The organism is Streptacidiphilus jeojiense (assembly GCF_000719095.1).
Taxonomy (GTDB): Bacteria; Actinomycetota; Actinomycetes; order Streptomycetales; family Streptomycetaceae; genus Streptacidiphilus; species Streptacidiphilus jeojiensis.
Genome location: NZ_JOEH01000021.1, coordinates 1 through 55,735, shown reverse-complemented (window position 1 = coordinate 55,735; position 55,735 = coordinate 1). Strand labels below are relative to the sequence as shown.

General features: G+C 72.3%; 55 protein-coding genes and 1 pseudogene (1 of these 56 cut by a window edge). 29 read left to right on the top strand and 27 right to left on the bottom strand.

Annotated elements, in window-relative coordinates; all coding sequences use genetic code 11:
- Positions 1-823: the end of a choice-of-anchor D domain-containing protein gene (locus IF29_RS0126395; protein ID WP_030259775.1), read on the top strand. The gene continues 2,738 nt to the left of window position 1, outside the view; 823 of the gene's 3,561 nt are visible here — the last part of the coding sequence; the start codon falls outside the window, past its left edge; the stop codon is at positions 821-823.
- 66 nt (positions 824-889) lie between these two features.
- Here IF29_RS0126395 and IF29_RS0126390 read toward each other — a convergent pair whose 3' ends face one another.
- Positions 890-2,113 carry a PP2C family protein-serine/threonine phosphatase gene (locus tag IF29_RS0126390; RefSeq protein WP_084714988.1) on the bottom strand — a complete coding sequence of 408 codons (1,224 nt, stop codon included), beginning with the start codon at positions 2,111-2,113 and terminating at the stop codon, positions 890-892.
- On the bottom strand, positions 2,110-3,633 hold the full coding sequence (locus tag IF29_RS0126385) for a sensor histidine kinase (protein WP_084714986.1): 1,524 nt from the start codon (positions 3,631-3,633) through the stop codon (positions 2,110-2,112). Before IF29_RS0126385 ends, IF29_RS0126390 begins: the two co-directional genes overlap by 4 nt.
- A 328-nt stretch (positions 3,634-3,961) precedes the next feature.
- On the opposite strand from IF29_RS0126385, the gene IF29_RS0126380 reads away from it, so the two are divergent.
- Complete coding sequence (locus tag IF29_RS0126380; protein ID WP_037596724.1) at positions 3,962-4,405, top strand: response regulator; 444 nt, start codon at positions 3,962-3,964, stop codon at positions 4,403-4,405.
- A 24-nt stretch (positions 4,406-4,429) separates the two neighbouring features.
- On the opposite strand, the gene IF29_RS0126375 is transcribed toward IF29_RS0126380, so the two are convergent.
- The 4 genes from IF29_RS0126375 to IF29_RS0126360 form a co-directional block, all read right to left on the bottom strand.
- Positions 4,430-5,818 carry an NADP-dependent succinic semialdehyde dehydrogenase gene (locus tag IF29_RS0126375; protein WP_030259767.1) on the bottom strand — a complete coding sequence of 463 codons (1,389 nt, stop codon included), beginning with the start codon at positions 5,816-5,818 and terminating at the stop codon, positions 4,430-4,432.
- A gap of 8 nt (positions 5,819-5,826) precedes the next feature.
- Positions 5,827-6,255: a DUF5709 domain-containing protein gene (locus tag IF29_RS0126370; protein WP_157623951.1), complete on the bottom strand. Its 429-nt coding sequence runs from the start codon at positions 6,253-6,255 to the stop codon at positions 5,827-5,829.
- Between the two features lie 190 nt (positions 6,256-6,445).
- Positions 6,446-7,258 (bottom strand): hypothetical protein, encoded by an 813-nt coding sequence (locus IF29_RS43865; RefSeq protein ID WP_051726028.1) that lies wholly within the window; start codon positions 7,256-7,258, stop codon positions 6,446-6,448.
- A 112-nt stretch (positions 7,259-7,370) separates the two neighbouring features.
- Positions 7,371-8,291 (bottom strand): RNA polymerase sigma factor SigF, encoded by a 921-nt coding sequence (locus IF29_RS0126360; protein ID WP_030259760.1) that lies wholly within the window; start codon positions 8,289-8,291, stop codon positions 7,371-7,373.
- Between the two features lie 214 nt (positions 8,292-8,505).
- Between IF29_RS0126360 and IF29_RS0126355 the strand changes: the two genes are divergently transcribed.
- From IF29_RS0126355 to IF29_RS43860, 10 genes are all read left to right on the top strand, one after another.
- Positions 8,506-8,952, top strand: a complete 447-nt coding sequence (locus tag IF29_RS0126355) for an ATP-binding protein (protein ID WP_051726027.1) — start codon at positions 8,506-8,508, stop codon at positions 8,950-8,952.
- Positions 8,953-9,060: 108 nt separating this feature from the next.
- Positions 9,061-9,918 carry an STAS domain-containing protein gene (locus IF29_RS0126350; RefSeq protein WP_030259754.1) on the top strand — a complete coding sequence of 286 codons (858 nt, stop codon included), beginning with the start codon at positions 9,061-9,063 and terminating at the stop codon, positions 9,916-9,918.
- Positions 9,915-10,310, top strand: coding sequence for an STAS domain-containing protein (locus IF29_RS0126345; RefSeq protein WP_030259753.1), 396 nt, complete (start codon positions 9,915-9,917; stop codon positions 10,308-10,310). The genes IF29_RS0126350 and IF29_RS0126345 overlap by 4 nt, the downstream gene beginning before the upstream one ends.
- A complete protein-coding gene (locus IF29_RS0126340; protein ID WP_030259749.1) occupies positions 10,307-10,717 on the top strand; it encodes an anti-sigma regulatory factor in 411 nt (136 codons plus the stop codon). The genes IF29_RS0126345 and IF29_RS0126340 overlap by 4 nt, the downstream gene beginning before the upstream one ends.
- Entirely contained in the window at positions 10,705-11,733 is a 1,029-nt protein-coding gene (locus tag IF29_RS0126335; RefSeq protein ID WP_030259747.1) for an ATP-binding SpoIIE family protein phosphatase, read from the top strand. Before IF29_RS0126340 ends, IF29_RS0126335 begins: the two co-directional genes overlap by 13 nt.
- 7 nt (positions 11,734-11,740) lie before the next feature.
- Positions 11,741-13,537, top strand: a complete 1,797-nt coding sequence (locus IF29_RS0126330) for an ATP-binding response regulator (RefSeq protein ID WP_063757610.1) — start codon at positions 11,741-11,743, stop codon at positions 13,535-13,537.
- A complete protein-coding gene (locus tag IF29_RS0126325) occupies positions 13,534-15,201 on the top strand; it encodes a fused response regulator/phosphatase (protein WP_063757609.1) in 1,668 nt (555 codons plus the stop codon). The genes IF29_RS0126330 and IF29_RS0126325 overlap by 4 nt, the downstream gene beginning before the upstream one ends.
- Before the next feature lie 41 nt (positions 15,202-15,242).
- Positions 15,243-15,650 (top strand): STAS domain-containing protein, encoded by a 408-nt coding sequence (locus IF29_RS0126320; RefSeq protein WP_030259737.1) that lies wholly within the window; start codon positions 15,243-15,245, stop codon positions 15,648-15,650.
- Positions 15,651-15,684: 34 nt separating this feature from the next.
- Positions 15,685-16,158, top strand: a complete 474-nt coding sequence (locus tag IF29_RS0126315; RefSeq protein ID WP_232242442.1) for an ATP-binding protein — start codon at positions 15,685-15,687, stop codon at positions 16,156-16,158.
- 150 nt (positions 16,159-16,308) lie between these two features.
- Complete coding sequence (locus IF29_RS43860; RefSeq protein WP_269665024.1) at positions 16,309-16,620, top strand: DUF6296 family protein; 312 nt, start codon at positions 16,309-16,311, stop codon at positions 16,618-16,620.
- Here IF29_RS43860 and IF29_RS0126305 read toward each other — a convergent pair.
- Both IF29_RS0126305 and IF29_RS0126300 read right to left on the bottom strand, forming a co-directional pair.
- Entirely contained in the window at positions 16,557-17,906 is a 1,350-nt protein-coding gene (locus IF29_RS0126305; protein ID WP_030259727.1) for an FAD-dependent oxidoreductase, read from the bottom strand. The two genes, IF29_RS43860 and IF29_RS0126305, sit on opposite strands and share 64 nt — an antisense overlap.
- Before the next feature lie 36 nt (positions 17,907-17,942).
- The gene (locus IF29_RS0126300; RefSeq protein WP_030259724.1) at positions 17,943-18,968 is read right to left on the bottom strand and encodes an alpha/beta hydrolase-fold protein; all 1,026 of its coding nucleotides are present in this window, start codon (positions 18,966-18,968) and stop codon (positions 17,943-17,945) included.
- A 133-nt stretch (positions 18,969-19,101) separates the two neighbouring features.
- Here IF29_RS0126300 and IF29_RS42380 point away from each other — a divergent pair, with 133 nt between their 5' ends.
- From IF29_RS42380 to IF29_RS0126285, 3 genes are all read left to right on the top strand, one after another.
- Positions 19,102-19,482 (top strand): hypothetical protein, encoded by a 381-nt coding sequence (locus IF29_RS42380; RefSeq protein ID WP_030259722.1) that lies wholly within the window; start codon positions 19,102-19,104, stop codon positions 19,480-19,482.
- A 108-nt stretch (positions 19,483-19,590) separates the two neighbouring features.
- Positions 19,591-21,069: an MFS transporter gene (locus IF29_RS0126290; RefSeq protein ID WP_030259721.1), complete on the top strand. Its 1,479-nt coding sequence runs from the start codon at positions 19,591-19,593 to the stop codon at positions 21,067-21,069.
- Positions 21,070-21,143: 74 nt separating this feature from the next.
- Positions 21,144-21,770: a TetR/AcrR family transcriptional regulator gene (locus tag IF29_RS0126285; RefSeq protein ID WP_051726026.1), complete on the top strand. Its 627-nt coding sequence runs from the start codon at positions 21,144-21,146 to the stop codon at positions 21,768-21,770.
- 29 nt (positions 21,771-21,799) lie between these two features.
- Here the strand turns inward: IF29_RS0126285 and meaB are convergent, their stop codons facing one another.
- The 4 genes from meaB to IF29_RS0126265 all read right to left on the bottom strand — a co-directional run bounded on the left by meaB (position 21,800) and on the right by IF29_RS0126265 (position 27,253).
- The gene (gene meaB, locus IF29_RS0126280) at positions 21,800-22,825 is read right to left on the bottom strand and encodes a methylmalonyl Co-A mutase-associated GTPase MeaB (RefSeq protein WP_084714982.1); all 1,026 of its coding nucleotides are present in this window, start codon (positions 22,823-22,825) and stop codon (positions 21,800-21,802) included.
- On the bottom strand, positions 22,822-25,047 hold the full coding sequence (scpA, locus tag IF29_RS0126275; protein WP_030259717.1) for a methylmalonyl-CoA mutase: 2,226 nt from the start codon (positions 25,045-25,047) through the stop codon (positions 22,822-22,824). The genes meaB and scpA overlap by 4 nt, the downstream gene beginning before the upstream one ends.
- A complete protein-coding gene (locus tag IF29_RS0126270) occupies positions 25,044-26,888 on the bottom strand; it encodes a methylmalonyl-CoA mutase family protein (RefSeq protein WP_030259715.1) in 1,845 nt (614 codons plus the stop codon). Before IF29_RS0126270 ends, scpA begins: the two co-directional genes overlap by 4 nt.
- 134 nt (positions 26,889-27,022) lie before the next feature.
- Positions 27,023-27,253, bottom strand: a complete 231-nt coding sequence (locus IF29_RS0126265; protein ID WP_030259713.1) for a hypothetical protein — start codon at positions 27,251-27,253, stop codon at positions 27,023-27,025.
- Between the two features lie 157 nt (positions 27,254-27,410).
- Here IF29_RS0126265 and IF29_RS0126260 point away from each other — a divergent pair, with 157 nt between their 5' ends.
- Positions 27,411-29,150, top strand: coding sequence for a pyruvate dehydrogenase (locus IF29_RS0126260; RefSeq protein WP_030259711.1), 1,740 nt, complete (start codon positions 27,411-27,413; stop codon positions 29,148-29,150).
- Between the two features lie 89 nt (positions 29,151-29,239).
- Here IF29_RS0126260 and IF29_RS0126255 read toward each other — a convergent pair whose 3' ends face one another.
- The 3 genes from IF29_RS0126255 to IF29_RS0126245 form a co-directional block, all read right to left on the bottom strand.
- Positions 29,240-30,283, bottom strand: coding sequence for a phosphatidylinositol-specific phospholipase C domain-containing protein (locus tag IF29_RS0126255; protein ID WP_037596716.1), 1,044 nt, complete (start codon positions 30,281-30,283; stop codon positions 29,240-29,242).
- Positions 30,284-30,511: 228 nt separating this feature from the next.
- Complete coding sequence (locus tag IF29_RS0126250; RefSeq protein WP_030259707.1) at positions 30,512-30,706, bottom strand: hypothetical protein; 195 nt, start codon at positions 30,704-30,706, stop codon at positions 30,512-30,514.
- A 154-nt stretch (positions 30,707-30,860) separates the two neighbouring features.
- Complete coding sequence (locus IF29_RS0126245; protein WP_030259705.1) at positions 30,861-32,579, bottom strand: glycoside hydrolase family 99 protein; 1,719 nt, start codon at positions 32,577-32,579, stop codon at positions 30,861-30,863.
- Positions 32,580-32,724: 145 nt separating this feature from the next.
- On the opposite strand from IF29_RS0126245, the gene IF29_RS0126240 reads away from it, so the two are divergent.
- From IF29_RS0126240 to IF29_RS0126230, 3 genes are read left to right on the top strand one after another with little or no spacing between them, the layout of a single operon-like run.
- Positions 32,725-33,669: an ABC transporter ATP-binding protein gene (locus IF29_RS0126240; protein ID WP_030259702.1), complete on the top strand. Its 945-nt coding sequence runs from the start codon at positions 32,725-32,727 to the stop codon at positions 33,667-33,669.
- A 21-nt stretch (positions 33,670-33,690) separates the two neighbouring features.
- Positions 33,691-34,527: an ABC transporter permease gene (locus tag IF29_RS0126235; RefSeq protein WP_084714980.1), complete on the top strand. Its 837-nt coding sequence runs from the start codon at positions 33,691-33,693 to the stop codon at positions 34,525-34,527.
- A gap of 26 nt (positions 34,528-34,553) precedes the next feature.
- Positions 34,554-35,327 (top strand): ABC transporter permease, encoded by a 774-nt coding sequence (locus tag IF29_RS0126230; protein WP_232242440.1) that lies wholly within the window; start codon positions 34,554-34,556, stop codon positions 35,325-35,327.
- Between the two features lie 67 nt (positions 35,328-35,394).
- Here IF29_RS0126230 and IF29_RS0126225 read toward each other — a convergent pair whose 3' ends face one another.
- The 3 genes from IF29_RS0126225 to IF29_RS0126215 are packed head-to-tail and all read right to left on the bottom strand — an operon-like array spanning position 35,395 to position 37,152.
- Positions 35,395-35,691, bottom strand: a complete 297-nt coding sequence (locus IF29_RS0126225) for a DUF3349 domain-containing protein (RefSeq protein WP_030259695.1) — start codon at positions 35,689-35,691, stop codon at positions 35,395-35,397.
- A gap of 31 nt (positions 35,692-35,722) precedes the next feature.
- Positions 35,723-35,998: a hypothetical protein gene (locus IF29_RS0126220; RefSeq protein ID WP_030259692.1), complete on the bottom strand. Its 276-nt coding sequence runs from the start codon at positions 35,996-35,998 to the stop codon at positions 35,723-35,725.
- Entirely contained in the window at positions 35,995-37,152 is a 1,158-nt protein-coding gene (locus IF29_RS0126215; RefSeq protein ID WP_037596712.1) for an inorganic phosphate transporter, read from the bottom strand. Before IF29_RS0126215 ends, IF29_RS0126220 begins: the two co-directional genes overlap by 4 nt.
- A gap of 316 nt (positions 37,153-37,468) precedes the next feature.
- Here IF29_RS0126215 and IF29_RS0126210 point away from each other — a divergent pair.
- Together IF29_RS0126210 and IF29_RS0126205 are read left to right on the top strand one after the other, a co-directional pair.
- Positions 37,469-38,407, top strand: a pseudogene (locus tag IF29_RS0126210) (RNA polymerase sigma factor); the annotation flags it as partial.
- 6 nt (positions 38,408-38,413) lie between these two features.
- Positions 38,414-38,818 (top strand): RNA-binding S4 domain-containing protein, encoded by a 405-nt coding sequence (locus IF29_RS0126205; protein ID WP_030259687.1) that lies wholly within the window; start codon positions 38,414-38,416, stop codon positions 38,816-38,818.
- Here the strand turns inward: IF29_RS0126205 and IF29_RS0126200 are convergent.
- Positions 38,772-39,818 (bottom strand): terpene synthase family protein, encoded by a 1,047-nt coding sequence (locus IF29_RS0126200; RefSeq protein WP_030259684.1) that lies wholly within the window; start codon positions 39,816-39,818, stop codon positions 38,772-38,774. The genes IF29_RS0126205 and IF29_RS0126200 overlap by 47 nt on opposite strands.
- 160 nt (positions 39,819-39,978) lie before the next feature.
- Between IF29_RS0126200 and IF29_RS0126195 the strand changes: the two genes are divergently transcribed.
- Entirely contained in the window at positions 39,979-41,079 is a 1,101-nt protein-coding gene (locus IF29_RS0126195; RefSeq protein WP_051726024.1) for an AI-2E family transporter, read from the top strand.
- A 200-nt stretch (positions 41,080-41,279) separates the two neighbouring features.
- Here the strand turns inward: IF29_RS0126195 and purB are convergent, their stop codons facing one another.
- From purB to IF29_RS0126180, 3 genes are all read right to left on the bottom strand, one after another.
- Complete coding sequence (gene purB / locus IF29_RS0126190; protein ID WP_030259676.1) at positions 41,280-42,710, bottom strand: adenylosuccinate lyase; 1,431 nt, start codon at positions 42,708-42,710, stop codon at positions 41,280-41,282.
- 89 nt (positions 42,711-42,799) lie between these two features.
- Positions 42,800-43,180: a DUF3037 domain-containing protein gene (locus tag IF29_RS0126185; RefSeq protein WP_030259673.1), complete on the bottom strand. Its 381-nt coding sequence runs from the start codon at positions 43,178-43,180 to the stop codon at positions 42,800-42,802.
- On the bottom strand, positions 43,177-43,935 hold the full coding sequence (locus IF29_RS0126180) for a HipA family kinase (RefSeq protein ID WP_084714976.1): 759 nt from the start codon (positions 43,933-43,935) through the stop codon (positions 43,177-43,179). Before IF29_RS0126180 ends, IF29_RS0126185 begins: the two co-directional genes overlap by 4 nt.
- A 156-nt stretch (positions 43,936-44,091) precedes the next feature.
- Between IF29_RS0126180 and IF29_RS0126175 the strand changes: the two genes are divergently transcribed.
- Positions 44,092-45,450, top strand: coding sequence for an NAD(P)/FAD-dependent oxidoreductase (locus tag IF29_RS0126175; protein ID WP_030259667.1), 1,359 nt, complete (start codon positions 44,092-44,094; stop codon positions 45,448-45,450).
- Here IF29_RS0126175 and IF29_RS0126170 read toward each other — a convergent pair.
- A complete protein-coding gene (locus tag IF29_RS0126170) occupies positions 45,434-46,261 on the bottom strand; it encodes an FAD:protein FMN transferase (protein ID WP_232242439.1) in 828 nt (275 codons plus the stop codon). The genes IF29_RS0126175 and IF29_RS0126170 overlap by 17 nt on opposite strands.
- 181 nt (positions 46,262-46,442) lie before the next feature.
- Between IF29_RS0126170 and IF29_RS0126165 the strand changes: the two genes are divergently transcribed.
- Together IF29_RS0126165 and IF29_RS0126160 are read left to right on the top strand one after the other, a co-directional pair.
- Positions 46,443-47,903: a glycoside hydrolase family 47 protein gene (locus IF29_RS0126165; protein ID WP_051726023.1), complete on the top strand. Its 1,461-nt coding sequence runs from the start codon at positions 46,443-46,445 to the stop codon at positions 47,901-47,903.
- A gap of 81 nt (positions 47,904-47,984) precedes the next feature.
- Positions 47,985-48,896, top strand: coding sequence for a cation diffusion facilitator family transporter (locus tag IF29_RS0126160; protein ID WP_030259659.1), 912 nt, complete (start codon positions 47,985-47,987; stop codon positions 48,894-48,896).
- Positions 48,897-48,957: 61 nt separating this feature from the next.
- Here the strand turns inward: IF29_RS0126160 and IF29_RS0126155 are convergent, their stop codons facing one another.
- The gene (locus IF29_RS0126155) at positions 48,958-49,419 is read right to left on the bottom strand and encodes a universal stress protein (protein ID WP_030259657.1); all 462 of its coding nucleotides are present in this window, start codon (positions 49,417-49,419) and stop codon (positions 48,958-48,960) included.
- A gap of 160 nt (positions 49,420-49,579) precedes the next feature.
- On the opposite strand from IF29_RS0126155, the gene IF29_RS0126150 reads away from it, so the two are divergent.
- A complete protein-coding gene (locus IF29_RS0126150; protein ID WP_030259655.1) occupies positions 49,580-50,425 on the top strand; it encodes a trypsin-like serine peptidase in 846 nt (281 codons plus the stop codon).
- On the opposite strand, the gene IF29_RS0126145 is transcribed toward IF29_RS0126150, so the two are convergent.
- The gene (locus IF29_RS0126145; RefSeq protein ID WP_030259654.1) at positions 50,411-51,325 is read right to left on the bottom strand and encodes a DMT family transporter; all 915 of its coding nucleotides are present in this window, start codon (positions 51,323-51,325) and stop codon (positions 50,411-50,413) included. The two genes, IF29_RS0126150 and IF29_RS0126145, sit on opposite strands and share 15 nt — an antisense overlap.
- Positions 51,326-51,442: 117 nt before the next feature.
- On the opposite strand from IF29_RS0126145, the gene IF29_RS0126140 reads away from it, so the two are divergent.
- The 3 genes from IF29_RS0126140 to IF29_RS0126130 all read left to right on the top strand — a co-directional run bounded on the left by IF29_RS0126140 (position 51,443) and on the right by IF29_RS0126130 (position 54,008).
- Positions 51,443-51,826: an ArsR/SmtB family transcription factor gene (locus IF29_RS0126140; protein ID WP_051726022.1), complete on the top strand. Its 384-nt coding sequence runs from the start codon at positions 51,443-51,445 to the stop codon at positions 51,824-51,826.
- 7 nt (positions 51,827-51,833) lie between these two features.
- On the top strand, positions 51,834-52,577 hold the full coding sequence (locus tag IF29_RS0126135) for a DedA family protein (protein ID WP_063757607.1): 744 nt from the start codon (positions 51,834-51,836) through the stop codon (positions 52,575-52,577).
- A 162-nt stretch (positions 52,578-52,739) separates the two neighbouring features.
- Positions 52,740-54,008, top strand: a complete 1,269-nt coding sequence (locus IF29_RS0126130; protein WP_030259647.1) for an alginate lyase family protein — start codon at positions 52,740-52,742, stop codon at positions 54,006-54,008.
- Between the two features lie 84 nt (positions 54,009-54,092).
- Here IF29_RS0126130 and lgt read toward each other — a convergent pair whose 3' ends face one another.
- Positions 54,093-55,085, bottom strand: a complete 993-nt coding sequence (gene lgt / locus IF29_RS0126125) for a prolipoprotein diacylglyceryl transferase (protein ID WP_030259644.1) — start codon at positions 55,083-55,085, stop codon at positions 54,093-54,095.
- 205 nt (positions 55,086-55,290) lie between these two features.
- Positions 55,291-55,735, bottom strand: a 445-nt coding sequence (locus IF29_RS0126120) for a cellulose binding domain-containing protein (RefSeq protein WP_030259641.1), incomplete at its 5' end; no start/stop codon positions are given.

The following is a 55,735-nucleotide window of genomic DNA, read 5'->3' as shown; positions in this document are numbered from 1 at the left end:
CGTCCGGGTGAACATCACCGCCAACACCGGCTGGAGCGCCGGCCAGCTCTCGGACTTCGAGATCTTCCCCAGCGGCAGCGGCGGCACCACCCCGTCCGCGACGCTGTCGGCCAACCCGGGCTCGCTGACCTTCGGCACCCAGGCGCTCAACACCAGCAGCACCGCGCAGTCGGTCACCGTGAGCAACACCGGCACCGCGGCCGCGTCCGTCTCCGGCGTGGCCGTCACCGGTGACTTCTCGCAGACCAACACCTGCGGCACGTCCATCGCGGCGGGCGGCTCCTGCACGGTCAGCGTGGTCTTCAAGCCGACCGCGTCCGGCTCCCGCACCGGCAACCTCACCGTCTCCGGCAACGCCTCCAACAGCCCGACCACGGTCGCGCTGACGGGCACCGGGGCCGGCACGGTGGCCACCAACCTGGCGGCAGGAAAGGCCACCAGCGAGTCGAGCCACACCGACGTCTACCCCTCCTCCAACGTCACCGACGGCAACCAGAGCAGCTACTGGGAGAGCGCCAACAACGCCTTCCCGCAGTGGGTGCAGGTCGACCTCGGCTCGGCGCAGAGCGCGGCCCGGGTCGTGCTCCAGCTCCCGGCGGGCTGGGGCGCCCGCGACCAGACGCTGTCCCTGACGGGCAGCACCGACGGTTCCACCTTCAGCACGCTGAAGGCGTCGGCCACCTACACCTTCGACCCGAACGCCAACAACACCGTCACCATCACCTTCCCCGCGACCACCCAGCGGTACTTCCGGGTGACCGTCACGGCGAACACCGGATGGCCGGCCGGACAGGTCTCCGAGTTCCAGGTCTGGAACAGCTGACCTGAAACGTGACTGTGCCGCCGAGTACGGGGGTACTCGGCGGCACAGTCACGTCCAGCCCCACACTCACGTCCAGCTGAGGTGCAGCACCGCCAGGTCGTCCGCGTGCCGTCCGGCGTTGAGCGTGTTCGCGGTACCGATCAGGTGGTCCAGCAGCGGGTCGGGGTCCTGCTCCGGGGCCCGGGCGATCAGCTCGACCAGGCCCTCGGTCTCCAACCGCTCCTTGCCGGGGCCGCGGTAGCCCTCGATCAGGCCGTCGGTGTAGAGCAGCAGCGCGCCCTTGTCCGGCAACGGCACCTCGGTGGGACGCCAGCGGCCGCCGCCGGGGACGATCCCCAGCGCCGGGCCGTGGGCCGCCCGGACCACCCTGGCCGCCCCGTCCGCGCACAGCAGCGGCTCGTGGTGGCCGGCCAGGTAGACCGTGGCGGTGCGCTCCCCGGGGTCCAGGGTGACCGTGCTGCAGGTGGCGAACATGTCGTCGCGCGGGCGTTCGGCGACCAGCACCTGTTCCAGCAGGCCCAGCAGTTCGCTGCCGCGGTGCCCGGCCAGCACCAGGGCGCGCCAGGTGATCCGCAGGCAGACGCCCAGCGCGGCCTCGTCCGGGCCGTGGCCGCTGACGTCCCCGATCACCGCGTGCACGGTGCCCTCGCCGCCGGTCTGCACCACGTCCAGGAAGTCGCCGCCCAGCAGCGCCCGCTGACGCCCCGGCAGATAGCGCATGGCGGCGCCGACCCGGTCGTCGTGCAGCAGCGGGGCGGGCAGCAGACCGCGTTCCAGCCGGGTGTTCTCCTGGGCGTGGATCCGGTTCTCGCGCAGCTCCGCGTTGGCCCGCTCGGCCTGCTTGCGGTGCACCGCGTAGCGCACCACCCGGTTCAGCAGGTCCGCCGTCACCTGCCCCTTGACCAGGTAGTCCTGGGCGCCGTTGGCCACCGCCTGCACCCCGGCGCGGGACTCGGCCAGCCCGGTCAGCACGATCACGGCGGTGTGCGGGCAGGCCGCCTCCAGGGTCTGGATGGCGCCCACGCCGCTGGCGTCGGGCAGGTGCAGATCCAGCAGCACGCAGTCGGGCGTCTGCCCGCCCAGCTCGGCCAGGGCGCCGGCCATGGTCTGGGTCCAGGTCAGGCTGTGGGTCAGCCCGGTGTCCGCCAGCAGCTCCTCGACCAGCAGGGCGTCGCCGGCGTCGTCCTCGACCAGCAGGATCCGGTAGCTCTCGGTCGGGGCCGCGGCCTGGGCCGGGATCCCGGCACCGGTCAGCGCGCCGGTCAGGGCGGCCCGGACGTGCGTGCTCATGCGACCACCTCGGTGCGCTCGGGCTCGCCGGGGTCGGCGACCGGGACGGCGGGGGCCAGCGGCAGGGTGAAGCTGATCCTGGTGCCGCTGTCGGTGTCCGGGTCCACCGCGATGGTGCCGCCGTGGAACTCGACGATCTTCTTGCACATGGCCAGGCCGATCCCGTTGCCCGGATAGGCCTCCTTGGTGTGCAGCCGCTGGAAGATCACGAACACCCGGTCGGCGAACTCGGTGCCGATGCCGATGCCGTTGTCCTGCACCGCGAACTGCCACCGGTCGCCGTCCCGCACGGCCGACAGCCGGACCTCCGGGGCGCGGTCGGGGGCCCGGAACTTGATGGCGTTCCCGATCAGGTTCTGGAACAGCATGCCGATCTGGGTGCGGTCGGCGGTCAGCACCGGGAGCGGGTCGTGGGTGATGACGGCCCCGGACTCCTCGACCGCGATGCTCAACGCGTCGACCGTGGCCGTGAACACCTGCTCCAGGTCCACCGGGGCGTACTCCTGGTGCATCCGGCCGACCCGGGAGAACGCCAGCAGATCGTTGATCAGGGTCTGCATCCGGTTGGCCCCGTCCACCGCGAAGGCGATGTACTGGTCCGCGCGCTCGTCCAGCTTGTCGGCGTAGCGGCGCTGGAGCAGCTGGCAGAAGCTGGCGACCTTGCGCAGCGGTTCCTGCAGGTCGTGCGAGGCCACGTAGGCGAACTGCTCCAACTCGCCGTTGGACCGCCGCAGTTCCTCGGCCTGCTCGTCCAGGCGGGCCCTGGCCTGGTCGGAGAAGGCCAGTTCGTCGGCGAGCCGGCGGCGCATGCGCTCCACGTCCTCGGCGAGCAGGCGCAGGTCCGCGGGGCCGGTGGTGGCGGAGACCGCGTGCGAGAACTCGCCGGCGCCGACCTCCCGGACGTCACGCTGGAGCCGCTCCAGCGGCGCGGTCACCCCCCGCCGCAGTGCGGTCACCACCAGGGCGGACAGCAGCAGGATCACCAGGGCGACGGCGCTGAAGACCCAGTTGCTCTGTCGCTGCGCCGTCTGCAGCTGCTGGGCGGCGGTGTTCCTGGCGGCCTGCAGATGCGTCTGCTGCACGGCCGCAGCCGCCCGGATCGCGTCGAAATCGTTCTTGCCCTGGTCGGACCGCTGCGCGGCCAGCTCCACCGGTGCGCCCGGCGGGGCGGCCGCGACGGGGGCGGCGAAGTCGGTCTGCCAGGTCCGGATCCGGGCCAGCACCGTGTCCAGGTCCGCCGCCGCCTTCGCGTCCCCGGCGGTGAGGGTGCGCAGCTTGGTGACGGCCGCCTTCTCGTCGGCCATTCCCTCGGTGTAGGGGTCCAGGAACGAGGACTGGCCGGAGAGGCCGTAGCCGCGGATCCCGGTCTCCTGGTCGAGCATGGCCGACTCCAGCCGGACCGCGGTGGTCAGCGCCGGCGAGCTGTGGTTGACCAGGGTGTCGGTGACCGAGGAGGCCCGGTCCAGCGCCCAGAAGCCGAGCAGGCCGAGCACCAGCAGCACGGTCAACGAGCCGGCCACCCCGACGGACAGCCACCTCCGGGTGGTCCAACGGCTCCAGGCCGTCACTATGGACCCGCCCGCAGACTGTTCCGCAGTTCCTCGCGCCACCACGTGGATTCCCTCCCTGAAGCAGCCGCGCCACGGCTCGCGGCACACACCTTACCGCCCATCAGGACAACAGTTGTTGTCCGTGGGCGACCCGGGGGCCTAGGGTGGCCTGACACGCTCTGACCCGAGCTCACACCGGTGCCCCGCCCCGTGCTCAGCCCCTGCTCTGACCGATGTTCTGACCCATGTTCTGCCCGACGACCCGCGCAGTCCACGCCCCGACCGACCGGAGCCCCCGATGGCCGCTCTCGCAGCCCCCCGCCCCTTCGACATCCTGCTGGTCGAGGACGATCCGGCCGACGCCATGCTCATCGAGGAGGCGCTGCTGCAACGCGGCGCCGACCGCACCATCGCCCTGGTCGCCGACGGGATCGCCGCCCTGGAGCGGCTGCGCGACCCCGCGGTCCGGCTCCCCGACCTGATCGTGCTCGACCTCAACATGCCGCGGATGAACGGCCGTGAGCTGCTCAACGTCCTCAAGAACGACGAGGAGCTGAAGGTGATCCCGACCGTGGTGCTGACCACCTCCAGCGCCCCTGACGACGTGTCGGGCGCCTACCGGGGCCACAGCAACGCCTACATCACCAAGCCGGTCAACCTGGACGACTTCATCCAGGCCGTGCAGAGCATCGACGCCTTCTTCCTGGACACCGCGACGCCCCCGCGCAACCCGGAGCTCTAGGGCCGGAGCGACGGCAGCGGGCCGTCAGCCGTACCAGACGGTGGTGACGTTGCAGAACTCCCTGATCCCCTGCGCCGAGAGCTCGCGCCCGTAGCCGGAGCGCTTGACGCCGCCGAAGGGAAAGGCCGGGTGCGAGGCCGTCATGCCGTTGAAGTAGACAGCACCGGCCTGGAGTTCACGCTCCAGCAGCTCCTGCTCCTGCGGATCGGTGGTCCAGGCGTTGGAGCTGAGGCCGAAGGAGCTGTCGTTGGCCAGCGCCACGGCCTGCTCCAGGCTGTCGACCCGGTAGAGGGTGGCGACCGGGCCGAAGCACTCCTCGCGGTGGATCCGCATCTCCGGGGTGATCCCGGTGAGCACCGTCGGCTCGTAGAACCAGCCCGCGGGGCGGTCCTCGGGCCGCCGGCCGCCGCACTGCGCCTTGGCTCCGTGCCGCAGCGCGTCGTCGACCAGTTCCTCCAGATCGGCCCGGCCGCTCTCGGTGGCCAGCGGGCCCACGTCGGTACCGGCCGCCATCGGGTCGCCCACCCGCAGCGCGGACATCCCGGCCACGAAGGCGGCGGCGAACTCCTCGTAGACGTCCGCGTGGACGATGAACCGCTTGGCGGCGATGCAGGACTGACCGTTGTTCTGCACCCGCGCGGTGACCGCCACCTCGGCCGCCCGCCGGACGTCCGCCGAGGGCAGCACCAGGAAGGGGTCGCTGCCGCCCAGTTCCAGCACGCTCTTCTTGATCTCGTCCCCGGCGATCGCGGCGACCGAGCGGCCCGCCCCCTCGCTGCCGGTCAGCGTCACCGCGGCGACCCGGGGATCGCGCAGCACCGCCTCGATCGCGCCGGAACCCACCAGCAGCGTCTGGAAACAGCCCGTCGGATAGCCCGCACGGGTGAAGAGGTCCTCCAGCAGCAGCGCCGTCCTGGGGACGTTGGAGGCGTGCTTGAGCAGCGCGGTGTTCCCGGCCATCAGGGCCGGCGCGGCGAACCTGACCACCTGCCAGAGCGGGAAGTTCCACGGCATCACCGCCAGCACCGGGCCCAGCGGCCGGTAGCGGACGTGCGCGGCCGAGCCGCCGGAGTCGGCGACGTCGGCCGGGTCCGGGTGCTCGTCGGCGAGCAGCGCCTCGGCGTGCTCGGCGTACCAGCGCATGGCCCGGGCGCACTTGTCGACCTCGGCCAGTGCCTGCGCCAGCGGCTTGCCCATCTCCAGGGTGAGCAGCGCGGCGTCGGCCTCCCGCTCGGCCGACAGCAGGTCGGCGGCGGCCCGCAACAGCGCGGCGCGCTCGGCGAAGCCGGTGCGGCGGTGCACCTCGAACGCGCTCGCGGCGCGGGCCAGCCGGATCTCGATGCCGGCCGGGTCCAGCGCCTCGAAGGTCTCCAGGGTCTCCCCGGTGGCGGGGTCGATGGTGGCGATCGCCATGGCGGCGGTCACCACTCCCCGTCGGGGACCACGTGCACGGCGGCCTCCTCGGCGGAGGCGCCGGCCCCGTCGATGCCCTGGTCGTAGGCGATCAGCCCGTCCGTCTCCAGGTGCGAGCCCTCGCCCGGGGCGACCAGCCGGCCGGCCCGGACGTCGCCGACCTCGTCGTCGATCTCCTCGCCGTCGGTGTCCCAGGTGTCGCCGACGCCGTCGCCGCGCTCCGCCTCGACCTCGGGCAGTTCCTCGGCCAGCCGCTCGTCCAGGCTCTCGTCGCCCTCGTAGCGGTTGACCGCCAGCGGGCGGTCGGGCGGCGAGTAGCCCTCGTCCAGGGCGTCGTCCAGGCCGCGGTCGATCAGGGTGTCCTCGGAGTCGAGCAGCCCGTTGTCGTCGTGCTCGTCCTCGCCGGGATCGGGCTGGTAGACCCCGTCACCGGTCATGTCGTCGCTCACGGTCGCTCCTCCTCGTTCGGTGCGCCTGGTCGTTCGGTACCGCTGCTCCATCCAATCGTGCCTCGCCCGCCCGCGCCCGGCAGTCGCCTGCATTCGCCGGTCAGCCCGCCTCGAAGGCCGTACTCCAAATATCGGGGCGCGACGCCCCGCACCCCGGCGAAACCCGCGGTGCCCCCGCTCAGCCCGCCCCCGCCTCGAAGGCGGTGAACCACGAGGCCGGCTCCTCCAGTGCCGGAGATATGGCCTCGTAGCGCAGCAGTACGTCGGCGTGGCGGAAGAAGGTGGCGCGGCAGCCGCTCCAGTCGTAGTCGTAGACGCTGACCGGCAGGCCGGCGACGTCGCTCTCGACGCCCTCGGGGACGTCGGAAAGCGCTTCCTCGGCGTCCAGCAGGGCCAGGTGCAGCGCCATCTCCTCCGCCGGGCAGCGCGGCCGCGGCCACTTCCCCGCCGCCAGGTCCGCGGCGAGGGCGCAGAAGGAGGAGATGAAGCGGGTGCGCCAGTCGGCGTCCTGGCCCCAGGTGGGCTTGGGCAGGGCGGCGAAGACCACGCCGCTGCGGGTCTCCGGGCGGACCGGGGCGCCGCCGAGCTCGTCCAGCTCGTTGCGGGCGCAGTCGGCGAGTATCCGCAGCTGGCCGTGGAGCACCGCGGCGGTGCGCGGGGTGAGCAGCCAGGGGTTCTCCGACCCGGACGGCGGGGTCAGCGGGAACAGCGCGCCGAAGTCCGGGGCCTGGATCCCGCCGAAGCTTCCGGGCGCGCCGACCGCGACCACCGAGGTCACCGCCTCGACGCTGTCGATCCCGGCCAGCAGCCGGTCCGGGTCGATGAGTACGGCGAGCGCGCCGTAGGGCCCGGACGCGACCTGTTCGGCCCTGGCCCGTACCTCCTCGGCCCCGGCTCCGCGGGACACCGCGCCGAGACCGGCCGCCCGCAGGCCGTCCCAGTCGGTCAGCCGTACCCGCAGGGTCAGGCTGACTTCAATCTCCTCCGACATGACCACAGGATAGGTCGACCCGCGTCCACTGCATCCGTCGCAGGTGTAATGGTCACGCAAAAGCTGGGTGCTTCCTGGGCGTCTTCTCCCTTTCTCCCTATTCGTCTTCTCCCTATTCGTCGACCAGAAGTCTGCTCCTCAGCCGCCCCAGCGCCCGCGACAGCAGCCGTGAGACGTGCATCTGGGAGATGCCGAGGCGCTCGCCGATCTGGGACTGCGTCATGTCGGAGACGAAGCGCAGCGACAGGATCAGCCGCTCCCGGTCGCTGAGCTCGGCGATCAGCGGTTTGAGCGACTCCAGGTTCTCGATTCCCTCCAGCCCCGGGTCCGGTTCGCCGAGCCGCTCGGCGAACGAGGAGCCGTCGTTGGCGTCCTCGGCCGAGGCCAGTCCGGCGTCGATGGAGCTGACGGAGTATCCGTTGGCGGCGACCAGGCCCTCGCGCACCTCGTCCTCGGTCAGTCCGAGGTGGGCCGCCAGTTCGGCGGGGGTGGGCGCGCGGTCCATCGCCTGGGACAGCTCGTCGGTGGCCCGGGCCAGCCGCAGCCGCAGTTCCTGCAGCCGGCGCGGCACGTGCACGGCCCAGCTGGTGTCCCGGAAGAAGCGCTTGATCTCGCCGACGATGGTGGGCATGGCGAAGGTGGGGAACTCCACCTCGTGGTCCAGGTCGAACCGGTCGATGGCCTTGATCAGGCCGATCGTGCCGACCTGGACGATGTCCTCCATCGGCTCGCTGCGGGTGCGGAACCGCCCGGCGGCGAACTTCACCAGCGCCATGTTCAGCTCCACCAGGGTGTTGCGCACGTACTGGTACTCGTGCGTGCCCTCCTCCAGCGTCGCCAAGCGGGCGAACATCACCTTGGACATGGCCCGGGCGTCGGTGGGACTGACACCGGACGGGTCGGTGAGGTCGAAGTCGGGGAAGAGTGCGGGTCCGGCCGGAGCCGTCGCGGTGTCCTGTGCCGGCGCCGCGGTCCCCGCCGCTGTCTGCCGCGTGCCGGCGTGCTGGAGCACTGCCTGCGTGCTGGCGTTCATGGAGCCCCTCCCGAGGGTTCGTCGTGCGATACGAATCGAACCGTGTTGGTGCGCGTCTGCAAGGTCGCGTACCCCGGGGTCCGGTTCCCATGCCCCGTCAACTGGTTCTTCTTTCGTCCCGGTTCGCCCGCATCCCGCTCCGCGGCAGGGGTAGGCGGGTTCCGGACAGAACTTCAGTCTCCAGCCGTCACACCGACCTCCTCGGGGGCACAGCGTGAGCACCGACCGCCCAGGAGCGGACCTCCGCGTTCGCAGCAGCCGTCTGCCGCTGAGCGGAGCCGCAGGCACCTCGCCACGGGCCCGGGACCACACCCGGGCCTTCCTGGAGCACTGCTCGCCCCCGCTGGCCCCGGAAGTCCTGGACGACGTCCTGATCGCGTCGGGCGAGCTGGTCTCCAACGCGCTGCGGCACGCCCCCGGCCCCTGCGTACTGCGGCTGACCGACGACGGCAGCCGCCTCACCTTGGCCGTCAGCGACTCCAGCACCGAGGCGCCGGTGCCACGACGCCCGGACCTGACCGCTGGGGGCGGCGGCTTCGGCTGGCACCTGCTGCTGCGGATCGCGGCCGACGTGGAGGTCGACCGGGACCCGCTGCGCGGCAAGACCATCACGGTGACGGTGCCGGCGAGGTCTCCCACCTGCGGCCGCTCCGATGACTGAGGAGCGCGCCGAGAGCGCGTCACGATGGCATACGCTGCGACGGCAGCTCACCCGGACGGCCGCATCCGCGCCGTCCCCCACCCGAGCTCGACGAAGAGGAGCGCCCCCGTGGCCGACCCCGACAACTCCCGGCAGCTGATCGACCTCCTGTCCGCAGACGCCGAGGACCTCTCCGCCGAGTGGGTCCGCATCGTCTCGACGACCCTGCGCGGACGGGTGAGCACCGCCGAGATAGACCAGGAGCTGCGCGAGCTGTACTCGGCCCTGCTGGCGGCGCTGCGCACCGGCTCCCTCGCCGCGAAGGACGATGCCTTCGCCGAGGTGCGGGCGCTGCTGACCGAGCTGTCGCGGACCCGGGCCCGCCAGGGCTTCACCCCCAGCGAGACCGCGATCAGCGTGTTCGCGCTGAAGCAGGCGCTGGAACCGGCGCTGGCCAAGGACCCGGACGGCGGATCGCTCCGCAGCTACCTCCAACTCTCCTCGCTGCTGGACGATCTGGGCCTGTTCACGGTGGAGACCTACGCCCGTGCCCGGGAGGAGCTGATCAGCTCCCAGTCGGAACAGCTGCTGGAACTGTCGACACCGGTGGTCAAGCTGTGGGACGGGGTGATCTGCGTACCGCTGGTCGGCACGCTGGACTCGGCGCGCACCATGGTGGTGATGGAGAAGATGCTCCAGGCCCTCATCGACACCGGGTCCGAGCAGGCCATCATCGACATCACCGGGGTGCCCGCGGTGGACACCCAGGTCGCCCAGCACCTGCTGAAGACCGTGGTCGCGGCCCGGCTGATGGGCGCCGAGTGCACCATCTCCGGCATCCGCCCGCAGATCGCGCAGACCATCGTCGCCCTCGGCATCGACTTCGGGGACATCGCCACCAAGGCCAGCCTGGCGGACGCGCTGCGGCACGCCCTGCGGCGCTCCGGCATCGAGATCGGCCGGCGCGGGGACCGGGTGGCGAAGTGAGCGAGCGCGTGCCGATCCTGCAGATCGGCGACATCCTGCTGGTGTCGATCCAGACCGACCTGGACGACCAGTCCGTACTGAACCTCCAGGACGACCTGGCCGCCCGGGTGGTCGAATCGGCCGCGCACGGCGTGGTGATCGACATCAGCGCGGTGGAGATCGTCGACTCCTTCGTCGGCCGGATGCTGGCGACCATCGCCGCCATCTCCCGGATGCTGGACGCCGAGACGGTGGTCGTGGGCATGCGCCCGGCGGTCGCGATCACCCTGGTCGAACTGGGGCTGTCGCTGGGCGGGGTGAGCACCGCGCTCAACCTCGACCTGGGCCTGCGGCTGCTGGAGCGGGCCCGCGGCGGCCGCGACGGGCTCACCGCAGAACCGACCGCGTCGTGACCGTCGAGGCCGGGGAGGGACTGCTTCCGATCGTCGCCAACGACGATGTGGTCCGGGCCCGGCAGCTGGTCCGGACCCTGGCCCAGGACTGCCGGCTGTCGCTGGTGGAGCAGACCAAACTAGTGACCGCCGCCAGCGAACTGGCCCGCAACACGCTGGTGCACGGCGGCGGCGGGACGCTCCGCGGCGAGCTGATCCGGAACGGGCTGCGCCGGGGCGTCCAGGTGGTGTTCCGCGATTCCGGCCCCGGCATCGCCGACCTGGAGCTGGCCCTCACCGACGGCTGGAGCTCGGGCACCGGAATGGGGCTGGGCCTGAGCGGCTCGCGCCGTCTGGTGGACGAGTTCGCCATCGAGTCCGAACCGGGCCGCGGCACCACGGTGACCATCACCAAGTGGGCCAGGTGAGCATCCTGCTGCTGGAGTCCGAGGACATCTCCTGGTTCCGCAGCGAGCCCGGGGCCGCCCGGGGCGCGGCCGCGGCGCTGGCCCGGCGGGTCGGGCTGGACGAACGGCGCTCCGGCGAGGTCGCGCTGGCCGTCTCCGAGGCGGCGTCCAACCTGGTCAAGCACGCCGTCGACGGGGCCATCCTGCTCCGGGTGGTACGCACCGAGCACCAGGCCGGAGTGGAGTTCCTGGCCGTCGACTCGGGCCCGGGCATGGCCGACGTGCCCGAGGCCATGCGGGACGGCATGTCCTCGGCCGGGACCCTGGGCATCGGCCTGGGCAGCGTGGCCCGCCTCGCCGACGTCTTCGACGTCCACTCACTTCCCGGTCGGGGCACGGTGATCGCCGCACGCTTCTGGGCGACCCGGTCCACCGGGCAGCAGCGCGAGCCGTCCGTGGCCGGGCTGACCCGGGCCATCAGCGGCGAGCAGGTCTGCGGCGACGCCTGGGCGGCCCGGATCGACGAGGGCAGCGGCCCGGCGGCCCTGCTGATGCTCTGTGACGGTCTCGGGCACGGTCCGATGGCCGCCCTCGCCGCCGCGGCCGCCGTCCAGGCGTTCCGCTCCGGCAGGGCCCGGCAGCCGGCGGACGTGCTGGACGAGATCCACCGCGCGCTCCGCGGCACCAGGGGCGCCGCGGTGGCCGTCGCCAGGGTCGAGCCCGACGCGGGACGGCTGCTGTACTGCGGCGTCGGCAATGTCGCGGCCGCGCTGATCGGCGACGACACCCGTTCCAGCCCGCTGTCCCACCCGGGGATCGTCGGCCACCGGATGCCGCAGCTGCGGACCTTCGAGTACCCGCTGCCTCCCGGCGGCGCCCTGGTGATGCACTCCGACGGTCTGACCGACCGGTGGGACCCCGACTCCATGCCGGGGCTGCTGCGGCACCTCCCGGTGGTGGTGGCCGGGCACCTGCTGCGGCAGGCCGGGGTGCGCAGGGACGACGCCGGGGTCCTCGTCGCCAAGGGAATGTGGTGAGCCGACGGTGAGTCAGGACCACCGGGAGACCGCCGCGGACAGCGCCGAGACGCTGCTCGTCATGGCCGTCGGCGTCGAGCGGGACGTCTTCGTGCTGCGCCGCACCGCCAAGGACTGCGCCGAGGCGGCCGGACTGGAGAACCAGGACCGGGTGCGGCTGGCCACCGCGCTCAGCGAGCTGGGACGCGACCTGCTGCGGCCGCAGCCGCTGCGGGCCGTCTTCGCCCTGGGCCACCGGGAGCTGGCCGTCAGCCTCGACTGGACCGACGCGCGCACCCCCGGGGCGGAGACGCTCGCCGCGGTGGCCCGGCTGCTGCCGCAGGTGCGCTGGGAGCCGGCCGGCGGCGGAAGGCCGGGCGGCAGCGTCGTCATCGCCTGGCCGCTGCCCGGGTCCCCGGAGCCCGTCGCCGACCGGGCCGCGCGGATCCGCGCGGCGCTGCGGAGCGTCGCCGGCAGCGGCGACAGCCTGACCGAGGACCTGCGTGCGCAGACCCTGGACCTGATGGCCGCGCTGGAGGAGTCCCGCCGGCAGCAGGAGGCGCTGCACCTGCTCAACCAGGAGCTGGAACAGACCAACCAGGGTGTGGTGGCGCTCTACACCGAACTCTCCGAGGAGTTGGAGGAGACCAACCGGGGTGTCGTCGCCCTCTACGCGGAGCTGGACGAGAAGAGCCGGCTGCTGCGCGAGGCCAGCGAGTCCAAGACCCGGTTCTGGTCCAACGTCAGCCACGAGCTGCGCACCCCGCTCAACTCGGTGATCGGACTGAGCCGGCTGCTGCTGGACCCCGCCGCCGAGCCGCTGACCGCCGAGCAGCGCCGCCAGGTCGCCCTGGTCGGCTCGGCCGGCAGCATGCTGCTGGTCCTGGTCGACGAACTGCTGGACGTCGCCAAGGCGGAGGCGGGCCGGCTGGAGCCCCGGCCGGCCCCGGTGGACCTGCGCGCGCTGCTGGCGCAGGTGCGCGGGCTGATGGTCGGCGCGGCACCGCGCGGCGAGGTGGCCCTGGTGGTCCCGGACCGCGAGGACCTCCCGGAGCTGCTGACCGACGAGGTGATGCTGGCCCGGATCCTGCGCAACCTGCTCTCCAACGGCCTGAAGTTCACCCGCAGCGGCGAGGTGCGGCTGGAGGTCGGCACCGAGGACGAGTGGCTGGTGCTGGTCGTCAGCGACACCGGCGTGGGCATCCCCGAGGACCAGCAGACCCGGGTGTTCGAGGAGTTCTACCAGGTCCCCGGCCCGCACCAGCGCAACCGGGCGGGCACCGGCCTCGGCCTGCCGTACGCCCGCAGGCTGGCCGAACTGCTGGGCGGCAGCCTGCAGTTGGCCAGCCGCCCGGGCCAGGGAACCACGGTGACGCTGCGGCTGCCGCTGCGCACCGTCGACGCGCCCGCGCCGGTGCGGCGGCTGGGCACCCTGCTCACCGTCGACGACGACCCGGTGTTCGCGGAGCTGTTCCGCCCGGTGCTGGAGCAGTTGGCCGAGCGGGTGGTGCAGGTCCACGAGGGTGCCCGGGTGGTCGCCGAGGTGCGCCGGCTGCGGCCCGACGCGGTCCTGCTCGACCTGCAGATGCCCGGAACCGACGGCTACGCCGTGCTCGCCGAGCTGTCAGCCGATCCGGAGCTCAGCACCGTGCCGGTGGTCGTGATCACGGCGGCGGACCAGGCCGAGCGCGCCACCGAGCGGCTGGGCCACGCCCGCGCGGTGCTGTCCAAGCACGGCGCCACCGCCGCCCGGCTGGCCGACATCCTCTACCCGGCCGTACGGGCCGGCACTCCCCCCGACGCGGACGAAGGACAGCGATCATGACCCACGCCGAGGGCGACGACATCCCCGCCGTGGTGCTGATCGTCGAGGACAACGCCACCAACCGCTACATCCTGGGCAGTTGGCTCTCCCGGGCGGGCCACACGGTGCTGGAGGCCGAGGACGGCGGCCAGGGCCTCGCCCTGCTCGAGGAGCGCCGCAGCAGCGGCGAGCCGATGCCCGAACTGGCCGTCGTGGACGTGCACCTTCCCGACATGAGCGGCTTCGAGGTCTGCGAGCGGATCAAGGACGATCCGTTCACCACCGGCATCCCGGTGATCCATGTGTCCGCCACCGCGATCGGCACCGGCGACCGCACCCAGGGCCTCTACCGGGGCGCGGACGCCTACCTCACCGAGCCGATCGCCCCCAGCGAGCTACTGGCCACGGTCACCTCGGCGCTGCGCTACAGCCGGGCCAGGTCCCGGGCCGAGCGGCTGGCCCAACGGCTGACCACCCTCAACGAGGTGACGCTGGAGATCTACGCGGCTCCCGGCGCGGAGACCCTGGCCGCCGCCGCGGCCCGTGGCGCGAGCGCGTTGATCGGCTCGGCCGCGGCCGTGCTGACCCAGTCGCCGCACGCCGACACCGTCCATCTGACGCACATCACGGCGGCCGGTCGGCCCTCCTCCGGCCAGGCCACGACGGAGCTGCTGGCCCGGCTGTCGGCGCCGGGCCTGGGCAGCCGTACCGGGGTGGCCGTCACCGACCTCCCCGAGGTCGGTGCGCTGCCGTTGCAGGGCGCGGTCACCCTGGTCGCCGCACGTACCAAGCGCGGCCGGCCCCCGGTCTGCATCGCCGTGGAAGCCGCAGCGGCGACCACCGGCGAGGACCGCAAGCTGCTGACCCAGTTCGCCCAGGCCTGCGCGCTGGCGCTGGAGGCGCTGCGCAGCTACACCGAGGAGCACACCCTCGCGGTGACCCTGCAGCGGGCCTTCCTGCCGGGCCGGCTGCCGCAGCGGCCGGGGGTGCGGCTGGCGGTCCGCTACATCGCGGCCACCGCGCAGAACGAGATCGGCGGGGACTTCTACGAGGCCGTGGAGACCCCGACCGGGCTGCTGCTGGCGGTCGGTGACGTGGTCGGCCACTCGCTGGAGGCCGCCGTGGTCATGGGCGAGCTGCGGCACGCCCTGCGTGCCTACGCCATCGACGGCCACGGACCGCGGGCCGTACTGGAGCGCCTGGACACCCTGCTGACCACGGTGCGACCGGGGTGGACCGCGACCATCTGCCTGGTCCTGGTCGCGCCGGACGGCGGGAGCGTGGAGATCGCCAACGCCGGCCATCTGCCGCCGCTGCTGCTGGATCCCGTCGGCGGCGAGGGGCGGTTCGTCCGCGAGCACGGCCCGCTGCTCGGCCTGAACCTGCCCCAACCCGACTCGGTGCGCCGGGAGATCCCCCCGGGTACGGTGCTGCTGCTGGTCACCGACGGCCTGGTGGAGGTCCGCGGAGTGGATCTGACGGTCAGTCTGGAGCAGCTGCGGGCGGCTGCGGCCGGCGCGCCCCGCGATCCCGAGCGGCTGTGCCGGGCCCTGCTGGACTCCTTCGACCGGCCCCAGGAGGACGACATCGTGCTCTTCGCCGCCCGGATCGGGGCCGTCACCGCGGCCCAGGAGCCGCCCGGGGCTCCGGGGACCGTGACCATGACGACCGGCGCTGGGGCATGATGGGCAACGACGCAACGGGCAGCGGGCGAGGAGCGAACTGCATGGACCGAGGAGTCGCGGGAGCGACCGACCAGGGCGCCGACGGCGGGCGCTTCACCGTCTCCGTCGACCCCGCTCCGGACGCCACCGTGCTGCGGCTGGCCGGGGAGTTGGACCACGACACCGCCGACGTGCTCAGCGGCGCCCTGGAGACGGTGCTGGACGGGGGCACGCCACGGGTGCTGGTGGACTGCGAGGGCCTGGAGTTCTGCGACTCCACCGGCCTGAACGTGCTGCTGCGGGCCCGACTGTCCGCCGCCGACGCCGGCACCGCCGTGGAACTGTCCGGCCTGCGCGCGGCCGTCGCCCGGCTGTTTGAGATCACCGGCGCCGACGGGGTGTTCCGGACCTACCCCACGCTGGCCGACGCGCTCAACGGTGGCGCCACGGCCGGGGTGGAGGAGACATGACGGGGCGCAGCCGCCGCCCCCTGCGCGGTGCACGGTGAGCCCGGACGCCCGGCCGGGTCTGCCCGCGGGCGGGCAGACGCGGCGGCTGGCGCTGTCCGGCGGACGGGGCCTGATCGGACGCTGCCGCGACTTCACCCGGGCCGCCCTGACGGACTGGCAGTGGATCCCGGCCGACGAGTCGACCGACACCGCCCAGGAGCAGCTGCTGGTGGTCGAGGACGTGCTGCTGCTGGTCTCGGAGCTGGTCACCAACGCCTGCCTGCACGCCGGCGGTCCCGAGGAGCTGGCCCTGCACTGCACCGACGAGCGGCTCCGGGTCGAGGTCACCGACCCCAGCCCGACCGCTCCGTCCCCGCGCACGGCCACGCCCTCGCTCCCCGGCGGCCACGGCCTGCACGTGGTGGAGCGGCTCAGCCGCGAATGGGGCACCACCCCGCGCGGCTCCGGCAAGGCGGTCTGGGTGGAGGTCGCCTCCCCGCTGCGGGCGGCGGTCGTCAGCGAGGACTGAGGTCCTGGGGGTCCAGGGACGGAAGGGGGGCATGGGCCGGGTGATCGGGGGCAGACGACCGTCCAGCCCGTCCCGCCACGCACAGAACGGTCTCCCACCTTGACGACGGCCCCCAGTACCAGCGCCCGTTTCGACACCCCGCGCTTCGAACTGACCTTCGCCCAGCCCCTGTCCGGGGCCGACCGCCCAGCCCCCGACCACGCCGCCGCCGACCGCAGGTCCCCGGACGGCGTGGTGGTCCACCGCACCAGCAGCCGCGGGCCCGGCGGCCACCCCGTCTACGCCGACGACACCGGCATCATCCGCGCCGAGATCAGCGACCGCGGCGAGGTCCGGATGCTCGCCACCAGCGCCCACCAGCGCCCGCGCCGCCCCTCGGGCTGCCGCCCGCTGCCGGCTCAGAGCAGTCGGCGGGCCGCCACCTGCACCGGGTCCCAGACCGGGGAGAACGGCGGCGCGTAGCCCAGGTCCAGCGAGACCACCTGATCGACCGTCATCCCCGCGGTCAGCGCGACGGCGCCGATGTCCACCCGCTTGGCCGCGCCCTCGCGGCCGACGATCTGCAGGCCCAGCATCCGTCCGCTGCCCCGCTCGGCGGTCATCTTGACCGTCATCGGGGCGGCGCCCGGGTAGTAGCCCGCCCTGCTGGTCGCCTCGATCACGGCCGACTCGTAGGCCAGCCCGGCCGCCTCCGCCTCGCGCTCCTTCAGCCCGGTGCGGGCGATCTCCAGCGCGCACACCTTGCTGACCGCGGTCCCCACCACGCCCGGGAACACCGCGCTGCCGCCGCCGAGATTGATGCCGATCACCCGGCCCTGCTTGTTGGCGTGCGTCCCCAGCGCGATGTGCCGGTACCGGCCGGAGACCCGGTCCAGCACCTCGACGCAGTCCCCGCCGGCCCAGATCCCCTCCTGCCCGCGCACCCGCATGGTGTCCTCGGTGCGCAGCCCGCCGGACTCCCCCAGCGGCAGCCCGGCGGCGCGCGCCAGCTCCGTGCGCGGCCGCACGCCCAGACCCAGCACCACCACGTCGGCCGGGTGCTCCCCGGCGCTGCTGACCACCGCCCTGGGCCGCCCGTCCGGGCCCAGCAGCACCTCCTTGGCCTCGGCGCCGGGCACCACCTCCATGCCCATGCCCTCCATGGCCTCGCGCACCAGCCGTCCCATGTCCGGGTCCAGCGTGGACATCGGCTCGGGCGCCCGGTGCACCACGGTGACGTCGAGGCCGCGCCGCACCATGGCCTCGGCCATCTCGATGCCGATGTAGCCGCCGCCGACCACCACCGCCCTGCGGCAGTCCCGCTCCAGCGTCCGCAGCAGCGCCTGGCCCTCGTCCAGGGTCTGCACGCCGTGCACCCCGGGCGCGTCGAAACCCGGCAGCGGGGGCCGGACCGGCTCGGCCCCGGTGCCGATGACCAGCTGGTCGAAGCCGGTCCAGGCCTCGCTGCCGTCCTCCAGGTCGCGGCTGCGCACCCGGCGCCGGTCCAGGTCCAGTTCGACCACCTCGGTGCGCATCCGCAGGTCGATCCTCTGGGCCCGGTGCTGCTCCGGGGTCCGCGCGATCAGCGCGTCCCGCTCGGGCACGTCGCCGCCGACCCAGTAGGGGATGCCGCAGGCCGAGTACGAGCTGAAGTGCCCGCGCTCGAACGCGGTGATCCGCAACCGCTCCGGCCCCCGCAGCCGTCTCGCCTGCGCCGCCGCGCTCATCCCCGCTGCATCCCCGCCCACGACCACCAGATGCTCCGTCATGCTCCGGAGACTAACGGCTCGGTCGGGGCCGGCCGCTCAGGGCTGGATGCGGCGGGCGAGCCAGTCCAGGGCCAGCGGGTAGCGGTAGTCGATGCCGCCGTGGCCGGCCTCGAAGAGCTCGAAGTGGATCGACTCCTCGGGCAGTCCGGCGGCCAGCACCGCACGGTGGAAGGCCTCGGCGCCGATGTCCAGGTAGTACTCGTCGCGGGTGCCGGCGTCGATCCACACCGCGCGCAGCGAGGAGACCGCGGCTGCGTGCTCGGGGACCATCCGCACCGGGTCCAGCGCCAGCCAGCGCTGCCACAGCTCCGGGAACAGCTCGCCGGTGCGGGTGTCGAAGGGCAGCCGCGGGGTGCCGTCCGGGTCCGCGGAGAAGCAGGCGGCCACGCCGAGGGCGGAGAGCACGGTGTCGTCGCCGGGCCTGGTCAGCGCCGGGCGACCGCGGAAGTCGTCCCACCAGGCCGCGACGTCGCCGTCCCAGGGCCGCAGCGCCCGGACCACCTGGGGGAACTCGGCGATGTAGCAGTACTCGTAGAGGGCGTCGCCGGCGTGGGTGGCCAGGGCGCCGAACAGGTCGGGGCGCAGCATCGGGGTGATCATCGCGCCGAAGCCGCCGCTGGACTTGCCGGAGATGGCCCGGTGGTCGCGGTCGGCCAGGGTGCGGTAGCGCGCGTCGACGAAGGGGACGACCTCGTCGCAGAGGTAGGAGTGGTAGCGGCCGGTGCCGGGCGAGTCGACGAACTGGCTGCCGCCGTAGGAGGTCCAGGCGTCGACCAGGACCACGATCACCGGCGGCGTCCCCGCGGCGAACAGCGCGTCCGCGGTCTCCGGGAAGGGCTGCCGGAAGGGGGTGCGGTTGTACCACATGCCCAGGTGGCCGGTGTAGCCCTGGATCACGTAGACGGCGGGGTAGCGGCGGTCCGGCTGGTCGTCGTAGCCGGGCGGCAGGTAGACGTGCAGCGGGCGCTCGAACGGGTCGCCCAGGTGGTTGTCGCGCAGCAGGTCACTGGTGACGACCTGTTCGTCGATCCGTCCGGCCAGCTCGGCGGACCAGGGAAGCATCGGTGCTCCTTCGGGGCAGGTGGGTACCCGGACGGGCACCGGCCCCACCCTGCCACACCGGGTCCGACGGCCTGTCAGGCCACCAGGGGCTCGGCACAGGCATTCATCGCGGTCCCCGGGTCAGACGACAGCCATGACCGATCCCAGCGCACCCGTCCGGGCCGAGGACTTCATCGGCACCCGCCCCCGCACCGACGTCGAACAGGCCTTCGCCGAACTGGAGGCCGCCGCTGCCGCGCCGCAGTTGCAGACCCAGTACTGCCGAGGCGCCCTGGCCGCCTACCTCTGGGCCCTGGGACGGGGCAGCAGCGCCCCGATCACCGGCGCCCGCCCCGACTTCGACATCCCCGACCTGGCCCACATCACCGCCGAGGTGGACGCCTCGGTGGCCCAACTGGACGACCGGCTGCACCGGATGGCCCCGCGCGACTACCTCCAGGGCGCCCATGACGCCCTGGCCTGGCTGTGCGGGCTGACCGACGACATCCCCTCCTCGGGCTCCGGAGCCGTGTGAGCTTCGTCGCAGACGGCCGGGACGAAACGGAACCGTCATTCCGGGGGCGTAGGGTCAGCAGCGGCGGAATGACCATTCCGCTTCTGTTTGCGGTGAATGAGGAGTTCCATGGCGTCCGAGTCCCGGCGCACGCACCACCAGGTGACCTTCGCGGTCCTCGCGGCGGGCGTCGCCGCCTATGCCCTGCTGCAGTCGCTGGTCACACCCGTCCTGCCGACGATCCAGGCCAATCTGCACACCACCCAGTCGACCGTCACCTGGGTCCTGACGGCCTATCTGCTCTCCGCCTCGATCTTCACCCCGATCATGGGCCGGATCGGCGACATGATCGGCAAGGAGCGCGTCTTCGTGGCGACGCTGATAGCCCTGGCCGCCGGCTCGCTGCTGGCCGCGCTGGCCGGCAGCGTCACCGTGATGATCGTGGCCCGGGTGATCCAGGGCGTCGGCGGCGGCGTGCTGCCGCTGGCCTTCGGCATCATCAGGGACGAGTTCCCGCGCGAGAAGCTCAACGGCGCCATCGGCGCGATCGCCTCGCTGAGCGCCGTCGGCGCGGGCCTGGGCATCGTGCTGGCCGGACCGATCGTGGACGCGCTGGACTACCACTGGCTGTTCTGGCTGCCGATGATCCTGACCATCGCCGCCGCCGTGGCCGCCCACTTCCTGGTCCCCGAGTCCCCGGTGCGCACCCCGGGCCGGATCAGCTGGGCCCCGGCACTGCTGCTGTCCGCCTGGCTGGTCGCCCTGCTGGTGGCCCTCAGCGAGGCGCCCACCTGGGGCTGGGGCTCCGGCAAGGTGATCGGCCTGCTGGTCGCCGCCGTGGTGCTGGCCGCCGGCTGGGTCCTGGTCGAGCTGCGCGCGGCCACCCCGCTGATCGACATGACCATGATGCGCCGCAAGGCCGTGTGGACCAACAACCTGGTCGCGCTGCTGATCGGCGTCGGCATGTACGCGGTGTTCGCGTTCCTGCCCGAGTTCGTGCAGACCCCCAAGGCCGCCGGGTACGGCTTCGGCGCCAGCATCACCCAGTCCGGGCTGATCCTGCTGCCCTCCACGGTCACCATGTTCGCGATCGGCATGGCGGCCGGCGGCCTCTCCCGCCGGATCGGCGCCAAGGCCGTGGTGCTGCTCGGCTGCCTGGTCAGCGTCGTGCCGATGCTGCTGCTGGCCTTCGCGCACAGCCACACCTGGGAGCTCTACCTGGCCACCGGGATCATGGGCATCGGCTTCGGCCTCGCCTTCGCGGCCATGTCCGGTCTGATCGTCGCCGCCGTCCCGCCGGAGCAGACCGGCGTGGCCAGCGGGATGAACGCCAACATCCGCACCATCGGCGGATCGATCGGGGCCGCGCTGATGGCCAGCATCGTCACCGCCAACGCCCAGCCCAGCGGGCTGCCGCGGGAGGCCGGCTACACCCACGGCTTCGCCATGCTGGCCGGCGCCATGGTCATCGCCGCACTGGCCGCCGTGGTGATCCCGGCCTCCCGGGCCGGACGCAAGGTCGCCTCCGCGCTGCCCGCGGACGAGCCGGCCCACCCGGAGCTCGGTGTGGTCGCGGGGGGCACGCTGATCGGGGACAAGCCGGAGTAGCGGCCGCGGCCCCTAAACTGCGACTCAGCAGCTCAGGACGCCAGCAGCACTCCACGACCAGGAGGACGGATCCGATGGACCAGCCGGAAGGGCGCCCCATGCGACGCGACGCCGCCCGCAACCACCGGCTGGTCCTGGACGCCGCCCTCGACGTCATCTCCGAGCACGGCACCGACGCCAGCATGGAGCTGATCGCCTCCCGCGCGGGGGTCGGCGTGGGCACGGTCTACCGCCGCTTCCCCAACAAGGAGGCGCTGATCGACGCCCTGGTGGTGACCCTGCTGGAACAGCTGATCAATGCCGCCGACCAGGAGCTGGCCCGGGACGAGGCCTCCGGGCTGGAGAACTTCCTCCGGATTCTGGGCAACCACTTCAGCAGGCACCGCGGCTACATCGACAAACTGGTCAGCCACACCCGGCAGGAGTGCGCCGAACATCTGCGGGACCTGATCGACCAGTTGCTGGCGCAGGCACAGCGGCACGGCCGGATCCGTCCGGAGATCACCCTCGGCGACGTCCAGGCCACCATCTGGGGGGTGCGCGGCGTGGTGGAGTCCGCCGGAGCGGTCGCCCCGGACGCCTGGGAGCGGCACCTCGACATCCACCTCGCCGGACTGCGCGCCCCCGAGCCGCCCAGCACCCGGCCCCCCGTCAGCCGGGCCGACCTGGCCCGGATCAGCGGGGCCCCGCGCGGCGCCTGAACCCGCCGCACCGACTTCGCCGGCCCGGCCTACCCGGTAGTGGGCTCTCCGCCGCCGAAGGCCGCCAGGATCTGCTCCGCCGCCAGCGTCGCCGTCAGCTTGCCGTCCCTGACCCGCTGTTCCAGATCCGGCGTCAACTCCCGCACTGCGGCGTCCTCGTGCAGCCGGGTCAGCAGCTGGTCGCGGACCATCGCCCAGACCCACTGCACCTGCTGCTCACTGCGCCGTGCGGCCAGCGACCCGGTGCCGTCCAGGATCCGGCGGTGCTGCTCGACCGTCTCCCAGAGCTCCTCCAGCTCCAGCCCCTCACGGCCGCTGCAGGTCAGCACCGGCGTGTTCCAGGCCGCGTCCGGGGAGCGCATCAGCCGCAGCGCGCCGGCCAGTTCGCGGGCGGCCGAGCGGGCGGCGACCAGGTGCTCGCCGTCGGCCTTGTTGACCGCGACCAGGTCCGCCAGCTCCAGCACGCCCTTCTTGATGCCCTGCAGCTGGTCGCCGGTCCTGGCCAGGGTGAGCAGCACGAAGGTGTCCACCATGTTGGCGACGGTGGTCTCCGACTGCCCCACCCCGACGGTCTCCACCAGCACCACGTCGTAGCCGGCCGCCTCCATCACCACCATGCTCTCCCGGGTCGCCCTGGCCACCCCGCCGAGGGTGCCCGAGGTCGGCGAGGGGCGCACGAAGGCGTTCGGATCGACGGCCAGCCGCTCCATCCGGGTCTTGTCGCCGAGGATGGAGCCGCCGGTCCGGGTCGAGGACGGGTCGACGGCGAGCACCGCCACCCGGTGGCCGCGGCCGGTGAGCAGGGTGCCCAGCGCGTCGATGAAGGTCGACTTGCCGACACCGGGGACCCCGGTGATGCCCACCCGGACCGCCTGGCCGGAGTGCGGCAGCAGCTCCACCAGCAGCCGCTGCGCCGCCTCCCGGTGGTCCGCGCGGGTGGACTCGACCAGGGTGACCGCCCGGGCGATCCAGGCCCGCGAACCGGCCAGCACCCCGGCCGCATAGGCCTCGACGTCCACCGGCCGGGGCCGCCCCGGGTTCTGCCGAGCCGTCACGTCAGCTCGTGGCCGAGCGATTCGGCCAGGGTCCGCAGCAGGTCGATGGCCGCCTCCGGGATCACCGTGCCGGGCGGGAAGACCGCCGCGGCGCCCGCCGCGTAGAGCGCGTCGAAGTCCTGCGGCGGGATCACCCCGCCGACCACGATGGTGATGTCCTCGCGCCCGGCCTCGGCCAACGCCGCGCGCAGCGCCGGCACCAGGGTGAGGTGCCCCGCCGCCAGCGAGGAGACGCCGACCACGTGCACATCGGCCTCCACCGCCTGCCGGGCCACCTCCTCCGGCGTCTGGAACAGCGCGCCGACGTCCACGTCGAAGCCCAGGTCGGCGAAGGCGGTGGCGATCACCTTCTGGCCGCGGTCGTGGCCGTCCTGGCCCATCTTGGCCACCAGGATGCGCGGCCGCCGGCCCTCCGCCTCCTGGAACGCCCGCACCAGCGCACGGCTCTGCTCCACGGCCCCGGTCGCTCCTGCCTCCTCGCGGTACACACCGGTGATGGTACGGATCTGTCCCGCGTGCCGCCCGTACACCGCCTCCAGCGCGTCGGAGATCTCTCCGACCGTGGCCATCGCCCGGGCCGCGTCCACCGCCAGCGCCAGCAGGTTGCCGTCCAGGGTGCCGTCGTTGCGGGCACCGGCCCGGGCCGACTCGGTCAGCGCCCGCAGCGCCGCCTGACAGGCCTGCTCGTCGCGTTCGGCGCGCAGCCGGCGCAGCTTCTCGACCTGCTGGGCGCGGACCGAGGAGTTGTCGACCTTGAGCACGTCGATCTTCTCGTCGGTGGCGACCCGGTACTTGTTGACCCCGATCACCGGCTGCCGCCCGGAGTCGATCCGGGCCTGGGTCCTGGCCGCGGCCTCCTCGATGCGCAGCTTGGGGATGCCCGCGTCGATGGCCTTGGCCATCCCGCCGGCCGCCTCCACCTCCTGGATGTGCTGCCAGGCCCGCTCGGCCAGGTCCTGGGTCAGCTTCTCGACGTAGGCGCTGCCGCCCCAGGGGTCGATCACCCGGCAGGTGCCGGACTCCTGTTGGAGCATCAGCTGGGTGTTGCGGGCGATCCGCGCGGAGAAGTCGGTGGGCAGCGCCAGCGCCTCGTCCAGGGCGTTGGTGTGCAGCGACTGGGTGTGGCCCTGGGTGGCCGCCATCGCCTCCACACAGGTCCTGGTGACGTTGTTGAAGACGTCCTGCGCGGTCAGCGACCAGCCCGAGGTCTGCGAATGGGTGCGCAGCGAGAGGGACTTGGGGTTCTGCGGGTCGAACTGCCGGACCAGCTTCGCCCACAGCAGCCGGGCCGCCCGCAGCTTGGCGATCTCCATGAAGAAGTTCATGCCGATGGCCCAGAAGAACGACAGCCGCGGCGCGAAGGAGTCCACGTCCATGCCGGCCGCCAGCCCGGCGCGCAGGTACTCCACCCCGTCGGCCAGGGTGTAGGCCAGCTCCAGGTCGGCCGTGGCCCCGGCCTCCTGGATGTGGTAGCCGGAGATGGAGATGGAGTTGTAGCGCGGCATCCGCTGCGAGGTGTAGGCGAAGATGTCGGAGATGATCCGCATCGAGGGCTGCGGCGGGTAGATGTAGGTGTTGCGGACCATGAACTCCTTGAGGATGTCGTTCTGGATGGTCCCGGCCAGCTTCTCGGGCGGCACCCCCTGCTCCTCGGCCGCGACGATGTAGAGCGCCAGCACCGGCAGCACCGCGCCGTTCATGGTCATCGAAACGGACATCCGGTCCAGCGGGATGCCGTCGAACAGCTGGCGCATGTCGTAGATGGAGTCGATGGCCACCCCGGCCATGCCGACGTCACCGGTCACCCGGGGGTGGTCGCTGTCGTAGCCGCGGTGGGTGGGCAGGTCGAAAGCGACCGAGAGCCCCTTCTGACCGGCCGCCAGATTGCGCCGGTAGAAGGCGTTGGACTCCTCGGCGGTGGAGAACCCGGCGTACTGACGGATCGTCCACGGCTGGTTGACGTACATGGTGGGGTACGGGCCGCGCAGGAACGGGGCGATGCCCGGGTAGGTGGACAGGAAGTCCACCCCGGCCAGGTCGTCGCCGGTGTAGAGCGGTTTGACGGCGATGCCCTCCGGGGTGTCCCAGACCAGCTCCGCGGAATCGCCGTCGCCGGCGGCTTTTCCTGCCGCCTGCTCCCAGGCCGCGCGCCAGTCCTCGTCGGTGGCGGCCGGGCCCGGCTGCTCGCCGTCGAGCGGTACCTCGGTGAAATCGGGGATCATCGCACCGCTCCGATCAGGTCCAGGGTGGAAGTGAGGACGGCAACGGCGTCGCAGCCGGTGAACACATGGTCGTCCACGCCACTGACAGTCCCCGGTTTGCCCGCCAGCAGTACCCGCTCGGCGCCGGCCTCCCGCAGCTGCGCCACCGCCTGCTCGCCCTGCTCGGCGTAGAGCCGGTCGCTGGAGCACAGCACCGCCACCGTCGCGCCGCCGGCCCGGAACGCCTCGGCGCCTTCGCCGGTCACCGTCTCGATGCCGCCGGCCTGGAACAGGTTGGCGGCGAAGGAGGACCGACCGGTGTGCACGGCCGCCGGGCCCAGCGTCACCAGGAACACCCGGGGACGGGCCCCGGTCGCGGCCAGCTGCCGGTCCGAGCGCGTCCGCAGCGCCTCGAAGGCCTGCGCGCTGCGCACCCTGGGCAGGCCACCGCCCGGCGGCTCCGGCGCGGGCTCGCGCCGCACCGGGGGTTCGGCCAGGTTGGGGAACTCGCTGACCCCGGTCACCGGCTCGCGCCGGTGCGCCAGGTCCTCGCTGCGGGCCGCCCAGGTCCCCGCGATCCGCTCCCCCACCAGCCCGGACGACAGCGCCGCTGCCTGGCCGCCGGCCCGTTCGATCTCCTGGAACCACGCCCAGGCGGCCCGGGCCAGCTCATCGGTGAGGCTCTCCACGTACCAGGAGCCGCCGGCCGGGTCGATCACCCGGGCCAGGTGCGACTCCTCCACCAGGATCGCCTGGGTGTTGCGGGCGATCCGGCGGGCGAAGGCGTCCGGCAGTCCCAGCGCGCTGTCGAAGGGCTGCACGGTCACCGCGTCCGCACCGCCGACCCCGGCGGCCAGGCAGGCGACGGTGCCGCGGAGCATGTTCACCCAGGGGTCGCGCTCGGTGGCCATCACCGAGGAGGTGACCGCGTGCTGGCGCTGCGCGGCCCCCGGCCCGGCGACCCCGCTGACCTCGGCGACCCGGGCCCAGAGCCGGCGGGCGGCCCTGAGCTTGGCGATGGTGCTGAACTGGTCGGCGGTGGCGGCGTAGCGGAACTCCAGCTGCGCCGCCGCCTGATCGACGGTCAGCCCGGCCGCCGTCAGCGCGCGCAGATAGGCGACGCCGGTCGCCAGCGAGCAGCCCAGCTCCTCGGCGGTCGAGGCGCCGGCGTCGTGGTAGGCGAGGGCGTCCACGGTCAGCGCGCGCAGCCCGGGGTGGTCCCGGACGCAGCGCACCGCCAGCGCGGTCGCCTCGTCGGTCGCGGCGAACCGCTGGTCGCCGGTACGGGCGGTCAGCCCCAGCGGGTCGGCGCCCAGGCTGCCCCAGGGGGCGTCCGCGGGAATGCCGCGCTCCTGGTACACCCGAAAGAGTTGCTCGGCGGCGGCGGTGGTCTCGCTGCCGGCGTCCAGGACCACGCCCGCGAGGTCGAGGTAGACCCCTTCCAGGGCGGTCGGCAGCCCGGCCACCGGCAGTCCGGCCGCGCCGACGGTGAGCCAGAGCGAGCCCACGCCGTTCTCCAGGTCGGCGAGGACCGCCTCGTTGGCCCGGCGCGGATCCGGGTGCGCGTGCTGCTGCCGCACCTCCCACCCCCCGGGCACCGCCCCCTGCGCCCGGCTGCCGCGCACGAACGGGGCGAAGCCGGGATAGCCGCTGGTCACGGCCGGGGCGTCGGCGGAGGTGTAGAGCGGCCGGACCGTGATGCCGTCCTGGAGCCGGGTGCTGAGCCTGCTCTCGGCCTGCACGCCCGAGACATCCTCCGCACCCGACTTGCGGAGGACACCTTCGACGAGGCGCTGCCACTGCTCCCGACTCGCTTCCGGGAACTCGGCGGCCAGGGAGAGCCCTTGGGGCGAGACCGTCATGCTCGTAGGTTAGAGGCGGTTAACTGCTGATTGCAGGTCAGCCAACTGTGACCTTGACCTCTTGCACTCCTGGCGCCGCGGAGTGCCATCCGGGAGTGCCGAGCGGTCTGCCGAGGGGTGTGCCACCGTGCCCGCTACCTGGGCCACTCGCGGGGGCGGTCGCTCCAGAACACCTGCTCCGGATCGTCGAGGTCGATGTCGGGGAAGACCTGCCGTACCCTCAGCTCGAACTCGTCCTCCGCCAGCGGCTCCCAGCCGATGCCCTTGAACCTGACGAGCCGGAAACGGGTGTCGGCGTGGTAGCCGGCCACCTCGATCAGATGGTGCTCCGACGGTGACGGAAGGGGTGCGGTGTCGTCGCTCATACCCCCAGACTGCCCCCGTCGCGGCGCTCGGGGCACCCCGGGTGGGCCGGTCGGGCGTGTGTCGCGGGACACAGGTGATCTCCCGGCGATTCGGGGTATCAGGCGTCGTGCACGCGTTCCCCCGCACCCGCGGCCGCACCGACCCCGAGGAAGTCCCATGGCCCGTTCCAAGGTCGCCGACCAGTTCGTCCAGGTCCTGCTCCAGTCCGGCGTCGAGCGCATCTACGGCGTCGTCGGCGACAGCCTCAACCCGCTGGTCGACGCCATCCGACGGACCGACGGGATCGAGTGGGTGCACGTCCGCAACGAGGAGGCCGCCGCCTTCGCCGCCGCCGCGGAGGCGCAGGTCACCGGCAGGCTGGCGGTCTGCGCGGGCTCCTGCGGCCCCGGCAACACCCATCTGGTCCAGGGCCTCTACGACGCCCGGCGCAGCAGCGCCCCGGTGCTGGCCATCGCCTCGCACATCCCCTCCACCCAGATCGGCACCGGCTACTTCCAGGAGACCCATCCGGAGCAGCTCTTCGCCGAGGCCGCCGACTACTGCGAGCTGGTCTCCCAGCCGGCCCAGATGCCGCGGATCGCCAGGATCGCGGTGCAGCACGCGGTGGCCACCCCCGGCGTCTCGGTGCTGGTGCTGCCCGGCGACATCGCCGACGAGCCGGCCGCCCACCCGGCCGGCAGCTCCGCCCCCGCCGCGGTGCTGGCGCCGGTGGTGCCGGAGCCGGCGACGGTGCGGGCGCTGGCGGACCGGATCAACGCCGCCGAGCGGGTCACCCTGTTCTGCGGCGCCGGCACCCGCGACGCCCACGCCGAGGTGATGCGGCTGGCCGAGACCGTGAAGGCCCCGGTCGGCCACACCCTGCGCGGCAAGGAGTGGATCCAGTTCGACAACCCCTACGACGTGGGGATGGTCGGCCTGCTCGGCTACGGGGCCTGCTACGACGCGCTGCACGAGGCCGACCTGATGCTGATGCTGGGCGCCGACTTCCCCTACGACGCCTTCCTGCCGCAGGCCCACACCGTCCAGGTGGACCGGGACGCCCGCCGGCTGGGCCGCCGCACCCCGCTGGAGCTGGCCGTGCACGGCGACGTCGGGGCGACCCTGCGCGCGGTGCTGCCGCTGCTGGAGGTGAAGGGGTCGCGGCGGTTCCTGGACGAGATGCTGCGCAAGCACGAGCGGGCGCTGAGCGGAGCCGTCAGCGCCTACACCCGCAAGGTGGAGAACCACGTCCCGATCCACCCCGAGTACGCCGCCTCGGTCCTGGACGAGCTGGCCGCCGACGACGCCGTGTTCACCGTCGACACCGGCATGAACAACGTCTGGGCCGCCCGCTACCTCACGCCCAACGGCCGCCGCCGGGTGATCGGCTCCTTCGCCCACGGGTCGATGGCCAACGCCCTCCCGCACGCCATCGGCGCCGCCTTCGCCGACCGCGACCGGCAGATCGTCTCGATGTCCGGCGACGGCGGCCTGGGCATGCTGCTCGGCGAGCTGATCACGGTGCGCCAGCACGACCTGAACGTCAAGGTGGTGGTGTTCGACAACTCCTCGCTCGGCATGGTCCGGCTGGAGATGATGGTGGACGGGCTGCCGGCCTTCGGCACCGACCACCCCGCCGTCGACTACGCCGCCGTCGCCGCCGGGATCGGCATCCCCAGCGTCCGGGTGGAGAAGCCCACCGAGGTGCACGCGGCCCTGGCCGACGCCCTGAACACCCCTGGCCCGGCCCTGGTCCAGCTGGTCACCGACCCCAACTCGCTGTCGGTCCCCTCCCACATCGAGCTCTCCCAGATCCGCGGCTTCGCCCTCTCCGCCGGCCGCACCGTCCTGGACGGCGGCGTGGGCACCATGCTGTCCCTGGCCCGAGCCAACCTCCGCAACATCCCCCGGCCCTGACTCCGCCCTGACCCCGTTCCGAGCGGGCCGGACGAACCGCCGACGTGGTCACCGCGTCGGCGGTCCGCCTCAACCTCTCTGACCGGGCGTCAGCCGCGGGGCAGGGCCTCGGACTGGACCGTGGGGAGCTTGGTCCAGTCGCTGGAGACCACGCTGGCGTGCGCGGCCGCCAGCTGGGCCACCTTGGCCTCGGCCTGGGCCTCGGTCGGGTTGGTGTCGTCGATGGCCGGCGGGACGTTCTGGGCGTCGGTCATCACCAGCAGGTAGTGGTTGGTGTCGTACCAGGAGGTGTCGATGCTGCCGTTGAGGTAGGTCGAGGCGTCACCGTCGAAGACCACGAACCAGGGCCGCAGCGTGGTGTCGGAGTAGCGCGTGCGCGGGTCGCCGGCCTGGGCGTTGTGGACCGCGGGGAAGATCTGGGCCTGGCTCAACTGGCCTGCGGCCGACAGGGTGTTGAGGTGCTGGGCGTACTCCTTGTCGGTCCACAGGGTGTCGGTGGGGTTGGCCTCCTCCACCGTGCCGGGGATGATCTCCAGGATCACCTTGCCGGCCAGCGCGCTGCGGCTGGGCCAGTTGTTGGCCTTGGCCGCCGCGTCCAGCGTGGCGTACTGGCCGCCGCCGGGCTTGGCCAGCAGGTCGGCGGGGCGGAAGACGTCGCTGCCCAGGTGCGCGGCGATGGTCTGGTCCAGCTGGGTCGGGCCGAGGCCGTAGGTGGCCTGGAAGCCCGCCTTCAGCTCGATCTTGATCATCAGCGGGGCGTGGCCGGGGTGCGCCGCCAGCCAGACCCTGACGTCGTCCAGGCAGCTGCCCAGGTCCTTGTTGGCGCCGCCGCTGTAGAGCTGGGAGGCGCTGCTGGCGTCCACGCAGTTGTTGCTGTTCCCCAGCGGGTTGGAGTGGCTGACCTTCCACTCCTTGGTGATGAAGTCGTCCCAGACGTCCAGCTCGATCATCGAGGTGCCGGTGTCCAGCGCGTCCGCCAGGTAGGGGAACGCGCTGGGGTCGTAGGTGTTGTGGATGCCGACGGTGGTGGCACTCGCCTCGCCGAGGGATCCGGTGTCGACGGCGCTGCTGGTACCGGCCGGCACCAGCAGCGCCGCGGCGAGCAGCGCGAGGAACGGGAGACCACGGCGCATGGGGCGGGACATACTGCCTCCTGGACGGGGACGGAGCGCGGCGACTGCCGCGCAGCCGGACTAGACCATCCTGAGGGTCCCGAGGGAATAGCCAGTGACATGACAATGACGTCGGTCTGGCCTTCCGGCGTCGGCGTCCCGGCGCCCCCTCGCGCCGCGGGGCCGCCGACCGGCCGGGCGCTGCGCCCGTCCGATCCGCGGCCCCCACGGGACTGCGGCAGCCTCCGCTCAGCGGCAGAGGTACAGCCGTCGCGGCGCCAGCCGCAGCCGGGCCGCCGTCTCCTGCTGCTTGGGCGACATCAGCACCCCGCAGGGCAGGCAGGGGGTGCCGTTGCGGGTGCGCCCGCTGCCGTGACAGGTCGCGCACTCGTCGTCGACCAGTGCGCGGTAGCCGTCGCCGTACCCGTACTGCGTTCTGATCAACCACCGATCCATGGATCCCCCTGGCTTCGAAGCAGCTCTGATCGCAAAGGAAGGCCCCTTGCCGGGCGTTCCGCGAGGCGTTCGTAGCTGTTACGCGTCCGGATGGGTCCGGGATCACGGAAATCACAGAAATTTCCGAGCAGTTGAGTGAGGGTCAGGACGCGTACACCTGGAACCCGGATGCCTGCCCTGCCGGCCAGCCGGTATTGGCGGTGAAGGTGAGCCGGAGGTACCGGGTGCTGCTGCCGGAGGGCAGAGTGGCGGTGACGGTGTTTCCGGTCGCCGGGTTGAAGGTGTAGCCGGCCGAGCCGAGCAGGGTCGCGAACGAGGAGCCGTCGGTGCTGCCGGACACCGTGATGGTCTGCGTCCTGGTCCCCCAGGCCGTGGCGGGCGGCAGGGTGAGCACGATCCGGCCCACCGCACGGGTGCTGCCGAGGTCGACCTGGAGCCACTGCGGGAAGGCGTTGTTGGCGCTCTCCCAGTAGGTGTTGGGGTCGCCGTCCACCGCGTTGCCGCTGCTGTAGACCTGGGTGTGGCTGCTCTCCGAGGTGGGCTGGTGCAGCGCCAGGTCGGTGCTGGGCGGCGGGGTGGTGGGCGGCGGGGTGGTCGGTCCGCCGGCGGCGGTGGGCGAGGTGGGGCGGGTGGCGGTCAGGGCGATCTGGCCCTTGAGCATCCGACCGCCGTCGGCCGTGAGCCGCAGGTAGTAGTCCGAGGAGCAGGCGGTGCCGTCGGCGTCCAGGGCCAGCAGCCCGGAACCCGCCGGGACGCCCGCCTGGGTCTCGGCGGTCTTGGCGATCTGGTTGCCCTCGCCGTACTCGTCGAACATGGAGATGTAGATGCCCTGGGCGCCGACCCGGACCATGTTGTAGAACTGCCGCCACATGAAGTCGCCGTGCGCGCGCTGGTTGCCCGAGACGTCGCCGGGCAGGACGCAGGGCTGGTAGTCGATGCCGTTGGCGTTGCAGTCGGCCTGGTCCGGGACGTTGATGTTCTGGTAGACCGAGTCGGAGTCGGCCGCGGTGCCGATGGCGCCGACCATCCACGGCGAGATCATGTTGAAGGCGTGGTAGGTGCCCAGGTACCCGGCCCGGGAACCGCCGGTGCCGGTGCGCCACTCGCGCGGCACCCCGCCGATCACGTAGCAGCCCTGGCCCTTGAACCAGTTGATGACGTCCAGACAGGTGGCCGCGTCCCAGGGGTGGTTGGCGTCGTTGAAGCCGAAGCCCCAGATGCACACCACCGGCTTGCCGTTCTGCCGCGCGTAGGCCGACGAGGCGGTGTGCGCCGACATCTTGTTGGTCCAGTCGGCCTTCATCTCCGACTGCATGTTGGTCCAGCCGGTGGCGTCGTACATGATGTAGAACTTGCGCCCGTAGGTCTCCGCCGAGCTGCGCACCTTGGCCGCCATGGCGTCGCGGGTCGGGCCCTCGCTGCTGTTGGGGTTGAACCGCTGCAGCGCGGCGGTGTCGCAGCCGTTCTGCTGCATCCACAGGAAGTGGGTGTCCACCGTCTGCTGGTCGTAGGACGAGAACAGCGTCGCCGGCTGGCCGTTGTTCAGGTTGGCGTAGCCGGTCTGGTAGACGTGGGTGTACTCGCGCATGTCCGGCCATGCCTTGATGGCGTTGTTGCTGGTCGACGGCGCCTGGGACCAGTTCTGGCTCCAGTGCCACCAGCCGTTGATCGGGGCCCCGTCCCCGATGCAGGCGAACCAGCCCTGGTAGCCGACGGTGATCTTCCCGACCACGTCCCCGGCCGGGCTGGCCGCCGGAACGACGGCGGCGTCCGCGGCGCGCAGCAACTGGGTCCCCGTCACCGCCATGACGGCGGTCCCTCCGAGCACGGACGCCATGAACGTCCGTCGTGACATTGGCATGAGTGGTCCTCACCGGTGGATGGACGATGAACAGTCAAATCGTCGTGGATTTGCCCGATGCTGTAAATAGATTGCGAAATTCTGTCGACGCCGCATAGCTTCACGGTTACCCGCACGACCGGACGGCGCCGAGGGAGACAGACAGTTGAACGAACATCAGGGCGCGCCTCTGGTGGTGGCCGAGGGGTTGCGCAAGGTCTACCAGCCCTCCGGCTTCACCGCCGTGGACGGCATCGACTTCGCCCTGGCCCCCGGCGAGGCCTTCGGCTTCCTCGGGCCCAACGGGGCCGGCAAATCCTCGACCATGCGCATGATCAGCTGCGTCTCCCCGCTCAGCGGCGGCTCGCTCCGGGTGCTCGGCCTGGACGCGGCCACCCACGGCCCCGAGATCCGCGCCAGGATCGGGGTGGTCCCCCAGGAGGACACCCTGGACGAAGAGTTGACGGTCCGGGAGAACCTGCTGATCTACGGCCGCTACTTCGGCCTGCCCCGCCCCGTGGTCCGCGAGCGCGCCGACCGGCTGCTGGAGTTCGCCCGGCTCACCGACAAGGCGGACGAACAGGTGGCGGCCCTGTCCGGGGGCATGAAGCGACGGCTCACCATCGCCCGCGGCCTGGTCAACGAACCGGAGATCCTGCTCCTCGACGAGCCCACCACCGGCCTGGACCCGCAGGCCCGCCACCTGCTCTGGGAGCGGCTCTACCAGCTCAAGTCGGAGGGCGTCAGCCTCATCCTGACCACCCACTACATGGACGAGGCCGAACAGCTCTGCGACCGCCTGGTGGTCATGGACGGCGGCCGGATCGTCGCCGGGGGCACCCCGCGCGAGCTGATCGAGGCCCATGCCGGCCGGGAGGTGCTGGAGCTGCGGGTCCCGCCCGGCGACCAGGCGGTGACCGCGGAGAAGCTGCAGGGCCTGGCCGACCGGCTGGAGCCGCTGCCGGACCGGCTGCTGCTCTACACCGAGGACGGCGAGACCGCACTGGCCGCGGTGCACGCCCGGGGCATCGTCCCGATCACGGCGCTGGTCCGGCGGGCCGGCCTGGAGGACGTCTTCCTCACCCTGACCGGCCGCACCCTCGTCGACTAGAGACCGGAAGGGAAGAACCTCATGGCCTCGGCCGCACTGCAGCCCCCGCCCGCCCGCACCGCCCCGCACTCCGCCCCGCACTCCGCCCCGCCGCCGGTGCTGCGGGAGTTCAGCTACTGGCTGCACCGCTACCGCCGCACCTGGCGCGGCACCGTCGTGATCAGCGTGGCCAACCCGCTGCTGTTCCTGGCCGCCATCGGCGCCGGGCTGGGCAAGCTGGTGGACCACGGCGGCAGCGGCTACCTGCACGGCAGCTCCTACGTCGCCTTCTTCGCCCCAGGGCTGCTGGCCGCGATGGCCATGCAGACCGGGTACATCGAGGCGGCCGGACCGGTGTTCCAGTCGGCCCGCCCGCAGGGCAACTACCGTGCCGCCGCGGCGACCTTGATGAGCCCCACCGACATCCTCGGGGGCCATCTGCTGTTCATGGCCTTCCGGCTGGCCCTCAGCGCCACCGCCTTCACCGCCGTCGTCGCCGCCTTCGGCATCACCGGCCCGCTGCGCGCCCTGCTGCTGGTGCCCGCGGCCACCCTCACCGGGATGGCCTTCTGCGCGCCGGTCGCCGCCTGGTCGGTCACGGTGACCCGGCAGGCCCGGCTCAACGGGGTGTTCCGCTTCGTGCTGATGCCGCTCTACATGTTCTCCGGGACCTTCTTCTCCACCGACCAGCTGCCCGGATGGCTGCACGGCGTGATCGCCTGCACCCCGCTCTACCAGGGCATCGCGCTGTGCCGCTCGATCGTGGCCGGGACCGCCACGGCCGGCGGCAGCGCGCTGCACACCGGCTACCTCGCCGCCCTGGTGCTGCTGGGCTACCTGGCCGCCCGCCGCACCTTCACCCGCCGGCTCAACGGATAGCCGGCCGAACGGATAGGGAGCCTCCCGTGCCCGCCGCCCTGCTCCTGCTCGAACGCAATCTGCTGATCTACCGTCATACCTGGTACCTGCTGCTGGCCGAGGTGCTGGAACCGATGCTCTACCTGCTGACCATCGGCGTCGGCATCGGCCAGCTGGTCGGCCACGTCCCCGGACTGGACGACCACGGACCGGCCGGCGGCATCGGCTACTCGGTGTACGTCGCCCCGGCGCTGCTGGCCACCGCGGCGATGAACGGCGCGATGAACGAGACCACCTTCAACATGTTCTCCAAGCTGAAGCTGCAGCGCGTCTACGACTCCATCCTGGCCACCCCGATGACCGTGTACGACGTGGCGGTCGGCGAGGTGTGCTGGGCGCTGCTGCGCGGGGTGCTGATCACCCTGGGCTTCCTGGCCGTGGTCGGCGCCTTCGGCCTGGTCCACTCCGTCTGGATCCTGCTGGTGGTCCCCGGCGCCGCACTGGTCGGCTTCGCCTTCGCCTCGGTGGGCCTGGCCGTGGTCACCTACCTGCGCAACTGGGCCGACTTCCAGTTCATCCAGCTGGCGATGCTGCCGATGTTCCTGTTCGCGACCACCTTCTACCCGCTGGGGGTCTACCCCCGGCCGATCCAGATCGCGGTGGAGTGCCTGCCGCTCTACCAGAGCATCCAGCTGATCCGGCTGCCCGCCCTCGGCCAACCCGGGACCGCGCTGCTGCTGCCCGCGGTGTACCTGCTGCTGATGGGCGCGCTGGGGCTGCGGATCGCCCTGCCCCGGATGCAGAGGCTGCTGCTGCACTGACGACTCGGCAGCAGCGGTCCCGGCAACCGGGGCAGGGCGGCGCGGACGGGGTCGCGGCCGGGGTCGGTCAGACCTCCGGTCGGGCCAGCGGCCAACCACCGGCCGCCAGCCTGGACTTGACCCTGGCGACATCGCTGTCGGCGAGCGGGCCGTTGGAGGTGGCCTCGGCCGCCTCACGGATCGCCTTGGCGGTGATCGGGTCACTGCCGCCGGCCAGCTCCTCGGCGATCGAGCTGACCTGATCGTCCGTCAACTGGCTGGCGAGCAGCGCGAACAGGGGAATGTAGTCACGCTCGGGCACCCCTTCGGGGTAACCGGCGCGGAGCCAGCCCACGATGGACGACAGTACGGGTGGCAAGGGCATCTGCTTGATCCCTCCTTCGATTGGGCCGGTGTCAGGTGGCGGCGACGATCAGGTAGATGCCCCAGCCGACCGCGGCCAGGACCACGGCGAAGCAGAGCACGGCGACGGCCAGTCCCAGCGTGCTGCCGCCGATGACCCGGTCGTCGTCGTCCTCCGCGCCCGCCGTGGCGGCCGCCGCGGCCCCGCCCCCGCCGGGGAGGCTGAGCGCGCGCAGGCCGACCGCGAAGAGCGCCGGCAGTCCGGCCCCGGCCAGCAGGCCGATCACCACGATCTGCCACAGGGCGTGCAGATTGATCCAGTCGTTCATACCGCCGCGACCTCCTTCGGCGCCTCGGTCGGCGGCGCGACCGTTCCGGTCCACTCCGCGTTGACGTTGTTGTGGCTCACCGCGGTGCGGCGGGACCTGACGTAGATGAGGCCGGCCACCGCGAGCAGCAGCACCAGCACCACCACGATCCCGAAGTTGCCGCCGATGACGTGGGCGAGCCCGTAGGCGCCGGCGCCGACCAGCCCGGCGGCCGGGAGGGTGAACAGCCAGGCGACGGCCATCCGACCGGCGACGTTCCAGCGGACCTCGGCGCCCTTCTTGCCGACGCCGGTGCCCAGGATCGAGCCGGTGGCGACATGGGTGGTCGACAGCGAGTAGCCGAAGTGGCTGGAGAGCAGGATGATCGCGGCCGAGGAGGACTCGGCCGCCATCCCCTGCGGGGACTCGATCTCGACCAGCCCCTTGCCCAGGGTCCGGATCACCCGCCAGCCGCCCATGTAGGTGCCCAGGGCGATGGCGATGGCACAGCTGAGGATGACCCAGAACGGCGCCTTGGCCCCGGAGTGCAGGCTGCCGTTGGCGATCAGGGCCAGGGTGATGATGCCCATGGTCTTCTGGGCGTCGTTGGTGCCGTGCGCCAGCGACACCATCGAGGCCGAACCGATCTGGCCGATCCGGAAGCCGTGGCTGCGGGCCTTGGGGTGCACCCCGCGGCTGATCCGGTAGACCAGCCAGGTGCCGGTGGCGGCGACCAGCCCGGCGATGACCGGGGACAACCCGGCCGGGATGATCACCTTCTGGAACAGCCCGTGCCATTTGACCGCGTGGCCGCCCGCCGCGGCGATGGTCGAGCCGACCACCCCGCCGATCAGGGCGTGCGAGGAGCTGGAGGGGATCCCCAGGAACCAGGTGAGGAGGTTCCAGATGATGCCCCCGGCCAGTCCGGCGAAGACCACGGTGAGAGTGACGAGGTTGGTGGCCACCAGGCCGCTGGCGATCGTCGCCGCGACGCTCAGCGAGAGGAAGGCACCGACCAGATTGAGTGCCCCGGACAGCGCGACCGCTGTCCTGGGACCGAGGGCGCCGGTGGCGATGGACGTCGCCATGGCATTGCCCGTGTCGTGGAATCCGTTGGTGAAGTCGAAGGCCAGAGCCGTGACGACCACCAGAGCAAGCAGAGTGTCGTTACCCACACCGGCAGTGTCCCGAGGCGCGGTACGGCCGTCGAGACGCCGGGCCGAGACTTGGCCGACTGGCCGTACCCCCGTCACCCGATGTCCATCTCGTGCGCATTTCCGACACCCGTACCGGCGCTCGGACCGGGCCGGGACGGCGTTCGGGCGGCGTTCGGACGGTGTTCGAACCGGCCGGGGGACCGGTGTGCGACACATCACTCTTTCGCCGATGTAACGAATATGCGCCCTTCACCGATAAACCCATCGGTGCTGCTTGGTATGCAGCACCGGATGCGTGTCCTGCGCAGCCTCGAGCAGGTCCTATGAGGGAGGCACAGCGCTGATGGTGGCCGTTGCCAAGACTTCCGCGCCCGTACGGAAAAGGCCCGTGAAAGCTGCCGGGAAGAATTCCGAGGCAAAGCCGGAAGCCGTGGAGCAGCCCGAGCAGTCGGACCAGCCCGAGCCGGCTGATCTGTCCGAGGCTGCCGAGCCGACCGGCCAGGAGGTCTTCACCGTCTCCGACGAGGACGAGGACGACGCTCCCGCGCAGCTGGTGACCGTCGCCGGGGCCACCTCGGACCCGGTCAAGGACTACCTCAAGCAGATCGGCAAGGTCCCGCTGCTCAACGCCGAGCAGGAGGTCGTCCTGGCCAAGCGGATCGAGGCCGGGCTGCTGGCCCTGGCGATGACCGAGGGTGACGACGAGCTCACCCCGGAGCTGCGCCGCGAGCTGGAGATCATCGCCGAGGACGGCAGCCGGGCCAAGAACCACCTGCTGGAGGCCAACCTCCGGCTGGTCGTCTCCATCGCCAAGCGCTACACCGGCCGCGGCATGCTGTTCCTGGACCTGATCCAGGAGGGCAATGTCGGCCTGATCCGGGCCGTGGAGAAGTTCGACTACACCAAGGGCTTCAAGTTCTCCACCTACGCGACCTGGTGGATCCGGCAGGCGATCACCCGCGCCATGGCCGACCAGGCCCGCACCATCCGCATCCCGGTGCACATGGTCGAAGTCATCAACAAGCTCGCCCGGGTGCAGCGCCAGCTGCTGCAGAGCCTGGGCCGCGAGGCGACCCCGGAGGAGCTGGCCAAGGAACTCGACATGACCCCCGAGAAGGTCGTCGAGGTGCAGAAGTACGGCCGCGAGCCGATCTCCCTGCACACCCCCCTAGGCGGCGTGACCCGCGAGCGGATCCGCCAGATCGAGTCCAAGACCATGTCCAAGCTGCGCCACCCCTCCCGCTCCCAGGTCCTGCGCGACTACCTGGACTAGGACCCGATGACGACGACTCCCCCGGTTCCCCCGCCCGGCTCCGACCCGGGGCCGGTCAGGGTGGACAGCTGGATCTGGTCGGTACGGCTGACCAAGACCCGCTCGCTGGCCGCGGCCGCCTGCAAGGCCGGCCACGTCCGGGTCAACGGCGAGCGGGCCAAGCCGGCCCAGCCGGTGCGCCCCGGCGACGAGGTGCGGGTGCGCGAGGGCGGCGGCTACGAGCGGGTGGTCACCGTGGCCAGGATCGTCCGCAAGCGGGTCGGCGCGCCGGTCGCCGCCGAGTGCTACGTCGACACCAGCCCGCCGCGGCCGCCGCGCGAGGAGGTCGTGCTGGTGGCCGTGCGGGACCGCGGCGCGGGCCGTCCTACCAAGCGGGACCGCCGCGAGCTGGAACGGCTGCAGCGGTACTGACCCGGAACTCGGTGCGGTCCGGGTGCAGCACCATCAGGTCGGGCAGGGCCCCGGCGGCCCCGTCCCACAGCCAGCCGCCCTCCGGCCCGTTGTAGCGGGGGCAGGAGAGCGACCAGGCCAGGTTTCCGCTGAGCATCAGTCCCCAGGCCGCCAGGTACGGCTCCAGCCCGGGTCGGTCGCGGTACGCCCGCCGCAGCCGCCCGGCCTCGGCGAAGAAGGTGTCCTCGGCCCCGGCCAGCCGGGCGCACAGCTCGTCCACCGCCTGCTGCAGGTCCAGGCCGCGGGTGCGGCAGAGCACGCCGACCGCGTTCATCGGCTCGTCCAGCACGTACTCCTTGCGGTACGACAGCAGGTCGTTCACCAGGATGGTGTGCTCGAAGCAGGCGTCCAGGAAGCCGGCCAGCTCCCCGGCGGACGGCCCCGGATCGCGTTCGCCCTCCAGCCCGAGGCCGTGCGCGATGGCCACCCCGACCAGGTCGAACGCGGCGTCGGCGCGGCGCACCGCCAGGTAGCCGGGGTAGTCGGCGACCGGTGCGGCCGACTTCACCGCGGCGGTCCGCACCACCTCGGAGAACCCCTCCACGAACCGGGCCCACAGCTGCGCCGAGACGCCTTGGCGGACCCGCTCCAGGGTCTGCGCCAGCAGCCGCAGATGCGCCGAACCGCCCTCGGCCGATGCCCCACCCAGCACCGCCAGATAGCGCTCGGCCTGCGAAGTCTCGGTCGAGTCACCATCCGTCACATCGTCCAGCAGGAACAGCACCGAGGCGGCCAGGCAGATGCCGAGCAGCCGGTCGGCGTCCGCCCCGGGCAGCACCCGGCACATCAGGCTGACGCCCTCGCACTCCCGGAACAGCCGGTGCTCCAGCGGCAGTCCGACGCCCGCCATCCGCTCCCGGAACCAGGCGTCGTGCTCGCGCCGCAGCCGGGCCCGGTCGGGATGGTCACCGGGGTCGGGAAGCCGCCCCCCTGGCAGTGCCAGCGTCAGTTCGATCGTCATTCGGTGCTCCCACGGTCCGAGATCCGCCCTGCTCTGCAAACCCAACGACACACCCTTCCCCGCGTTGCTACGGTTCGCACGGGTGCGCGGGTGCACAGGGCCGTTCGGGGTAGGCGCCTGCTCCCGGCAGCCCAGCCGGGCCCCGGACGCGAGGAGTACCGTGAGCACGGACCAGGCCGACACACCGTCAGCACCGGCCCCGGACGAGGGGTCCACCGCACGGCCCGGCGCCGACGCCGCCAGGCGCTCCTGGTACACCGTCGGACTGCGGCTGGGGCTGGGCCTGCTGACGGCCTATCTGCTGATGCAGGCGGTGCTGAAGATCCAGAGCGTGCTGATGCTGGTGCTGCTCTCGCTGGTGATCGCGGTCAGCCTGGAGCCGATCGTCGGCTGGTTCACCAGCAGGGGCATGGCGCGGCGCTGGGCGGTGCTGACCGTGATCGTCGGCCTGGTGGTGGTGCTGGGCTCACTGATCTCGCTCTTCGTGCCCCCGGTGACCAGCGAGGTCAACGCACTGGTGAAGATCATTCCGACCTGGCTGCAGCAGCTCCACGACCACCACTCCTTCCTGGGCCGGCTGGAGGACCGCTACCACCTGATCGCCAAGGTGAAGACACAGCTCGGCGGCAGCGGGGCGGGCACCGTCGTGAACGGCCTGATGGGGGCGGGGCAGCTGCTGATCAGCACCCTCACCGGCTTCTTCCTGGTGATCACCCTGACGCTGTACTTCCTGGCGAGCCTGCCCGCGCTGAAGCGGTTCTGCCTGCGCTTCGTCCGCGGCAGCCGGCGGGAGCGCGCCGAGGTGATGACCGACGAGGTGCTGCAGCGCACCGGCCGCTACATGCTGGCCAATGTGGCCACCTCGGTGATCGCGGGCCTGGCTACGCTGATCTGGCTGGTGGCCCTGGGCGTGCCCTACCCGGCGGCGCTGGGCGTCTTCGTGGGCCTGATGGACCTGATCCCGGTGGTCGGCTCGACCATCGGCGGCATCGTGGTCTCGCTGGTGGCACTGGTGGTGTCGTTCCCGGTGGCGGTGGCCACCGCGGTGTTCTACATCGTCTTCCGGATCGCCGAGGACTACCTGATCGTGCCCAGGGCGATGAAGTTCGCGGTCGAGGTGCATCCGCTGGTCACCATCCTGGCGGTGCTGGCGGGCGGCGCGCTGATGGGGGTGATCGGCGCGCTGATCGCCATCCCGGTGGCCGTCGCGGTGGGCCTGTTCCTGGACGAGGCGGTCTTCCCCGGGATCGCCGCGCGCTGAGGGTCGGCTCAGGAAAATCTGATGCGTCTTCAAGGTTTCAGCCCCCCAGTGCGGGTAGGCGTACTGTGCGGCTGGACCGGGAGGCACCAATCCCCCCTGGACTCCCGATCGCCGCCCCGGAAGGTCCTCTGCTCTCCCCCCAGCAGGGGACCTTCCGCATGTCACGCCACGTCACGTCGGGAACATCACGTCACACGGCGTCAGAGAATGGCGCCCGGGGTGTACTTGGCGGCCTCCGGGTAGCGCGCCGCCACCTGCTCCACCTGGCCGACGACTGCCGCCACCTGGCTCGCCGCCGCACCGGTGAAGGACAGCCGGTCCGCGAGCAGCGCGTCCAGCTGGGCCCGGTCCAGCGGGATCCGGTCGTCCTCGGCGAGCCGCTGCACCAGCTGGTTCTCGCGCACCCCGGCCCGCATGGCCAGCGCCGAGGCCACCGCGTGCTCCTTGATCGCCTCGTGCGCGGTCTCCCGGCCGACGCCGGCCCGGACCGAGGCCATCAGCACCTTGGTGGTGCCGAGGAAGGGCAGGTAGCGGTCCAGCTCGACGGCGATCACGGCGGGGAAGGCACCGAACTCGTCCAGCACCGTCAGGAAGGTCTCGACCAGGCCGTCGAAGGCGAAGAAGGCGTCCGGCAGGGCCACCCGGCGCACCACCGAGCAGGAGACGTCGCCCTCGTTCCACTGGTCGCCGCCCAGCTCGGAGACCATCGAGGCGTAGCCGCGCAGGATCACCGCCAGGCCGTTGACGCGCTCGCAGGAGCGGGTGTTCATCTTGTGCGGCATCGCCGAGGAGCCGACCTGGCCCTCCTTGAAGCCCTCGGTCACCAGCTCGATGCCGGCCATCAGCCGGATGGTCTTGGCCAGGCTGCTCGGTCCGGCCGCCAGCTGGACCAGCGCGGAGAGCACGTCGTAGTCCAGCGAGCGCGGGTAGACCTGGCCGACGCTGGTGAAGCCCTGCTGGAAGCCCAGGTGGCCGGCGACCCGCCGCTCCAGGTCGGCCAGCTTGTCCTGGTCGCCGCCGAGCAGGTCCAGCATGTCCTGGGAGGTGCCGACCGGGCCCTTGATGCCGCGCAGCGGGTAGCGGGCGATGAGCTCCTCAAGCCGCCGGAAGGCGACCAGGATCTCGTCGGCGGCCGAGGCGAAGCGCTTGCCGAGGGTGGTGGCCTGGGCCGCTACATTGTGCGAGCGACCGGTCATGACCAGCTCGCCGTGCTCGGCCGCCAGCGCGGCCAGCCGCACCAGCAGCGCCACGGTGCGGTCCCGGACGTGCTCCAGGGACTGCCGGATCTGCAGCTGCTCGACGTTCTCGGTGAGGTCGCGCGAGGTCATGCCCTTGTGGATCTGCTCGTGCCCGGCCAGGGCGCTGAACTCCTCGATCCTGGCCTTCACGTCGTGCCGGGTGACCCGCTCGCGCTCGGCGATCGAGGCCAGGTCGACCTGGTCCAGCACCCGCTCGTAGTCGGCGACGGCTCCTTCCGGAACCTCGACCCCCAGGTCGGCCTGGGCCTTGAGCACGGCCAGCCACAGCTGCCGCTCCAGGACGACCTTGTGCTCGGGGGACCACAGGCGGGTCAACTCGCCGGAGGCGTAGCGGGAGGCGAGGACATTGGGGATCTTCGGCTTGACGGTCACGCTTCGCAAGCCTAACAGTCCAGGTCGGAGCGGTCGGCCGGGGCCACCGCCCGGGGCCGCCGCAGGCGTCGCCGGGGTCAGCGCCGGGGTCAGCGCACCAGCAGGTCCAGCAGCCGCTCCGCCTCGGCCGCCGGGTCGGCGCTCAGCCCGCAGTGCACCGGACCCGGCTGCACCACGGTGCTGCGCGGAGCGGTCAGCCAGCGGAAGCGGCGGCCGGGGTCGTCCGCCGCCGCCTGCCCGGCGTCCGCGCCGCCGGAGCAGACCGCGGCGACGGCCGCCAGCGCGCTGCGCACCGCGGTCACGTCCGCATCCGGGTCCAGCGCCAGCAGCCGGGCCTCGTCCAGGTGGATCACCGCGCGGACCAGTCCGGCCTGGCGGCTGTAGACCAGCACCCCGGCGTTCATCCGCTCCCCGCGCTCGACCCGGGGCACCACCCGGACCAGCGCGTACTCGTACACGTACTCGGTCATCCCGCCACCTCCGGCAGCCAGTTCCGCGGGCCCGACACCCGGGCGGCGAGCTGGGCCACGTAGGCCTCCCTGACCTCGGCCGCCGAGCCGAAGCCCGGCTCGTCCTCCAGCCAGACGCCGGGGACCAGCGCCAGCACCTCCCGGAGCAGCTCCTCGGTGACCGTCCCGGCCAGTGCGGCGTCGGCGGCCCCGAGGTCCGGGGCGAACCGCAGCAGCGCGTGGTCCGAGGCGTCGTAGGGCCGGTCCACCGCCGCCGCGGCCCGGGGCCAGTTGTGGTGGAAGATCAGGCTGGCGCCGTGGTCGATGAGCCACAGCTCGCCGCGGAGCACCAGCAGGTTGGGGTTGCGCCAGGACCGGTCCACATTGCCGGTCAGCGCGTCCAGCCAGAGCACCCGCCCGGCGGTCACCGGGTCGACCGGGAAGGCCAGCGGGTCGAAGCCCAGGGCCCGCGGCAGGAAGGCCACCCCCAGGTTGGTGCCGCCGGAGGCCTTCACCAGGTCCTGCACCCGCTCGTCCGGCTCGCCCACCACCAGCAGCGGATCGACCTCGACGGTGGCCAGTTCCGGCACCCGCAGGCCGAGCCGGCGGGCCAGCTCGCCCGAGACCACCTCGGCCACCAGCGCCTTGCGCCCCTGCGCCGCGCCGGTGAACTTGGCCACCCAGTGCCCGCCGTCGCCGCCCTCCACCAGCCCCGGCAGCGAGCCGCCCTCCCGAAGCGGCGTCACATACCGGACAGCCCGCAGCTCAGACAACATGGGCCCCACCCTATCCGGCGGCCCGCCCGTCGGTGCGGCCACCGACTTGGCCGTTCCCGGTGGCAGCGCACTGGTGTGCGTGCCAGGGTGGCGGGCAGGAATAGGCCCATCTGACCGTACGACGCACCGTGACGACATTCAGCAAAGGATGACTCCATGGAACGACCTCGGATCCTGGTGGTCGGCGGCGGTTTCGCCGGCGTCGAGTGCGCCCGGAGGCTGGAGCGGAAGCTGGCCCCCGGTGAGGCCGACATCGCCATCGTCGCCCCGTTCAGCTACGAGCTGTACCTCCCGCTGCTGCCGCAGGTGGCCGCCGGGGTGCTGACCCCGCAGTCGGTCGCGGTGTCGCTGCGCCGGATGCTGACCCGGACCCGGATCATCCCCGGCGGCGCCATCGGCGTCGACCCCAGGGCGAAGGTCTGCGTGGTCCGGAAGATCACCGACGAGATCGTGAACGAGGAGTACGACTACATCGTGCTCGCCCCCGGCAGCGTCACCCGCACCTTCGACATCCCCGGGCTGAGCGACCACGCGCGCGGGATGAAGACCCTCGCCGAGGCCGCCTTCGTGCGCGACCACGTGATCAGCCAGCTGGACCTGGCCGACGCGGCCACCAACCGGGAGGAGCGGATCTCGCGGCTGCAGTTCGTGGTCGTCGGCGGCGGCTACGCCGGCACCGAGACCGCCGCCTGCCTGCAGCGGGTGACCACCTCGGCGGTGAAGCGCTATCCGCGGCTGAACCCCAACCTGATCAAGTGGCACCTGATCGACATCGCCCCCAAGCTGATGCCGGAGCTGGGCGACAAGCTCGGCGCCACCGCGCTGGACGTGCTGCGCAAGCGCGGGATCGAGGTCTCGCTGGGGGTCTCGGTGGCCGAGGTCGGCGAGGAGTCGGTGAAGTTCACCGACGGCCGGGTGGTCCCCTCGCGCACCCTGATCTGGACCGCCGGCGTCGCCGCCAGCCCGCTGATCGCCACCCTGGACGCGGAGACGGTACGCGGCCGGCTGGTGACCACCGCCGAGATGAAGGTCCCGCAGTTCGAGGGCGTCTACGCGCTGGGCGACGCGGCCGCCGTGCCCGACCTGGCCAAGGGCGACGGCTCGGTCTGCCCGCCGACCGCGCAGCACGCCCAGCGGCAGGGCAAGGTGGTCGCCGACAACGTCGTGGCCGCGCTGCGCGGGCAGGAGGCCAAGCCCTACTTCCACAAGGACCTGGGCCTGGTGGTGGACCTGGGCGGCGCCGACGCGGTGTCCAAGCCGCTCGGGGTGGAGCTCACCGGCGTGGCCGCGCAGGGCGTGGCCCGCGGCTACCACCTGATGGCGCTGCGGACCAATGTCGCCAAGGTGCGGGTGATGACCAACTGGCTGCTCAACGCGACCGCCGGGGACGACTTCGTCCGCACCGGCTTCCAGCGCGGCCGCCCGGCCACGCTGCGCGACTTCGAGTACACCGACTCGTACCTGACCAAGGACGAGATCAAGGCCCACACCGAGTCGCTCAGGGCGCGCCAGTGAGCCCCTCGGGCACGTAGGCGGGGAAGCCGGGCGTCCACCACGCCCGGCCCTCCGCCGTGACGGCGAAGCCCTCCAGCCCCGGCCGCGTCTCCAGCCAGGCCCGGCCGGCGCCCGGGCCCATCGCGAAGGCCGTGGTGGCGGCGATGTCCGCGGCCGTCAGCGACTCCCCCACCACCGACACCGACAGCAGTCCGGCCGGGACCGGCCGACCGGTGTGCGGGTCCAGGATGTGCTCGCCCCGCTCGGCCGTCCCCGAGGTGGCCAGGGCGATGCCGCTGCCGCGGACCACGGTCGCGAACGCCCCCGGGTGCAGCGGATGGGCCACCGCCAGGCTCCAGCCGCGACCCGGCTCGGGCTCCCCCGCGGTCTGCACGTCCCCGCCGCCGTTGACGCTGTGGTCCGCCGAGCCGGCCCCCAGCAGGATCCGCGAGGCCCGCTCCACCGCCCAGCCCTTGACCACGCCGGAGGGGTCGAGACCGCCGCCGGGGCCGTCGGGTCCGCCGGGCCGCACCGAGAAGAAGCCGTCGCCGTCCCGCTCCGCCGCCGCTCCCAGCGCCAGCACCTCGGCGACGTCGGGATCGCACTCACCGACCGTCAGTTCGCCCCGCCCCAACCGGCTGATCTGGCTGTCCGGACGGTAGGTGGAGAAGACCCGGTCCACCCGGTGCAGCCAGGCGACCGCCCGCCGCAGGCCGTCGACGGCCCGGTCGTCCGCCCTCCTGAGGTCGAAGGACACCACGGTGCCCATCACCTGCTCGGCATGGCGCAGCACGGCCCGCTCCATCCCGTCCTCCTGTCGCCGCACGGTCATATCTCCAGAAAATACGTCAGCCTGATCATGCGTCAGAAAGACGAAGCGCCTCACTCCTTCGAGTGAGCCGAAACCTCCCCCTCGAAGGGCATCCTCGCAGCCCAGCCGGGTGACTCCGGACGCCACGCCGCCCTGCGGCCAATGGACGCCACGGTACGTTGACAGGCTTAGTCCTGTAGCCATGCGCCAGAACTCCTCATCACTCCGCGACCTCCTCCCCTCGCGGCCGCTGTCCCGACGGACCCTGATCGGGACGGCCGTGGCCGGCACCGCGGCCACCGCACTGCTCCCCGGCACCGCCGCAGCCGCCATCGCAGCCGCCCCGGGCAGCGGCCTGCCCTCGGACCGGACCGCCGCGGCCGAGGTGCACGCCGAGTTCCTGCACGGCTGGCGCGGCTACACCGAGCACGCCTGGGGCTACGACGAGGTCTGCCCGGTGAGCCGCCGCCACCACGACTTCTTCGCCCCCGGGCACACCTTCGGCCTGTCCATGGTGGAGGCCCTGGACACCCTCTACCTGATGGGCGAGGACGCCGAACTGACCCGCAGCTGCGACTGGATCGACGCCCATCTGGACCCGGCCCAGAACGTCCAGGTGCAGCTGTTCGAGGCGGTCATCCGGCTGGTCGGCGGGCTGCTCGCGGGCCATCTGGCCACCGGCAGGTCCAGCCTGCTGGCCCGGGCCAGGGAGCTGTCCGACCGGCTGCTGCCCGCCTTCACCAAGTCGCCGACCGGCATCCCGTACACCCGTGTCAACCTGCGCACCGGCGCGGTCTCGGGCACCACCGTGCCGCTGGCCGAGGCCTGCACCAACGTCATGGAGTTCGGCCTGCTGTCCGACCTCACCGGCGACCCGCGCTACTACGACGCCTCGATGCGCGCCTACCGGGCCGTCATCTCCCGCCGCAGCTCGCTGGGGCTGCTGGGGTCGACCATCCACGCCGAGACCGGCCGCTGGATCGACACCACCGCCGCCGCCCCCAACCCGCCGGTGGACTCCTTCTACGAGTACCTCTGGGGCGGCTCGGCCCTGCTCGGCGACCGTCAGCTGTCCACCTGGTACCGGCAGCTGACCGCGGCGATCACGGCCCACCAGGCGGTCACCGTCGGCGGCCGGCTGTGGTTCAGGTCCGTCGACTTCCGCACCGGGAGGCCCGTCGGCGGCACCGCCCAGTCCGAGCTGGGGTCCTTCTACGCCGGCCTGCTCGCCAAGGGCGGCGACCTGAAGCGCGGTCAGGCGTACTTCCGCACCTGGTCCGACGTGCTGGCCCGGCACCCGGTGCTGCCGGAGACGGTGGACCCGGCCACCCTGGCCGCGGTCGACAAGGGCAGCCAGCTGCGCCCCGAGTACGCCAACGCCGCGCTGGACCTCTGGCGGCTGACCGGTGACGCCGGCTACAAGCAGGCCGCCTACCGCCTCTTCACCGGGATGCGGGCCAACCAGCGGGTGGCCGACGGGTACACCGTCTCCGGCGATGTGACGGTGCGTGGGATGCAGCCCGGGGACCTCACCCCCGCCTACTGGTTCGCCGAGAACATGAAGTACCAGTGGCTGCTGTTCTCCGCCACGCCCCGGTTCGACTACCGGTCCGGCATCCTCTCCACCGAGGGCAAGGTGCTGTCCGGGCTGCTGCGCCGGTAGCCGATAGGCTTCCTGCTCGGGCTAGGTTAGAGCGCGGTAAGAGCCGGCGCGGTGAGAACGGTCGAGGGGACAGCGGGAAGCATGAGTGCAAGCGGCGGTAGCAAGGCGATCGTGGCGGCGCTGGGGGCGAATCTGGCCATCGCGCTGGCGAAGTTCGTGGCGTTCGCCTTCAGCGGGTCCTCCTCGATGCTCGCGGAGGGCGTGCACTCGGTCGCCGACTCGGGCAACCAGGCGCTGCTGCTGCTCGGCGGCCGCAAGGCCAAGCGGGCGGCGACCGAGGAGCACCCCTTCGGCTACGGCCGGGAGCGCTACGTCTACGGGTTCCTGGTCGCCATCGTGCTGTTCAGCGTCGGCGGCCTGTTCGCGCTGTACGAGGGGGTCGAGAAGGTGCGGCACCCGCACTCGCTGGACCACTGGTACTGGCCGGTCGGCGTGCTGCTGTTCTCGATCTGCGCGGAGGGCTTCTCCTTCCGCACCGCGGTGAGGGAGTCCGGGGAGCTGCGCGGCTCGCAGAGCTGGGTCCAGTTCATCCGCCGGGCCAAGGCGCCCGAGCTGCCGATCGTGCTGCTGGAGGACTTCGGCGCGCTGATCGGCCTGGTCCTGGCGCTGTTCGGGGTGGGGCTGAGCCTGGCCACCGGCGACGGCGTCTGGGACGGCGTGGGCACGCTCTGCATCGGCACCCTGCTGGTGTGCATCGCGGTGGTGCTCGGCATCGAGACCAAGAGCCTGCTGCTCGGCGAGGGCGCGGGGGCGGCCGACAACGCCTCGATCCGCGCCGCGCTGGTGGACGGGGACGTGGTCACCGGGGTGATCCACATGCGCACCCTCTACCTGGGCCCGGAGGAGCTGCTGGTGGCGGCCAAGATCGCGGTGCAGCACGACGACACCGCCGCCGAGGTGGCCCGGGCCATCGACGCGGCCGAGGCCCGGATCAGGGCCGCGGTGCCGATCGCCCGGGTGATCTACCTGGAGCCGGACATCCGGCGGGCCTGAGCGGCCCGGTCACGGCCCGACGGCGGCGCGACCGGCACGGCCCGACGGCGGCGCTGGCCGGTCACGGCACCACGGTGACCGGCCAGCGGCCCGCCTTCACCAGCCGCACCGCCACCGAGCCGAGGATGCGGTGGCCGGCCTTCTCCGACGCGCCGATGACCACCGCGTCGGCCTTCAGTCGGTCGGCGTGCTCCACGATGCCCGCGTAGGCGTCACCGGGCGCGGTGTGGAACTCCCAGCGGATGCTGGGGCCGTGGCTGCCCTGGTCGACGCCCTCGCGGATCTGCCGCTCCAGGTCCGCGGCGACCTCGTGCCCGGCCTGGTTGATGGCGACGCCCACGTCGGCACCGCCCATGGTGCCCATCGGCTGTATGTAGACCAGCGCGAGCATCGAGCCCTGCCGCCGGGCCAGCCCCGCCGCGTAGGCCGCGGCGCGCATCGAGGACGGCGAACCGTCCAGTCCGGCGACGATCACGGAGGGGCCGTCGGTCCCCAGCTCGAACATGCGGGCTCCCTCATCCATCGAATCGCTGTACGCACTGAGCATTATGCCGTCGTGGAGCGCCATCGGGCCGGAGCGTCGACTTGGTGGACCCGGTCGGCATGGCCGACTTGTACGATTCTCAACGATTACTCATCAAATCACCGGCCCGGGCACAGAACTGATCTGGGAGCGTAGCGGCGTGAGGGTTCTCCGACCGCGGGCCGCCGCCCGATCCGCCGCCCGCTGGGTCGTCACCGTGCTCGCCTGGCTGCTGGTGATGGCCGGTGGCAGCGCCACCGCCGCGGTCGCCGCCACCCAGGGGCCGGGCAGCAGCGGTCCGGTCATGCCCTCGGCCAGGTCGGCACGGGTGGGCGCGCTGTTCGACGACAGCAGCATGTCGTACCACTACTGCTCGGCGAGCGTGGTGCACAGCCCCGGCGGCGACCTCATCGTCACCGCCGCGCACTGCCTCTCCACCGACCCGGGGACCACGGTCTTCGTCCCCGGCTACCGTGACGGCACGGCTCCCTACGGGGAGTGGAAGGTGGTCGACGTCGTCGAGGACACCCGCTGGACCGCCGACGACGACACCGACCTCGACGTCGCCTTCGCCGTGGTGGCACCGCTGCACGGCCGCACCCTGGAGCAGGTGGTGGGGGCGAACCGGCTGGAGACCGATCCCGACGTGGGCGACGGCGCGTCGGTCGCGGTCACCCTCACCGGCTATCCGCAGGACAAGGACGCGCCGATCACCTGCAGCAACACCGCGAGCCGGTTCGCCGACACCCAACTGCGGGTGGTCTGCGCCGACTTCACCGACGGCACCAGCGGCAGCCCCTGGGTCGTGGCGGCGACGGGCAAGGCCGCGGACAGCGTGGGCAGGCAGGGCGACGCGATCGTGGGGGTCATCGGCGGCTTCGAGCAGGGCGGCTACACCGCCGGCATCTCCTACAGCAGCTACTTCGACCAGGACACGCTGGCGCTCTACCAGCAGGCCGTGCGGTCCGCCGCCCGGCTCGGCCGTTCCGGGTCAGGCCGTCTCTGAGACGTCCACCGACGTCTCCGCCGACTCCGACCGCGCCTCCTCCTCCGGCGCGCCGGAGCCCGACTGCAACCGGGACAGGCCGACCACCCCCAGCAGCACCAGCCCGACCCCGAAGATCTCCGGCACCAGCCACCAGCCGACCCGCACCGACTCCGAGTACAGCGTCACCCCCAGGGACAGGCTGATCAGCGCGTCGCCCAGGGTCAGCGCGGGCTGGGACGCCACCAGCGGTCCCGCCTGCATGGCGTTCTCCAGCAGGAACAGCGCGCAGACGCCGACCGCGGCGAAGGCGTAGGTCTGCCAGGCGGTGAAGAACGCCCTGACACCGCCGTGGTCGAGGGTGTCGGTGGCCGACTTCATCAGGGCGGCGGTGAGGGCGTAGCCGATGGCCGCCGCCGTCCCGAGGCAGGCCGCGCGGGCCCGGCCGACCGGCCGCTTCAGCGCCGCGCCGGCGAGCACCACCATCATCCCGCCGCAGCAGAGCAGCGCCAGCAGCCAGAGCGCCGCCGGGGGCTGCAGCTCCCCGCCGCTGGGGGCGGCCGCGGCCAGCGCGGTGCCCAGACCGACCACGATGCAGGCCACCGACAGCCAGCCGCTGCGCGGCATCGGCTTGCGGAAGACCAGCCCCGAGATCAGCAGCGCGAACGGCAGCTCCAGCACGAAGATCGGCTGGACCACCGCCAGCGGGCCGGTGACCAGCGCCAGCCCCTGGAAGACCGCCGCGAAGATCACCCCGAGGATGCCGAAGAACCAGATCGGGGTCCGCAGCAGGTCCCACATCAGCTGCAGCTGGAACCCGTCCGACTGCGGGACGATCAGTGCGGCGCGCCGCTGCAGGACCGTGCCCAGCGCATTGCTCACGGCGGCGAGCACGGCGAAGACCACCGACAGTGTTGCCATCAACGACACGGCTCTCCCCCTCCCTCGCAGCGCCCGGGCCCCATCCATCGGTACACGGCTCGATGCTACCGGCTGACTTGGAACCACCGGTGACATGCCACTGAGTACGATGTGAGCATGGGCCAGCCGAATGAGCAGCGCGATCCGCGCCCCGGGCGCCTCGACCCGGCGGCCGCCGCCCGGGTGGCCGGAACCCTGCAGGCCCTGGCCACCCCCTCCCGGCTGCTGATCCTCGCCCGGCTGCGCGAGGGCGCCTGCGCCGCCACCGAGCTGGCCGCCGAGGTGGGCCTGGAGCAGTCCGCCTGCTCGCACCAGCTGCGGGTGCTGCGCGAGCAGGGCCTGGTGGTCGGCGAGCGCCGCGGACGCAGCGTGGTCTACGCCCTGTACGACTCCCATGTCGCGGCCCTGCTGGACCAGGCGGTGCACCATGTGGAGCACCTGCACCAGGAACACGCGCGGCCCGCGAGCCTCGGCCTGTCCCCGGTGCCCGGACTCCTATGATGGCCTGATGCAGGCGATCACCGACTGGTTGCAGCACCTGTCCGGACCCCTGGTCTACCTGGTCGTCGCCGCTCTGGTGTTCACCGAGGACGCCCTCTTCTTCGGCTTCGTGCTGCCCGGCGAGACCGCCGTGGTCATCGGCGGGGTCATCGCCAGCGCGCACAACGGGGTGAACCTGCCCGCGCTGATGGCGGTGGTGGTGCTGGCCGCCGTGGTCGGCGACTCGGTGGGGTACGAGGTGGGCCGGCGGTTCGGCCCCGCCCTGCTGTCCACCCGGCTCGCGGTGCGGTACCAGGACCGGATCGAGCGCTCGCGCACCTTCATGCGCGAGAAGGGCCCGGCCGCGGTGTTCCTGGGCCGCTTCGTGGCCCTGTTCCGGGCCATGGTCCCGGCGCTGGCCGGGCTCTCCCAGCTGCCGTACCGGCGGTTCCTGCTGTTCAACGCGGCGGGCGGGCTGATCTGGGGCGTCGGCTACACCCTGCTGGGGTACCTGGCCGGGGCGGCCTACGCGAGGACCGCGCACACCGTGGGGACGGTGGCCGCCGGCGTGGTCGGCGGGATCGTGCTGATCGCACTGTGCGTCTGGCTCTGGCGGCGCCACCACCGCGCGCCCGAGGCGGAGGCGGCTGCTACGGAGGCGGCTGCTACGGAGGCGGCTGACGGCGCGGACGCTGCGGAGGCTAAAGGCGCTGCGGACACCGAAGACGCTGCAGACGCTGCAGACGCTGCAGACGCGGACCCCGACAGCTGAGCCCGGCTGCGGCCCGGCCTCCGGCTGCGCACTGACCATTCGTCAGCTCTGATCCTGCCGAGCCCATTGTGCCCGGCGGGGGCTGCTGCCTATCCTCGCTGCGGACACATTCATGACCATCGGTCATATACATGAACTTCCTCCCACCGCACGAGGAGTCCCATGAGCCGCCGCATCACCGCCGCACTGGTCGCCGTCGGCGCGACCGTCCTCGCCCTGCTCGCCCCGGCGTCCGCCTCCGCGAGCGCCCGCCCCTCCCCCGTGCCCCGCACCGTCGTGCTCGACGGCAACCGGCTGGCGCTGACCCGGCTGCTGGTCAAGGCCGGGGTCCCGCAGCTGCGCAGCGAGCTGAAGACGCTCACCGGCCAGGCCGACGGCTACCTCACCCAGGGGCCCTGGTCGGTGATGGACAAGCCGCAGACCGCGCCCAGCGGCGACAAGCACGACTACCTCAGCGAGGCCCCGTACTGGTGGCCCAGCCAGCCGCAGACCGCGGCCAACCCGTGGGGCTGCCCGTACGTCCAGAAGGACGGGGTGCGCAATCCCGCCATCGACACCATCACCGACCACAGCGAGCGCGGCGCGATGTTCAACGCCGTCTACACCCTCACCCTGGCCTGGTACTACACCGGAAAGGCCGGCTACGCCGAGCGCGCCGCGCTGGACCTGCGGACCTGGTTCGTCGACCCGGCGACCCGGATGAACCCCAGCCTGAACTACACCCAGTTCATCCCCTGCAAGGTGGACGGACGCGGGATCGGCATCATCGACTTCTCCCAGCAGTTCACCGACATCCTGGACGCCACCGCGATCCTGGACACCGGCGCCCCGGGCTGGACCGGCGCCGACCGCACCGGGATGACCAGCTGGGACAGCCAGTTCCTCAGCTGGCTGCAGACCAGCCAGAACGGCTCGGACGAGGCCGCCGCCACCAACAACCACGGCTCCTTCTTCGACATGCAGGAGGCCGCACTGGCCCTGGCGACCGGGCAGAAGGCACTGGCCACGAGCATCGTGAAGGGCGCCGAGAGCAAGCGCCTGGACGTCCAGCTGGCCGCCGACGGCAGCCAGCCGCTGGAGCTCACCCGGACCACCAGCTACCACTACTCCGACTTCAACCTGCTGGCGCTGACCCGGCTGGCCCAGATCGGCGAGCACGTCGGCGTCGACCTCTGGCACTACACCACGCCCGCCGGCGGCAGTCTGCTGAAGTCCGTGGACTTCGTCGTCCCGGCCGCGACCGGCGCCGCCGCCTGGACCTATCCGGAGCTGAACTTCCAGGCCTTCGCCGCCAACGACGTGATCCGCGCGGCGGCGGACGCGGGCGACCGGACCGCGCTCAGGGCGCTGCCCGAGCTCTCCGCGCAGCCCGGCGGCGACGTCTGGCTGCTGCGCCCGGCCGCGGAGCAGCTGGACCCGATCAGCGGGTGACGGCTCCGGCCATGAGCTGAGGGAGGCGTGGTGCCCGCGGGCACCACGCCTCCCTCAGCTCAGCGATCGGTGGGTGTCAGAGTGTCAGACCCGGGGGGTGTGCTTCTCCGGCTGGTCCGCCGACCGGCCGTCCGCCTCGGCCGGCTCTGCGTCGGGCTCCGGGTCCGGCTCCGTGTCGGGCGTGTCGGGGACGTCCTTGGTGAAGGCGACACTCGAATCGTCGATGGTCGCGTCGTCCGCGGGACCCTCCGGGGCCAGCCGGGACCTGCCGAGGCGGTTCTCCGGTTCGGGGCGGTTGCGGGACAGGATCAGATAGCCGACGGCGACCACGAAGCAGATCAGCGAGGTCCAGTCGTTGAGCCGCAGGCCGAAGAAGTGGTTGGCGTGGTCGGTGCGCAGCGACTCGATCCAGCCGCGGCCCGCCGTGTAGCAGGCCACGTAGAGCGCGAACAGCCGCCCGGAGTGGAAGTTCCAGCGGCGGTCCGCGTAGAGCAGCAGTGCCACGCAGGCCAGGTCCCACAGCGACTCGTAGAGGAAGGTCGGCTGGAAGACGCCGTGGGCGATGTCGCCGTTGGCGTCGGTGTAGGTGATCTTGAGGCCCCAGGGCAGCGTGGTGGGGTCGCCGTAGAGCTCCTGGTTGAAGTAGTTGCCCCAGCGGCCGATGGCCTGGGCCAGGATCAGCCCCGGCGCCAGCGCGTCGGCGAAGGCCGCCAGCGGGACCCCGCGGCGGCGGCAGCCGATCCAGGCGCCGAGCGCGCCCAGCGCGACCGCGCCCCAGATGCCCAGGCCGCCGTCCCAGATGTAGAGGGCGCGGATCGGCTGCTCACCGGACTTGAAGTAGAGCTCCGGGTCGGTGATCACGTGGTAGAGCCGGCCGCCGACGATGCCGAACGGAACCGCCCACAGGGTGATGTCCACGACGTCGTCCGGGTTGCCGCCGAGCTTGATCCAGCGGCGCCGGGTCAGCCACAGGGCGGCGGCGATGCCCAGGATGATGCACAGCGCGTACGCGCGGATCGGCAGCGGGCCGATGTGCCAGACGCCCTGTGAAGGGCTGGGGATGTACGCGAGTTCCATCAGGGCCGATTCCCTCGAGGCCGGGCGGGTGGGGGCCTCCCGCTGCTGTGCCGGTCTGTGCTTGTGCGGCCCCACATTACATCCGCCGGGAAACGGTTGGGCCACCCGCGTGATCATGCCGCGCGGTGGTGCGGGATCGGCCCGCGCGCCGCTGCGGCGCGGCCCCGGGGAGGGGGCCGCGCCGCAGCGTGCTGGAGCTGCTCGGTCAGCTCGCGGTGCAGGTGAGCGTCGGAGCGGTGTTGGTGCCGGAGTAGGTCGCCCCGAAGCCGAAGCTGGTGTTGCCTCCGGCGGCGATCACATTGTTGTAGGGCTCGTTGGTCGCGGTGACGGCCGAGCCGGAGTGGGTGTAGACGGCGTTCCACATGCTGGAGACGGTCTGGTTGCCGGCCCAGGTCCAGGTGACGGTCCAGGACTTGGTGGCGGTGGTGCCGGTGTTGGTGACGGTGACGTTGGCGTTGAAGCCGGCGCCCCAGTCGCTGCTGATGCTGTACGTCGCGGTGCAGCCGACGCTGCCTCCGCCGCCGCTGGAGGCGGAGGTGGTTCCGGTGACCGTCGCCGAGGAGGCGGAGACGTTGCCGGCCGCGTCCTGGGCCGTGACGTGGTAGCTGTACGCCGTGGAGGCGGTCAGCCCGGTGTCGGTGTAGGACGTC

Coding starts and splice junctions, on each gene's coding strand:
- IF29_RS0126265 (WP_030259713.1), bottom strand. CDS start 27,253: ATGAGCGACGACACCGCACCCCTTCCGTCACCGTCGGAGCACCATCTG.
- lgt (WP_030259644.1), bottom strand. CDS start 55,085: ATGGAACTCGCGTACATCCCCAGCCCTTCACAGGGCGTCTGGCACATC.
- IF29_RS42380 (WP_030259722.1), top strand. CDS start 19,102: ATGACCGATCCCAGCGCACCCGTCCGGGCCGAGGACTTCATCGGCACC.
- IF29_RS0126255 (WP_037596716.1), bottom strand. CDS start 30,283: ATGCGCCGTGGTCTCCCGTTCCTCGCGCTGCTCGCCGCGGCGCTGCTG.
- IF29_RS0126260 (WP_030259711.1), top strand. CDS start 27,411: ATGGCCCGTTCCAAGGTCGCCGACCAGTTCGTCCAGGTCCTGCTCCAG.
- IF29_RS0126235 (WP_084714980.1), top strand. CDS start 33,691: ATGGCCTCGGCCGCACTGCAGCCCCCGCCCGCCCGCACCGCCCCGCAC.
- IF29_RS0126205 (WP_030259687.1), top strand. CDS start 38,414: ATGACGACGACTCCCCCGGTTCCCCCGCCCGGCTCCGACCCGGGGCCG.
- IF29_RS0126325 (WP_063757609.1), top strand. CDS start 13,534: ATGACCCACGCCGAGGGCGACGACATCCCCGCCGTGGTGCTGATCGTC.
- IF29_RS0126305 (WP_030259727.1), bottom strand. CDS start 17,906: ATGACGGAGCATCTGGTGGTCGTGGGCGGGGATGCAGCGGGGATGAGC.
- IF29_RS0126155 (WP_030259657.1), bottom strand. CDS start 49,419: ATGGATGAGGGAGCCCGCATGTTCGAGCTGGGGACCGACGGCCCCTCC.
- IF29_RS0126135 (WP_063757607.1), top strand. CDS start 51,834: ATGCAGGCGATCACCGACTGGTTGCAGCACCTGTCCGGACCCCTGGTC.
- scpA (WP_030259717.1), bottom strand. CDS start 25,047: ATGATCCCCGATTTCACCGAGGTACCGCTCGACGGCGAGCAGCCGGGC.
- IF29_RS0126170 (WP_232242439.1), bottom strand. CDS start 46,261: ATGACCGTGCGGCGACAGGAGGACGGGATGGAGCGGGCCGTGCTGCGC.
- IF29_RS0126380 (WP_037596724.1), top strand. CDS start 3,962: ATGGCCGCTCTCGCAGCCCCCCGCCCCTTCGACATCCTGCTGGTCGAG.
- IF29_RS0126245 (WP_030259705.1), bottom strand. CDS start 32,579: ATGCCAATGTCACGACGGACGTTCATGGCGTCCGTGCTCGGAGGGACC.
- IF29_RS0126270 (WP_030259715.1), bottom strand. CDS start 26,888: ATGACGGTCTCGCCCCAAGGGCTCTCCCTGGCCGCCGAGTTCCCGGAA.
- IF29_RS0126285 (WP_051726026.1), top strand. CDS start 21,144: ATGGACCAGCCGGAAGGGCGCCCCATGCGACGCGACGCCGCCCGCAAC.
- IF29_RS0126320 (WP_030259737.1), top strand. CDS start 15,243: ATGGACCGAGGAGTCGCGGGAGCGACCGACCAGGGCGCCGACGGCGGG.
- IF29_RS0126130 (WP_030259647.1), top strand. CDS start 52,740: ATGAGCCGCCGCATCACCGCCGCACTGGTCGCCGTCGGCGCGACCGTC.
- IF29_RS0126180 (WP_084714976.1), bottom strand. CDS start 43,935: ATGTTGTCTGAGCTGCGGGCTGTCCGGTATGTGACGCCGCTTCGGGAG.
- IF29_RS0126290 (WP_030259721.1), top strand. CDS start 19,591: ATGGCGTCCGAGTCCCGGCGCACGCACCACCAGGTGACCTTCGCGGTC.
- IF29_RS0126200 (WP_030259684.1), bottom strand. CDS start 39,818: ATGACGATCGAACTGACGCTGGCACTGCCAGGGGGGCGGCTTCCCGAC.
- IF29_RS0126185 (WP_030259673.1), bottom strand. CDS start 43,180: ATGACCGAGTACGTGTACGAGTACGCGCTGGTCCGGGTGGTGCCCCGG.
- IF29_RS0126360 (WP_030259760.1), bottom strand. CDS start 8,291: ATGAACGCCAGCACGCAGGCAGTGCTCCAGCACGCCGGCACGCGGCAG.
- IF29_RS0126375 (WP_030259767.1), bottom strand. CDS start 5,818: ATGGCGATCGCCACCATCGACCCCGCCACCGGGGAGACCCTGGAGACC.
- IF29_RS43865 (WP_051726028.1), bottom strand. CDS start 7,258: ATGTCGGAGGAGATTGAAGTCAGCCTGACCCTGCGGGTACGGCTGACC.
- IF29_RS0126160 (WP_030259659.1), top strand. CDS start 47,985: ATGAGTGCAAGCGGCGGTAGCAAGGCGATCGTGGCGGCGCTGGGGGCG.
- IF29_RS0126220 (WP_030259692.1), bottom strand. CDS start 35,998: ATGAACGACTGGATCAATCTGCACGCCCTGTGGCAGATCGTGGTGATC.
- IF29_RS0126370 (WP_157623951.1), bottom strand. CDS start 6,255: ATGACCGGTGACGGGGTCTACCAGCCCGATCCCGGCGAGGACGAGCAC.
- IF29_RS0126390 (WP_084714988.1), bottom strand. CDS start 2,113: ATGAGCACGCACGTCCGGGCCGCCCTGACCGGCGCGCTGACCGGTGCC.
- IF29_RS0126300 (WP_030259724.1), bottom strand. CDS start 18,968: ATGCTTCCCTGGTCCGCCGAGCTGGCCGGACGGATCGACGAACAGGTC.
- IF29_RS0126225 (WP_030259695.1), bottom strand. CDS start 35,691: ATGCCCTTGCCACCCGTACTGTCGTCCATCGTGGGCTGGCTCCGCGCC.
- IF29_RS0126165 (WP_051726023.1), top strand. CDS start 46,443: ATGCGCCAGAACTCCTCATCACTCCGCGACCTCCTCCCCTCGCGGCCG.
- IF29_RS0126175 (WP_030259667.1), top strand. CDS start 44,092: ATGGAACGACCTCGGATCCTGGTGGTCGGCGGCGGTTTCGCCGGCGTC.
- IF29_RS0126145 (WP_030259654.1), bottom strand. CDS start 51,325: ATGGCAACACTGTCGGTGGTCTTCGCCGTGCTCGCCGCCGTGAGCAAT.
- IF29_RS0126140 (WP_051726022.1), top strand. CDS start 51,443: ATGGGCCAGCCGAATGAGCAGCGCGATCCGCGCCCCGGGCGCCTCGAC.